57 protein-coding genes, 1 tRNA gene and 1 pseudogene (2 of these 59 cut by a window edge) are annotated in these 55,191 nt (G+C 63.9%); 25 read left to right on the top strand and 34 right to left on the bottom strand.

Translation table 11 applies throughout. The features are described 5' to 3' along the window. Positions 1–184 carry the beginning of an RNA polymerase sigma factor RpoD gene (rpoD, locus tag AAFG50_RS07225; RefSeq protein WP_011090084.1) on the bottom strand. Its footprint begins 1,976 nt before the window's first position, so only the first 184 of its 2,160 coding nucleotides appear in the window; the start codon lies at positions 182–184; its stop codon lies beyond the left edge, outside the window. 374 nt (positions 185–558) lie between these two features. Continuing rightward, positions 559–2,559: a DNA primase gene (dnaG, locus tag AAFG50_RS07220; RefSeq protein ID WP_028172862.1), complete on the bottom strand. Its 2,001-nt coding sequence runs from the start codon at positions 2,557–2,559 to the stop codon at positions 559–561. Positions 2,560–2,839: 280 nt separating this feature from the next. On the opposite strand from dnaG, the gene AAFG50_RS07215 reads away from it, so the two are divergent. Further along, entirely contained in the window at positions 2,840–3,403 is a 564-nt protein-coding gene (locus AAFG50_RS07215) for a chlorite dismutase family protein (protein WP_028172861.1), read from the top strand. Between the two features lie 83 nt (positions 3,404–3,486). Here the strand turns inward: AAFG50_RS07215 and AAFG50_RS07210 are convergent, their stop codons facing one another. After that, positions 3,487–3,885, bottom strand: coding sequence for a gamma-glutamylcyclotransferase family protein (locus tag AAFG50_RS07210; protein WP_028172860.1), 399 nt, complete (start codon positions 3,883–3,885; stop codon positions 3,487–3,489). Between the two features lie 261 nt (positions 3,886–4,146). Further along, positions 4,147–5,058 (bottom strand): transglutaminase family protein, encoded by a 912-nt coding sequence (locus tag AAFG50_RS07205; RefSeq protein WP_028172859.1) that lies wholly within the window; start codon positions 5,056–5,058, stop codon positions 4,147–4,149. Between the two features lie 90 nt (positions 5,059–5,148). Here AAFG50_RS07205 and AAFG50_RS07200 point away from each other — a divergent pair, with 90 nt between their 5' ends. Further along, on the top strand, positions 5,149–5,952 hold the full coding sequence (locus AAFG50_RS07200; RefSeq protein WP_028172858.1) for an N-formylglutamate amidohydrolase: 804 nt from the start codon (positions 5,149–5,151) through the stop codon (positions 5,950–5,952). Between the two features lie 21 nt (positions 5,953–5,973). On the opposite strand, the gene AAFG50_RS07195 is transcribed toward AAFG50_RS07200, so the two are convergent. From AAFG50_RS07195 to AAFG50_RS07180, 4 genes are all read right to left on the bottom strand, one after another. Then, positions 5,974–6,957: a DUF3592 domain-containing protein gene (locus AAFG50_RS07195; RefSeq protein ID WP_028172857.1), complete on the bottom strand. Its 984-nt coding sequence runs from the start codon at positions 6,955–6,957 to the stop codon at positions 5,974–5,976. Between the two features lie 82 nt (positions 6,958–7,039). Next, positions 7,040–7,657 carry a LysE family translocator gene (locus AAFG50_RS07190; protein WP_011090091.1) on the bottom strand — a complete coding sequence of 206 codons (618 nt, stop codon included), beginning with the start codon at positions 7,655–7,657 and terminating at the stop codon, positions 7,040–7,042. Positions 7,658–7,884: 227 nt separating this feature from the next. Continuing rightward, the gene (locus AAFG50_RS07185; RefSeq protein WP_231166630.1) at positions 7,885–8,394 is read right to left on the bottom strand and encodes a hypothetical protein; all 510 of its coding nucleotides are present in this window, start codon (positions 8,392–8,394) and stop codon (positions 7,885–7,887) included. 26 nt (positions 8,395–8,420) lie between these two features. Next, positions 8,421–9,866 carry a hypothetical protein gene (locus AAFG50_RS07180; RefSeq protein WP_028172856.1) on the bottom strand — a complete coding sequence of 482 codons (1,446 nt, stop codon included), beginning with the start codon at positions 9,864–9,866 and terminating at the stop codon, positions 8,421–8,423. Between the two features lie 209 nt (positions 9,867–10,075). Here AAFG50_RS07180 and AAFG50_RS07175 point away from each other — a divergent pair, with 209 nt between their 5' ends. From AAFG50_RS07175 to AAFG50_RS07165, 3 genes are read left to right on the top strand one after another with little or no spacing between them, the layout of a single operon-like run. Beyond that, entirely contained in the window at positions 10,076–10,390 is a 315-nt protein-coding gene (locus tag AAFG50_RS07175; RefSeq protein WP_011090094.1) for a metalloregulator ArsR/SmtB family transcription factor, read from the top strand. After that, complete coding sequence (locus AAFG50_RS07170) at positions 10,383–10,853, top strand: SRPBCC family protein (protein WP_011090095.1); 471 nt, start codon at positions 10,383–10,385, stop codon at positions 10,851–10,853. Before AAFG50_RS07175 ends, AAFG50_RS07170 begins: the two co-directional genes overlap by 8 nt. Beyond that, positions 10,850–11,362, top strand: a complete 513-nt coding sequence (locus AAFG50_RS07165) for an SRPBCC family protein (protein WP_028172855.1) — start codon at positions 10,850–10,852, stop codon at positions 11,360–11,362. The genes AAFG50_RS07170 and AAFG50_RS07165 overlap by 4 nt, the downstream gene beginning before the upstream one ends. 18 nt (positions 11,363–11,380) lie before the next feature. Here the strand turns inward: AAFG50_RS07165 and AAFG50_RS07160 are convergent, their stop codons facing one another. Both AAFG50_RS07160 and AAFG50_RS07155 read right to left on the bottom strand, forming a co-directional pair. Beyond that, complete coding sequence (locus AAFG50_RS07160) at positions 11,381–11,560, bottom strand: hypothetical protein (protein WP_028172854.1); 180 nt, start codon at positions 11,558–11,560, stop codon at positions 11,381–11,383. Between the two features lie 380 nt (positions 11,561–11,940). Beyond that, complete coding sequence (locus AAFG50_RS07155) at positions 11,941–12,714, bottom strand: DUF2189 domain-containing protein (protein ID WP_028172853.1); 774 nt, start codon at positions 12,712–12,714, stop codon at positions 11,941–11,943. A gap of 295 nt (positions 12,715–13,009) precedes the next feature. Here AAFG50_RS07155 and AAFG50_RS07150 point away from each other — a divergent pair, with 295 nt between their 5' ends. Further along, the gene (locus AAFG50_RS07150) at positions 13,010–15,241 is read left to right on the top strand and encodes an ATP-binding protein (RefSeq protein WP_028172852.1); all 2,232 of its coding nucleotides are present in this window, start codon (positions 13,010–13,012) and stop codon (positions 15,239–15,241) included. Between the two features lie 2 nt (positions 15,242–15,243). On the opposite strand, the gene AAFG50_RS07145 is transcribed toward AAFG50_RS07150, so the two are convergent. From AAFG50_RS07145 to AAFG50_RS07115, 7 genes are all read right to left on the bottom strand, one after another. Further along, a complete protein-coding gene (locus AAFG50_RS07145; RefSeq protein WP_028172851.1) occupies positions 15,244–15,687 on the bottom strand; it encodes a hypothetical protein in 444 nt (147 codons plus the stop codon). A 2-nt stretch (positions 15,688–15,689) separates the two neighbouring features. Further along, positions 15,690–16,043, bottom strand: a complete 354-nt coding sequence (locus tag AAFG50_RS07140; RefSeq protein WP_039187060.1) for a nuclear transport factor 2 family protein — start codon at positions 16,041–16,043, stop codon at positions 15,690–15,692. Positions 16,044–16,185: 142 nt separating this feature from the next. After that, positions 16,186–16,653, bottom strand: a complete 468-nt coding sequence (locus AAFG50_RS07135) for a MarR family transcriptional regulator (protein ID WP_028172849.1) — start codon at positions 16,651–16,653, stop codon at positions 16,186–16,188. 9 nt (positions 16,654–16,662) lie between these two features. After that, positions 16,663–18,273, bottom strand: coding sequence for an acyl-CoA synthetase (locus tag AAFG50_RS07130; RefSeq protein ID WP_028172848.1), 1,611 nt, complete (start codon positions 18,271–18,273; stop codon positions 16,663–16,665). Positions 18,274–18,535: 262 nt separating this feature from the next. Beyond that, positions 18,536–19,675, bottom strand: coding sequence for an epoxide hydrolase family protein (locus AAFG50_RS07125; RefSeq protein ID WP_028172847.1), 1,140 nt, complete (start codon positions 19,673–19,675; stop codon positions 18,536–18,538). A 154-nt stretch (positions 19,676–19,829) separates the two neighbouring features. Further along, complete coding sequence (locus AAFG50_RS07120; RefSeq protein WP_028172846.1) at positions 19,830–20,285, bottom strand: GatB/YqeY domain-containing protein; 456 nt, start codon at positions 20,283–20,285, stop codon at positions 19,830–19,832. 33 nt (positions 20,286–20,318) lie between these two features. After that, a complete protein-coding gene (locus AAFG50_RS07115) occupies positions 20,319–21,047 on the bottom strand; it encodes an alpha/beta hydrolase (RefSeq protein WP_028172845.1) in 729 nt (242 codons plus the stop codon). Between the two features lie 146 nt (positions 21,048–21,193). On the opposite strand from AAFG50_RS07115, the gene carA reads away from it, so the two are divergent. After that, positions 21,194–22,384 carry a glutamine-hydrolyzing carbamoyl-phosphate synthase small subunit gene (carA, locus tag AAFG50_RS07110; protein WP_028172844.1) on the top strand — a complete coding sequence of 397 codons (1,191 nt, stop codon included), beginning with the start codon at positions 21,194–21,196 and terminating at the stop codon, positions 22,382–22,384. A gap of 42 nt (positions 22,385–22,426) precedes the next feature. On the opposite strand, the gene AAFG50_RS07105 is transcribed toward carA, so the two are convergent. Next, positions 22,427–22,642: a hypothetical protein gene (locus AAFG50_RS07105; RefSeq protein ID WP_028172843.1), complete on the bottom strand. Its 216-nt coding sequence runs from the start codon at positions 22,640–22,642 to the stop codon at positions 22,427–22,429. A gap of 146 nt (positions 22,643–22,788) precedes the next feature. Here AAFG50_RS07105 and AAFG50_RS07100 point away from each other — a divergent pair, with 146 nt between their 5' ends. Further along, the gene (locus AAFG50_RS07100) at positions 22,789–23,310 is read left to right on the top strand and encodes a hypothetical protein (protein WP_028172842.1); all 522 of its coding nucleotides are present in this window, start codon (positions 22,789–22,791) and stop codon (positions 23,308–23,310) included. A gap of 115 nt (positions 23,311–23,425) precedes the next feature. Here AAFG50_RS07100 and AAFG50_RS07095 read toward each other — a convergent pair whose 3' ends face one another. Continuing rightward, the gene (locus tag AAFG50_RS07095; protein ID WP_027547661.1) at positions 23,426–23,950 is read right to left on the bottom strand and encodes a DNA starvation/stationary phase protection protein; all 525 of its coding nucleotides are present in this window, start codon (positions 23,948–23,950) and stop codon (positions 23,426–23,428) included. 114 nt (positions 23,951–24,064) lie between these two features. Here AAFG50_RS07095 and AAFG50_RS07090 point away from each other — a divergent pair, with 114 nt between their 5' ends. Then, positions 24,065–24,766, top strand: coding sequence for a class I SAM-dependent methyltransferase (locus AAFG50_RS07090; protein WP_342714159.1), 702 nt, complete (start codon positions 24,065–24,067; stop codon positions 24,764–24,766). A 239-nt stretch (positions 24,767–25,005) separates the two neighbouring features. Here AAFG50_RS07090 and AAFG50_RS07085 read toward each other — a convergent pair whose 3' ends face one another. Next, positions 25,006–25,377, bottom strand: coding sequence for a helix-turn-helix transcriptional regulator (locus AAFG50_RS07085; protein ID WP_028172840.1), 372 nt, complete (start codon positions 25,375–25,377; stop codon positions 25,006–25,008). A 110-nt stretch (positions 25,378–25,487) separates the two neighbouring features. On the opposite strand from AAFG50_RS07085, the gene AAFG50_RS07080 reads away from it, so the two are divergent. From AAFG50_RS07080 to greA, 3 genes are all read left to right on the top strand, one after another. Further along, entirely contained in the window at positions 25,488–26,657 is a 1,170-nt protein-coding gene (locus AAFG50_RS07080; protein ID WP_028172839.1) for an MFS transporter, read from the top strand. A 142-nt stretch (positions 26,658–26,799) separates the two neighbouring features. Further along, complete coding sequence (gene carB, locus AAFG50_RS07075) at positions 26,800–30,264, top strand: carbamoyl-phosphate synthase large subunit (protein ID WP_028172838.1); 3,465 nt, start codon at positions 26,800–26,802, stop codon at positions 30,262–30,264. A 228-nt stretch (positions 30,265–30,492) separates the two neighbouring features. After that, entirely contained in the window at positions 30,493–30,966 is a 474-nt protein-coding gene (greA, locus tag AAFG50_RS07070) for a transcription elongation factor GreA (RefSeq protein ID WP_011090113.1), read from the top strand. 310 nt (positions 30,967–31,276) lie between these two features. On the opposite strand, the gene AAFG50_RS07065 is transcribed toward greA, so the two are convergent. Beyond that, positions 31,277–31,756, bottom strand: a complete 480-nt coding sequence (locus AAFG50_RS07065) for an Lrp/AsnC family transcriptional regulator (protein WP_027547667.1) — start codon at positions 31,754–31,756, stop codon at positions 31,277–31,279. 267 nt (positions 31,757–32,023) lie between these two features. On the opposite strand from AAFG50_RS07065, the gene trxB reads away from it, so the two are divergent. From trxB to AAFG50_RS07035, 6 genes are all read left to right on the top strand, one after another. Continuing rightward, positions 32,024–32,989: a thioredoxin-disulfide reductase gene (gene trxB, locus AAFG50_RS07060; protein ID WP_011090115.1), complete on the top strand. Its 966-nt coding sequence runs from the start codon at positions 32,024–32,026 to the stop codon at positions 32,987–32,989. A 5-nt stretch (positions 32,990–32,994) separates the two neighbouring features. Continuing rightward, the gene (locus AAFG50_RS07055) at positions 32,995–33,918 is read left to right on the top strand and encodes a LysR family transcriptional regulator (RefSeq protein WP_028172837.1); all 924 of its coding nucleotides are present in this window, start codon (positions 32,995–32,997) and stop codon (positions 33,916–33,918) included. 448 nt (positions 33,919–34,366) lie between these two features. Further along, entirely contained in the window at positions 34,367–35,275 is a 909-nt protein-coding gene (locus AAFG50_RS07050; RefSeq protein ID WP_028172836.1) for a 4-hydroxy-tetrahydrodipicolinate synthase, read from the top strand. 105 nt (positions 35,276–35,380) lie between these two features. After that, positions 35,381–35,575, top strand: coding sequence for a hypothetical protein (locus AAFG50_RS07045; protein WP_028172835.1), 195 nt, complete (start codon positions 35,381–35,383; stop codon positions 35,573–35,575). 299 nt (positions 35,576–35,874) lie between these two features. Next, complete coding sequence (locus AAFG50_RS07040) at positions 35,875–36,024, top strand: hypothetical protein (protein ID WP_165448175.1); 150 nt, start codon at positions 35,875–35,877, stop codon at positions 36,022–36,024. Between the two features lie 147 nt (positions 36,025–36,171). After that, positions 36,172–36,315 carry a hypothetical protein gene (locus AAFG50_RS07035; protein ID WP_231166629.1) on the top strand — a complete coding sequence of 48 codons (144 nt, stop codon included), beginning with the start codon at positions 36,172–36,174 and terminating at the stop codon, positions 36,313–36,315. Positions 36,316–36,436: 121 nt separating this feature from the next. Here AAFG50_RS07035 and AAFG50_RS07030 read toward each other — a convergent pair whose 3' ends face one another. Both AAFG50_RS07030 and AAFG50_RS07025 read right to left on the bottom strand, forming a co-directional pair. Further along, a complete protein-coding gene (locus AAFG50_RS07030; protein WP_027547672.1) occupies positions 36,437–37,114 on the bottom strand; it encodes a ParA family protein in 678 nt (225 codons plus the stop codon). Between the two features lie 413 nt (positions 37,115–37,527). Continuing rightward, the gene (locus AAFG50_RS07025) at positions 37,528–37,881 is read right to left on the bottom strand and encodes a hypothetical protein (protein WP_028172833.1); all 354 of its coding nucleotides are present in this window, start codon (positions 37,879–37,881) and stop codon (positions 37,528–37,530) included. Positions 37,882–38,365: 484 nt separating this feature from the next. Between AAFG50_RS07025 and AAFG50_RS07020 the strand changes: the two genes are divergently transcribed. Beyond that, positions 38,366–39,310 carry an AEC family transporter gene (locus AAFG50_RS07020; RefSeq protein WP_028172832.1) on the top strand — a complete coding sequence of 315 codons (945 nt, stop codon included), beginning with the start codon at positions 38,366–38,368 and terminating at the stop codon, positions 39,308–39,310. A 128-nt stretch (positions 39,311–39,438) separates the two neighbouring features. Here AAFG50_RS07020 and tenA read toward each other — a convergent pair whose 3' ends face one another. Continuing rightward, a complete protein-coding gene (gene tenA, locus AAFG50_RS07015) occupies positions 39,439–40,113 on the bottom strand; it encodes a thiaminase II (protein ID WP_039187068.1) in 675 nt (224 codons plus the stop codon). A gap of 192 nt (positions 40,114–40,305) precedes the next feature. Here tenA and AAFG50_RS07010 point away from each other — a divergent pair, with 192 nt between their 5' ends. Beyond that, positions 40,306–40,590, top strand: coding sequence for a hypothetical protein (locus AAFG50_RS07010; RefSeq protein ID WP_028172830.1), 285 nt, complete (start codon positions 40,306–40,308; stop codon positions 40,588–40,590). Positions 40,591–40,618: 28 nt separating this feature from the next. Here AAFG50_RS07010 and AAFG50_RS07005 read toward each other — a convergent pair whose 3' ends face one another. Beyond that, on the bottom strand, positions 40,619–40,870 hold the full coding sequence (locus AAFG50_RS07005) for a hypothetical protein (RefSeq protein WP_028172829.1): 252 nt from the start codon (positions 40,868–40,870) through the stop codon (positions 40,619–40,621). A 197-nt stretch (positions 40,871–41,067) separates the two neighbouring features. On the opposite strand from AAFG50_RS07005, the gene AAFG50_RS07000 reads away from it, so the two are divergent. Further along, positions 41,068–41,226 (top strand): hypothetical protein, encoded by a 159-nt coding sequence (locus AAFG50_RS07000; RefSeq protein WP_122975533.1) that lies wholly within the window; start codon positions 41,068–41,070, stop codon positions 41,224–41,226. Positions 41,227–41,879: 653 nt separating this feature from the next. On the opposite strand, the pseudogene AAFG50_RS06995 reads toward AAFG50_RS07000, so the two are convergent. From AAFG50_RS06995 to AAFG50_RS06985, 3 genes and pseudogenes are all read right to left on the bottom strand, one after another. Then, positions 41,880–42,080: pseudogene (locus tag AAFG50_RS06995) on the bottom strand (thiaminase II); the annotation flags it as partial. A 174-nt stretch (positions 42,081–42,254) separates the two neighbouring features. After that, on the bottom strand, positions 42,255–42,692 hold the full coding sequence (locus AAFG50_RS06990) for a hypothetical protein (RefSeq protein WP_053815164.1): 438 nt from the start codon (positions 42,690–42,692) through the stop codon (positions 42,255–42,257). Positions 42,693–43,050: 358 nt separating this feature from the next. After that, entirely contained in the window at positions 43,051–44,700 is a 1,650-nt protein-coding gene (locus AAFG50_RS06985) for a hypothetical protein (RefSeq protein WP_342714158.1), read from the bottom strand. A 72-nt stretch (positions 44,701–44,772) separates the two neighbouring features. On the opposite strand from AAFG50_RS06985, the gene AAFG50_RS06980 reads away from it, so the two are divergent. The 3 genes from AAFG50_RS06980 to AAFG50_RS06970 all read left to right on the top strand — a co-directional run bounded on the left by AAFG50_RS06980 (position 44,773) and on the right by AAFG50_RS06970 (position 45,894). Continuing rightward, positions 44,773–45,198 (top strand): hypothetical protein, encoded by a 426-nt coding sequence (locus AAFG50_RS06980; RefSeq protein WP_342714157.1) that lies wholly within the window; start codon positions 44,773–44,775, stop codon positions 45,196–45,198. 160 nt (positions 45,199–45,358) lie between these two features. Further along, positions 45,359–45,496, top strand: coding sequence for a hypothetical protein (locus AAFG50_RS06975; RefSeq protein WP_156149872.1), 138 nt, complete (start codon positions 45,359–45,361; stop codon positions 45,494–45,496). A 173-nt stretch (positions 45,497–45,669) separates the two neighbouring features. Then, the gene (locus tag AAFG50_RS06970; RefSeq protein ID WP_342714156.1) at positions 45,670–45,894 is read left to right on the top strand and encodes a hypothetical protein; all 225 of its coding nucleotides are present in this window, start codon (positions 45,670–45,672) and stop codon (positions 45,892–45,894) included. Between the two features lie 128 nt (positions 45,895–46,022). Here AAFG50_RS06970 and AAFG50_RS06965 read toward each other — a convergent pair whose 3' ends face one another. The 3 genes from AAFG50_RS06965 to AAFG50_RS06955 all read right to left on the bottom strand — a co-directional run bounded on the left by AAFG50_RS06965 (position 46,023) and on the right by AAFG50_RS06955 (position 47,522). After that, on the bottom strand, positions 46,023–46,661 hold the full coding sequence (locus tag AAFG50_RS06965; protein WP_342714155.1) for a hypothetical protein: 639 nt from the start codon (positions 46,659–46,661) through the stop codon (positions 46,023–46,025). A gap of 84 nt (positions 46,662–46,745) precedes the next feature. Then, positions 46,746–46,822: transfer RNA gene (locus AAFG50_RS06960), tRNA-His, on the bottom strand. Between the two features lie 265 nt (positions 46,823–47,087). Continuing rightward, entirely contained in the window at positions 47,088–47,522 is a 435-nt protein-coding gene (locus AAFG50_RS06955; RefSeq protein WP_011090130.1) for a phasin, read from the bottom strand. Positions 47,523–48,150: 628 nt separating this feature from the next. Here AAFG50_RS06955 and AAFG50_RS06950 point away from each other — a divergent pair. Next, entirely contained in the window at positions 48,151–51,639 is a 3,489-nt protein-coding gene (locus AAFG50_RS06950) for a PAS domain-containing protein (RefSeq protein WP_028174710.1), read from the top strand. A 136-nt stretch (positions 51,640–51,775) separates the two neighbouring features. On the opposite strand, the gene AAFG50_RS06945 is transcribed toward AAFG50_RS06950, so the two are convergent. From AAFG50_RS06945 to serA, 3 genes are all read right to left on the bottom strand, one after another. Next, complete coding sequence (locus AAFG50_RS06945; protein ID WP_028174709.1) at positions 51,776–53,329, bottom strand: FAD-dependent monooxygenase; 1,554 nt, start codon at positions 53,327–53,329, stop codon at positions 51,776–51,778. Between the two features lie 274 nt (positions 53,330–53,603). Continuing rightward, positions 53,604–54,776 carry a thiolase family protein gene (locus AAFG50_RS06940; protein WP_028174708.1) on the bottom strand — a complete coding sequence of 391 codons (1,173 nt, stop codon included), beginning with the start codon at positions 54,774–54,776 and terminating at the stop codon, positions 53,604–53,606. A 248-nt stretch (positions 54,777–55,024) separates the two neighbouring features. Continuing rightward, positions 55,025–55,191, bottom strand: the 3' end of a protein-coding gene (gene serA, locus AAFG50_RS06935; protein WP_028174707.1) for a phosphoglycerate dehydrogenase. It continues 1,423 nt past the right edge of the window; the window shows 167 of its 1,590 coding nt (coding positions 1,424–1,590); the start codon falls outside the window, past its right edge; the stop codon is at positions 55,025–55,027.

Below are 55,191 nucleotides of genomic sequence, written 5' to 3'. Positions count from 1 at the left end.
CATTGAGCTGATCGAAGGTCACGAAGCCGCGCTTCTTGGCCTGCTTGATCATCTTCTTCACGGCCGCGTCGGACAGATCGAGCAACGGCGAGGGCGCGTCCTGGGAATCCTTCTCGGGAGCATCCGCTGCCTTGTCGTCTTTTTCCTTGTCCTTCGCCTGCAGCGTCTTTGCCTTGGTGGCCATCCATTGCTCCTAAACGCGTTTCACACAGACGTTCGCCGCGCCTGCCTGAAATCACTTGAACCTGTTGCTCGACGCTCTCGCTTCGTCAGCTCTCGACACGGAAAGGGCGGCGCGCACATATCTCGCCACCCCCAACTTTCTCTCGCCGGATTTGCCTAACGCTTCGTGAGCCTCTTTGTCGCAGCGGATGCAGGTGTAGTGCCAACAGTTCTCGCGCGGATTCATTCCTGACGCGTCTGTTCTGCCTGCGGCCGCCTCTGGGCCAAAGTGCTACAAGACCGTTAAGCCTCGATTAACCCTGTTTTTGCCGCCAAACCATGGATTTGGCGAGTCTTTTAGCGGTTCCGGCCCCGGCCGTCCGCATGATTCTTTCATCACACGCTCTTCTGGAACCGGCCCGACAGCTCGCCAAAACCCTCGATCAGGGCCTCGGTGCCGTCGACTTCGCCTATCCGAGCCTTGACGTCACGCAGCCACGCCAAATTGGCCTCGCTGGGGTCCTCCCCCAAGGCCAGCTCGGCGTCCTTCAGCTCTCTAAGTAGTGAATGCCATTGCCGATGCAAGGCAACCAGCTGGTGCCAAGTGGAGAGAACGTCGTCCCGTGCCGCGCCTTCCCGCGCGCCCCACACCGCCGCGGTCGTGATGCCATTCTCAACCCTTTGAAGAAGCTGAGAAAATCCTCCCTTTTCGATGTCGGCCCGCATCTTCTCGGCCAGCTCGCCAGGGTCCGGCGAGTGGTGATGGTCGTTGGCGAAAGCGGCGATAATGCCGGCGCGGAGCTTGTGGGCCTCCGGATGGGCGAATTCCAGGGCGGCAACCTCCTCGAGGTGCTCATGCAGCAGCCAGGGGTGGTTGATCAGGCATTGCAGGATCAGGGCCTCCCTGCGGGAGATGACGCTGCGCTGGCCCTTCATGATCGGGCTCATCGCGAGCTGGGGGCTCGCCGCCTGGTAGGGGCCGGAGGGTAGCGGGGTGGGGCCGGGCGCGCCGCGGAACCCCTGGCCGCCGAATCGATTCGCCTGCCCGCCGCTCCGCGGCTGGAACGGGCGGCCGCCCTGACCGGGGCGGAAATTGCCACGGCCGGCAAAGCCGCCGCGCCCGCTCTCGGGCGCAAACGTACGCTGAAGCCGCTCGGCGAGATCCTGGCGATAATAGCGCCGCACCACCTCGTCGCGGATGCCGCCTGCGAGCTCCTTGATGCGCGCCTCCAGTGCAGCGCGCCGCTCGGGGGTGGCGAAGTTGCCGCCTTCGAGCTCGCGCGACCAGAGCATGTCGGCGAGCGGACGCGCCGCCGCGATCACCTCTTCCATCGCGCCACGCCCGCCGGAGCGGACGAGATCGTCGGGGTCCTGCCCTTCCGGCAGCAGCGCAAAGCGCAAGCTTTTTCCGGGCGCGAGAAACGGCAAGGCGAGATCGGCCGCACGATAGGCCGCCTTCTGGCCGGCCCTGTCGCCGTCGAAGCAGAGGATCGGCTCGTCCGCCATCTTCCAGAGCAGCGCGAGCTGGTTTTCGGTGAGCGCGGTGCCGAGCGGCGCCACGCTGCCGGCAAAGCCCGCGGTGACCATGGCGATGACGTCGACATAGCCTTCGACCACGATCAGCGCGCTGCCGTCATGCGTGGCTTTGCGCGCGGTCTGGTGGTTGTAGAGATTGTCGCCCTTGTGGAAGAGCGGCGTCTCCGGCGAGTTCAGGTATTTGGCCGGAACGTCCTTCTCCAGCGCGCGTCCGCCGAAGGCGATGACGCGGCCGCGCAGATCGGTGATCGGAAACATCACGCGATCGCGGAAGCGGTCATAGGGCACGGGAATATCGTCGCCGCCGATCAGCAGGCCGGTCTCGACCATGTCGTCGACGGAGACGCCGAGCTTGCCGAGATGCTCCTTCAGCGCGAAGCGATCGGGCGAGGCATAGCCGAGGCGGAACTGCAATTGCGTCGCCGGCGAGATGGCGCGATCGGCGAGATAGCCGCGCGCCTTGGCGCCGACGCGCGAAGCCAGCGTTTCGGCGAAATACTTTGCCGCGAGATCCATGACGTCATGCAGCGAGCGGCGCCGCTGCTCCTGGCGCGCCGCATCGGGCGTCACCGCCGGCAGCGGCAGGCCCGCCATGCTCGCGAGCCGCTCGACCGCCTCTGCGAACGGCAGGCCGTCGGTCTCCATCACGAAGGTGATGATGTCGCCATGCTTGCCGGAGGAGAAGTCGTGGTAAAAACCCTTCTGGTCGTTGACGTAGAAGGACGGCGTCTTCTCCTGCTGGAACGGCGACAGCCCCTTCCACTCCCGTCCGGCCTTCTTCAGCTTGACGCGCTTGCCCACGACTTCGGAAACCGAAAGCCGGGCACGCAGCTCGTCGAGGAATTGGGGCGTGAAGCGCATGGGGGTGTGTCTAGCGCGAAACCGTGTGAGTCGGGCGAAGGATCAGGGATATAGGTGCGGCCCGCCCAAAAGTCAGGTTTGTCAGGCTTATCCGGGTTATTCGACCTATGCACAGGCGCCGTCATCCCGAGGCGCCCATCCCGTCACCCCCGCGCAATGGCGAAGCCATTGTCGCTGGAGGCGCTCGCCTCTTCGGCGAGCCTCGAAGGGCGACGGAACAGGTGGCCGGGAATGACGCGAAAAGCTTGAACCTAACCCGGTTCCACGCTTCCATATCCCTATGTTCAGGACCTTTCGAGGCGGCCACAGCGGGGGCTGGCGCATCACCTCGATTTCGCCGGTGACGGGCGAGCCCCTGCCCTTCATGCCGGCGCTGTCGGTCACCGACAGCGAGGCGGTCTCGTTGCCGCTGGTGCCTTCGCGCAATGCGTGGCGGCTTGCCGGCGTGCCCAGCAGCTTGCGCTACACCGAGCGCGCTGAGAAGCAGCAGCTCGTGGCCGTGCAGGCCGGGCTCGGCCGGCTCGAGGCAACCAGCGCGGCGCTGATCCCGATCCGCAAGTCGCAGGCCTGGTGGGAGCTGACGCAGGAAGACCGCCGCAGGATTTTCGAGGACAGATCGCACCACATCGCCAGCAGCCTGCGCTTCCTGCCCGCCATCGCGCGGCAGCTCTATCACTGCCGCGACCTCGGCGGCCCCTTCGACTTCCTGACTTGGTTCGAGTTCGCCCCCGCGCACGCCTCGCTGTTCGAGGAGCTGGTGGCGATGCTCAGGCGCACCGAGGAATGGACTTACGTCGAACGCGAAGTGGACGTGCGCGTGGTCAAGGAAGTGCTGTCGGCCTAAAGCGCGAAGAGATCGCGCTTTAGGTTATTTTTTTTGAGCTTGATCTTGTCGGAAAACCGCTACGCACTTTTCCGGATCATGCTCTAGTGCTCCAGGAAGCGCCCCGACTCGATGCGGGGCAGATCGGCGACGGGCCAGTTGTAGACATAGGTCCACGCCTTGCCGGCGGTGCCGTCCGGCAGCGTCACGTCGATCAGCTTGCGCAGATATTCGGTCGGCTCCGGAAACCCCTCGCCGCAGGCCTCGTACATGTCGAGCTCGCGCAGCAGCTCGTCGGGCACGCGCATGTGGAACAGCTCGCCATGGACAAGGTCGGACGGCGCATCCGACAGCAGCAATCCCGGATAATGCTTGATGAGAAAGAGCCGGCCGCGGCAGGTCGCTTTACCCAGAAATTCCGCGTGGCCGGCAAGCAGCCGCGCCATCGGATGGTCGAAGCCACGCATCAGGGTGCCATAGACGAAGAGACGATCGGAGGTCATGGGGGTGTCTATAACTGTGAATTTTGCGGAACGACAGCGTTGCACATTCGATGTCGTCCTGGCCTAGTGCGCAATTGCGCACGGGGGCCAGGACCCATTACCCCGGGGAGCCGTTTGGCGAAGACTCGTCGTTCGGTACGACTACCGTTCGCAATCGATAGATTCCGCGGTATGGGTCCTGGCTTTCGCCAGGACGACGTTGGAGAGGCGTTGTGCCCGCCTTGCCGCGTAGGCGATCTCGAAGCCGACCCCGATGTCCACCTATAAGACTTCTGCCTCCAGCTCCTGGTCGTTGTCCTGGTCGTCCGAAACCACCTTGATGTTCACGTCCATGGCTTCGAAGGCATCCCCGGAGCCGATATAGACGCCGTGCAGCGGGATCGCCTGGCGCGGATCGCGGGCGACCGCGACCCGGATCAGGTCGCGGGTGCCGACGATGCCGTTGGTCGGATCGAACTCGATCCAGCCCGCGCTCGGCAAATAGACCTGCACCCAGGCGTGCGTCGAACCGCCGCCGACGTGCCGCTGCTCGATATCCTCCGGCACGAAGATGTAGCCGGAGACGAATCGCGCGGCGATGCCGAGCTGGCGCAGCGCCTCAATCATGAACAGCGCATAGTCCCGACAAGTTCCTGTGCCCGACTGCAAAGTGTCGAGCGGATGCTGCGTGCCCAACTCGTGGCGCTTGCGGTATTTGAACTGCTTGCGGATGCCGTGCGTCATGCCGCTCAAGATCTTGAAGGTCGGCGTCGGCGCGTCCTCGTCGAGGAAGCCGCGCGCCCACTCCGCGATCTCGCCGTCGGGATCGGTGTATTGCGGCGTGATGTACTGGACGAGATCGGGGAATTCCTCGTCGTCGTAGACGAAGGGATAGAAATAGGCCGGATCGTCCGGCGTCAGCGCGAACTCCTCCACCGGATTGTGCTCGACGGTGACATGCCAGTCGAAGATCAGCGCGTCCGCGCGCTCGTCGAAATTGGCGATCGCGACCGAATTGCCGAACACGTCGTGGATCCAGTGCAGCGACATCGGCTCGGGCGAGATTTCGAGCCTGGAGTCGAGCACGCGCAGATCGTGCCCGTCGCGCGGACGGAGCATGATCCGGTGTTCGCCGAACGCCACGGGGCGGTTATAGCGATATTCGGTCTTGTGATGAATCGTGAGCAGCGGCATCGTGAGGCGATCATGGTGACTTTGGGCGGATCAATCTATAGCGATTCTGCCCGATTCTTGGGGTGACTGCATTTTCCATAGGCAATCAGGATGGCTTTAGACACAGCCGACGCGACCGATCAACTGCTCGGCGAGGGTGACATTCCGCCAGTGCATGAGGTGAATGCGGCGGGGGCATCGCCCTTTCTGCTCACCGCGGATCACTACGGGCGGGTGCTGCCGCGCGCGCTCGGCGATCTCGGCGTCGCCGAGAACGAGCTGACGCGGCACATCGCCTGGGACATCGGCATTGCCGGCGTCGCCGAGCGGCTGGCAGAAATGCTGGATGCGCATCTGATCGCGCAGCGCTATTCGCGGCTCGTGATCGACTGCAACCGTCCGCCGGGCGCCGTGAGCTCGATTCCCGTGCTGTCAGAGGCAACGGCAATCCCGGGCAATGAGGGCATCTCCGCGGGCGAGCGCGCGGCAAGGCGGCGCGAGATTTTCGAGCCCTATCATCATCGCATCGATGCCACGATCGGCCGCCGCCTGCACGACAAGCGGCCGACGGTGCTGGTGTCGCTGCACAGCTTCACATCGGTCTATGCCGGTGTTGAGCGGCCCTGGCATATCGGCGCGCTCTACAACCGCGACACGGTGCTGCCGCAGCTCCTGATCAAACATCTACGCGCCGAGAGCGATCTCGTCGTCGGCGACAACGAGCCCTATGCGGTCAACGACCTCACCGACTACACCATCCCCGTGCATGGCGAAGCCCGCGGCCTCGTCAACACCGGCATCGAGATCCGCCAGGATCTGATCGCGGACCAGTCCGGCCAGCAGCAATGGGCCGAGCGGCTGGCGCGGATCTTTGCGGAGATCGAGCTGGGGTTGCGCGCGGAGAGGGTGGCATAGCCAGCCAGGCCGGCGCTGCGGTCAACCGCCACGCGTTGCCACGAACACCGCGAGCGCGGCAAAGATCGCGGCGATGCCCCACAGCACGTAGGCGATGCGGCCGTCGCCGCGGGCGTCGAGCGTGGCCTCGGCCGGATTGTCGGGATTGACGCGGACCTCGACGGTCGCGCCGTCCTGATAGCGCGACATCAGCTTTCGCAGCATCTCGTCAGACGCCGACGGCGTTCCTGCCGCGACGCGCGCGCATTCATTGGTGTAGCTGACGTTCTGATAGAGGTAGGTGTAGGTCACGCGCTTGCCGAACATCTCGGTGCCGCGGCGCTCGCCCGGCTCGCTCGCCTCGTGATATTCCTCGATTCCCGACAGCTTGATCGTGCCCGGCACGGTCGGCCACCGCGTCGCCATCGAGGCCTGCCGCTGCACGGCCCACGCCATCAGCGCGATGACGAGGCCGAACGCACCGAAGGCGACGACCAGGCCCGCGAGATCGGGCCGTGCGACGTGATGGGCGAGATATTGGTAACTCTGGTTGAGACCGAAGGCCGAGCCGAACACGATGGCGAGCACGACCACGGTACCGATGCCGAGACAGCCCCACAGGCCTTTGGGCAGATCGCGCTCCAGCACGGCCTGATCGGGATGGCGCGGATTGTAGTAGACGGTGACGATGCTGCCGGCGGGATATTTCGCGAGTTTCTCGGCGACCTGGAAATTGCCGAGGTCTTCGCCGATCGAGATGCGGTTGTTGCGCAGCTTGCGGCCGCCGACCGAATACTCGTAGGTCACGTTGGCGAAGTTGCGGTTCTCCATCCGATAACCGTCTTCGCGCTCGTCGTCGGACACCCTGACCTCGCGCACCTCGGCAACTGATGTAACCACCTTGCCGGGCGCCTGCGGCCAGCTCCGCGCCTCGCGCGCCTGCCAGGTCTTCACGACGGCGGCAATCAGGATCAGCGCGAGCGGCGCAAGCAGCATCGCGTAAACGAGCGGGGGCAGAGCAGGCACGGCAAAATCCTTCGTCAGCGGCAATGCCCGATTGGACGCATTGCCGCCGCGAAGGGTTCAAACCAAACCGGCCTCTGGAAGGTTATTTCGCCCTGGTCAGCGCCAGCCAGATGCCGCCGCCGATCATGAAGCCGCCGGAGATGCGCGACATCATCCGCGTGCGGCGGGCCGAGAAGAATTTTCGCGCGCGGCCGGCTGCAATCGCGTAGAGTGCGTCCGTCATCGCCGCGGTGACCATGAAAGTTGCGCCGAGCAGTGCGACTTGCGGGAAGTGGTCGCGGTTCATGTCCATGAACTGCGGGATGAAGGCACCGAAGAACACCAGCACCTTCGGGTTCGATAGCAACACCAGGAAACCTTGCAGGAAGAACCCGCCGCGCGGCGGCGGAGGCGGCTGGTCGACATTGACGCCCTCGACCGGCGCCCAGATCAGCTTGATGCCGAGCCAGACCAGGTAGGCGGCGCCGGCAAAGCGCACCCAGTCGAACCAGTAGCCCATGGTCGCCATCAGCGACGTCAGGCCGATCGCAACGATGCCGATGACGATGGCGAGCCCGGCCTGCGCGCCAAGGACATTGGTCAACGCCGCACGCGTGCCGTGACGCAGGCCGTTGGCGATGACGAGGGTGACGATAGGACCCGGCAGCAGCGCCAGCGCAATGCAGGCGGCGACAAAGGCGAGATAGGCTTGCATGGACATCAGGGAGGGACTCGGCTGAAAGCGGTTGAAGGCATTAATGCACGGGAAGAACGGGAACGGAAGACAGATGAGCGCAGTGTGCCCGCCCAACCACCGGTGTCATACCCCGCGGAGGCGGGGTATCCAGTACGCCGCGGCTTCTCGGTATCCCACGAGCGCCTCGGAATACTGGATCACCCGCTTTCGCGGGTGATGACAGCGGAGAACGTGGCGCGGGTCGCGCCCCCTCACCGCCCATCCAATGCAGCAGCCATCCATTGCTTCATCTCCTCCGTTTCCAGAAGCACGAGCGCGGCGCGCTGCGCGGCATTCGCCTCGCCCGCGCCTTGCGCCACCGCGACGAGCAGATCGCAGCGGCGCGACAGCGCGAGGCCGGCGGCGGCATGGCGCGCGCCGTCGGGCATGTCGAGATCGTAGTGCCTGATGCGGCCCTGCATGGCGGCGACGCTCACGGCCTCGCCCGGCGCGACCGGCGTGAAGCGTGGACTGATCAGGTCGATATCGGTGACACGATCGACCTCGTCGTCATCGGCAACGCCGGTGTCGCAATTGCAGAAGCCGCGCTTGGCGCGGACGTAGAGCTCGACGCCATCGCAGCCGCCCGCCGTACAACGGAACGCGCGGCCGGCGGGCCAGCCGTCGCGGGGAAACGGCCAGCTCATCTCCTGCCAATGCCCGGCGCGGTCCGTCGCATGGACACGCAGACCGGGCAGCGCGCCGAGGGCGATCAAGGCCATCAGCATCCTCGCCCCGCGCCGCATCGTCAGCTCTTCGGCGGGCCGGCGACGGCGCGCGCGGGACCGGTCAGTTCGAGGATATGCAGGCCGGTGTTGGCGCGGTCGACGATGTAGATGTAGCCGCGATCATCCGTCTCCACATTGTTGGTCTGGATCGCGACCTTGCAGCGTTCGCCGCCTTCGATCGGGATGCAGCGCTTGTCGGTCGCGCTCGTGATCGACGGAATGAAATAGCCGACCTCCTTGGGGTGATAGGGGTCGCGGATGTCGAGCGCGCGCACGCCGGCATTGAAGAAGGCGATGAAAGCCAGCTTCTTGTAGTAGACCGGCGCCATGCTCTCGTTCGAGGAGTGCGAGCCGAAGCGGCCGCCGCGCTGGCAGAACTGTCCGCTCGCCTCCGGCACGGTATAGCTCGAGATCATCATCGGCCGCGTCTCGGTGGTGACGTCCGCGAACCACACCATCTGCCGCGCCTCGCCGCATTCGTTGAGGATCGCCTCGTCCACGATCATCACGATGTCGCGGGTCCTGCCGTCCTTGTCCTCGGAAAATTCCGCAACGGGCATGTCGAGCATCGGGAACGTCGTGTGCGCGCCGTTGAAGGCGGACATCGGCATCCGCGCAATCTCGGGATAGCGCAGATTGTCCGGCGTCGGCTCCTTCGGCCCGTTCAGGAGCTTGTCACGATCGACGATCTGAAGGATGCCGCCCTTGTTGGTGCCGTACCCGAAAAAGACGCGATTGCCTTGGGGCCCGGTCGAGATCGGCCCGTGCAGTTCGGTCGGTACCGCGCCGGTGGCGCCGGGCTCCTGACCGGGCAGGCCGAAGTCGCGGATCTTCTGCGGATGCGCGGGATCGGAGAGGTCATAGACCTGCGTCATGCGCCGCGTGCGCCAGTCCGGCGCGCCCGAGACGAGAAAGGCGATACCGGTGTCGCATTCCCACCAGCTCTTGTGCGTGTCCTTCAAGCCGCCAATGCGCGCGATCAGCACAGGGCTGGCGGGATCGGCGACGTTCCAGATCTCATGCGCCTCGCTGCCGAAGGTGCGCAGCATGTACACCGCATTCGGATCGCCCTTCGGCAACGACTTGCCGTCGCAGACCCGCACCATCTGCGCGCCGCCGGATTCATATTTGCCTTCCTGCCCCGGCAGGTGACGCAGATATTTGGGATGCGCGGGATCGGTGACGTCGACGATCGAGGTTCCGTTCGGCTCCGCCTGTCCCGTCATCGGATTGACGGGAGCGGGCACGTCGTCGATGCCGCCGTGATGGCCGATATAGGCGATCCAGCGCTCGCCCTGATGATGGATGGTCGGCTGATAGGCGCTGCGCGCCTGGAGGTCGTTGGTCCCGACCAGCTTCATGTTGGAAGCTTCCGGCGGCGCGCCGATCGTCTGCTTCTGCGCGTAGGCCGGTGTGCCGCAAGCGAAGAAGACGAGGCCCGCGGCAGTTAAGACGCAACGGAACATGAATCCTCCCGGAACCAATCTGCGTTGGCTGAGCTGAAAGGCTAGCACAGCCGACTGCAGGCGCCCAGAACACGATTTCGCGGCCAGTCATTCCGGGGCGCACGAAGTGCGAACCCGGAATCTCGAGATTCCGGGTTCGACGCTAATGCGTCGCCCCGGAATGACGTGCCGCTTGACATGCAACCATTTGGTTGCCTATTATCACCGCCATGGATGAGGTCTTCAAAGCGCTCGCCGACGCGTCACGACGATCGCTGCTCGACAGGCTTCACGCCAGGAACGGCCAGACGCTGAACGAACTCTGCGAAGGCCTCGCGATGACGCGGCAGGCCGTGACCAAGCATCTGGTGATTCTGGAAGAGGCCAACCTGGTCACGGCCATCAGGCATGGCCGCGAGAAGCTGCATTACCTCAATCCGGTGCCGATCCATCAGATCGGCGAACGCTGGATCAGGAAGTTCGAACGCGGCAAGCTCGCCGCGCTCGGCGAGTTGAAACGCCAGTTGGAGAAGCGCGATGAGTAAGCCGCAATTCGTCTATGTGAGCTATATCGAGACCTCGCCGGAAAAGCTGTGGGAGGCGCTGACGTCGAGCGAGTTCACCAGGCAATACTGGTTCGGCGCCGAGATCCGTTCCGACTGGAAGGTCGGCTCGCCCTTCGCGCTTCTGCTGGACGGCGAAATCACCGATTCCGGCGAGATCCTCGAGGCCGATCCGCCGCGGCGCCTGTCCTACAGCTTCAAGCACCAGAAATACGAAGAGCTCCGCGGCGAGCCGATCTCGCGCGTCGTCTTCACCATCGAACCGTTCGGCTCGCTCGTGCGTTTGACCGTGCTGCATGACGGCTTCGTCGAGGGCGGCAAATATCTCGGCGCCGTCTCCAATGGCTGGCCGGCGATCCTGTCAGGCCTCAAGAGCCTGTTGGAGCGAGGCAAGGTGCTCGCCATTCCCCGCGCAGCCCTCAACAAGGGATTCGACGCAAAATGAACCTCGATCAATTCAAGCCGCTCACCGTCTATACCATCTACATCGCCTCCACACCGGAGAAGGTGTGGGAGGCGCTGACCTCGGCCGAGTTCAGCCGGCAGTATTTCTTCGGCAATGCCGTGGAGGTCGAGCCGCGGCTCGGCGGCGCGTTCGTCGTGCGCACGCCCGACGGCGCCCTGCACATCAGCGGCGAGGTCCTCTCTTACGATCCGCCGCGAAAGCTCTCGGTCACCTTCAACGTCAACTGGCCGGATCTGATCGAGAAGCTCGGCCCGACCCTCGTCACCTACGAGATCGAAGAGGTCGGCGACGCGGTCCGTCTCACCATGAGCGAAGGCCATGACCGGCCGCTCAGCGACGACATCCTCTCCGGCGGACGGCAGGGCTGGCCGGCGATCCTCTCCAGCCTCAAGAGCATGCTCGAGACCAGCAAGCCGCTGGTGGTGAAGATGGGCCCGCCGCAGCGGATGCTGGATGCCCTGAAGGCGATGGGGATCAAGACGCCGTAGCGGCCGGAATCTGCGCCCTCATCGCTTCTTCTTCGCCGGCGGCGGTTGAATCTCGTCGATCTTGCGACGGCAATCCCCTTCCGAATCGTGCGGGCCCGAGACAAAGGTCCCACTGACCTTGATCGCGTACCAGCCCGACTCCACGCCGAGCCGGAGTGCTTCGTCTGTCTTGACGTGTCGTGGGGAGAGAGTTTGCATCAGGTGCTTTCGGTTGGCGTTCGATCTCGTATCGAACCGCGGTGGAATCTTTCAGGCATATCCGGCACGCGCCCGCCGCGTCCGGCTCACCCGCGGGAACGGGCAATATGCGCAACCATCGCCGTTACGATGGCGTGATGAGCCAGCTCCGCCGGTGCGAGGAATGAGCCGTTTCGTGTCGCGCGCGCATGGTCACGGCGCCGCGTGTGCGAAAGGACGACCGGACTTTCCGACATTGGCGCACCGTGCGCGCAATCACTGCAATTAGCTATCGTTTTCTCGCCCGCGCCGCGCTTTTGACGCGCCAAATGCCGTTCTCGATCGAATAAGGCCGCCGAAGCCTCGTTTTCGACTGCTTGGTCGTGCGTCGGGCTTGCCTCTCACGGCACCGGCGCCACCAGACGCCGATAGAGATGCCACGTCGCATGGCCGAGCACCGGCAGCGTCACGATCAGCCCGAGGAAGTAAGGCAGCGCGGAGACGATCAGCAGCATCACGATCACGGCCGCCCAACCGATCATCGGCAGCGGGCTGGTCACGACCGCACGCACGCTCGTCACCATGGCCGTGACGAAATCGACCTCGCGGTCGAGCAGCAACGGAAACGACACCACGGTGAGCGAGAATAGGATCAGCGACAACACGGCGCCGACCGCGTTGCCGATGGCGAGGAACAGCAGACCCTCATTGGTCGTCAGCACCACCGTCATGAACTCCTGAAGGCTCGAGAACGAGGCGTGCAGGCCGAGCAGCAGCGCGATCAGGAGCCTCACCTGGTACATCCAGATCACGAACATGAACAGCGTGACGAACGCCATCCAGCCGATCTCGCTGCGCGAGCGTATCGCCGACCAGATCGCGCCGAAGGAGACGGGCTCGCCGCGCTCGCGGCGGCGGCTGACCTCGTAGAGACCGATCGCGACGAACGGGCCGATCAGCGCGAAACCGGCGGCCAGGGGATAGACCAGGTAGACCATGCCGAAAGCGGTGAGGCAGAGCATGATGGCGATGCCGCCGGCGGCATAGAGTGCGCCGAAGCAAAGCCCGTAGAGCGGCAGCGCCTGGAAATCGCGGAGACCCTCGACCAGCGCCTCGGCAATGTCGGTCGCCATAACGGGACGCACCACCGGATCGACCTTGCCCGAGATGGACATCAGCTTCCTCCTCATTTGCCGGTGCGATCTTCGTCGCACGCGGTTCGTCCGTGATATTAGCGCCGTCGGGCGCCGCGCGCACGCGCAGTTTGGTTCCGGATGACGGTATCCTGGGAGCCCGGCGGCGCTGCGTCGACGCCCCCTGTCGGGGGCTCACCCGTGCTGCGCGCAACCTCAGAATCTTTCCCCCCTCGAGGGCTTTTGGGCACGATGCCTATGGACGGAACGGACGGTGGTGCCGCAAATTGCACCTTCGAACCAGCACACGCGATGACCAGAGCGGACCACCCGACCGATGAGCTTGCGTACCCGGCTACTGATACTCGTCATCGCGGCCATGCTGGTGCCGGCGAGCCTCGTCGGGCTGCGTTTCATGCAGAATCGAAGCAGCGACATCAACGCCGCCCTGACCAATCTGGCGGCGGCGGCCGACGAGATTGCAAGCGATCTGGACGAGAAGATCCAGGGCACCGCGCAGCTTCACTATGGTCTCGCCCGTGCCCGCGACCTCGACACGCGCGACAAGGCGGCGTGCTCGGCGTTCCTGTCGGAAGTGCGCGAGGAATACCCGCAGTTCACCGGGATATTGACCATCGATCCCGACGGCAGCCTGTTCTGCGACTCGCTGCGGACCAACCGCACGCTCGACCTGAGGGATCGCGCCTATTTCAAGCAGGCCCTAGTCTCGCGCGGTGTCGTGCTCGAGCCGGTCTTCGGCCGGCTGACCGGACTGTCAGTGCTCCAGATCGCATATCCTGTGCGATCGGAAGCCGGCGCGCTGAAGCTGATCCTGCTGGCTTCGTTCAACCTGCGCAAATTCGCGGAGTTTCACCACAAGCGGCTGCTCGCCGAGAAGGATATCCTGCTCGTCGATGCCAAGGGCACGGTTCTGGTCGCTCCCTCCGGCGGAGGCTGGACCGAGCCCGTCGGCGGGTCGATCGCGGGATCCGAACTGTTCCGCTTCGCGGCAACGCCCGACCGGAAGGCGTTTCAGGAAGTGACCGATCGCGAGGGCCGCACCCATGTCTGGAGTGTCGCCGCCCGCTCGCCGTCGACCCGGGATGCCGGTCTCTACATCCTGGTCGGACGGTCCAAGGACGGGCTGGTCGCGGCAGCGAACCGACGACTCTACGAGGACATGGCGATCCTGGCGGTGGCCTCGCTGCTGCTGCTGGCGGCGGTCTGGATCCTCGCGACGGTGAGCGTCGGCCGCCAGGTCGGGCGGCTCGCCGCGATGGCCAAGAGGCTCGGGCGCGGTGACCTCGGCGCGCGAATTCTGCCGCCCCATCCGCGCGGCGAACTCGGCGGACTGATGAGCCTGCTCAACGACACCGCCGAGTCGCTCCAGCAGCAACGCGCCGCCATCGCGGAGCTCAACCAGAAACTCAGCCAGTCCCAGAAGATGGAGGCCATGGGCCAGCTCACCGGCGGCGTGGCGCACGATTTCAACAATCTGCTGACCGTCATTCTCGGCAATGCGGAGCATCTTGCCGACAGCCTGGCGGGAAACAAGGAATTGCACCGGATCGCCGGCGATATCGCGACCGCCGCGGAGCGCGGCTCAGACCTGACGCGCAGCCTGCTCGCCTTCGCGCGCAAGCAGCCCCTGAGGCCGAGGGAGATCGACATCGCCGGCAGGATTCGCGACATGGAGCCGTTGCTGCGTCGGACCCTGGGCGGGCACATCGAGTGCGCTTTCGCGCTCGAGGCGAATGTGTGGTTGACCAGCGTCGATCCCGGCCAGCTGACAACTGCGCTGCTCAACCTCGTGCTCAACGCGCGCGACGCCTTGCCTGACGGCGGCAAGCTGACGGTCGAGGTGCGCAACGTTTCGCTCGAAGAAACTGACGTCGACGTCAACGGCGAGCCGCGGCCCGGCGACTACGTCATGGTCGCGGTGACGGACACGGGCAGCGGCATGACCGCCGAGGTGGCGAGCCGCGCGTTCGAGCCGTTCTTCACCACCAAGGAGGTCGGCAAGGGGACCGGGCTTGGCCTCAGCATGGTCTACGGGTTCGTGCGACAATCCGGCGGCCTGGTGCAGATGCAGTCCGAACCGGGACACGGCAGTGTCGTCAGGCTGTTCTTTCCCCGCCTCGCAATGCCGCCGACCGAGGACCCATCCCCCCAGGATCGGACCGTCGCACCCGATGGAAGCGAGACCATTCTCGTGGTCGAGGACGACGACATGGTTCGGGCCTATGTCGTGAACGAGCTGAAGACGCTCGGCTACCGCGTCATCGCGGCGCCGAACGGCCCCGCGGCGCTCGACCTGTTGCGCCGACCGGGGGACATCCACCTGCTGTTCACCGACGTCGTGATGCCCGGCGGCATGTTCGGGCCGGAGCTTGCCAGGCAGGCCACCGGCTTGCGGCCCGAGCTCAAGGTGCTCTTCACCTCCGGCTACACCCAAAATCCCGTCAAGACGCCCGACGGGCTCGGCGACGCCCGTATTCTGACAAAACCGTTCCGGCGGCACGACCTCGCCGCGATGCTGCGGTCCGCCCTGTCGGCGCCGCCGCGATGACGTCAGGACGACCACGTGAGCAGAAGCGCCACGCCAAGATTGGCCGCGAACAGGGCCGCGTCGATGACGAATATCCTGAGCATCGGGCCTTTGAGCACCGGCCAGTAAGCCACGCCGACACGTCCGCCACGCATCAGGATCGGCAGGTTATAGGCGAACTGGCTGAAGTGGCAGGCGGCGAAGAACAGGAACAGCACAAGCTGCGCCTCGACGGGCTGGAAGAACGGCGGGCGCGCGACCAGAAGAAAGAACGACAAAAGCCCGATCGGCAAATTCATCCCGCCCAGGAACGCCACGCTGGCCGCGAGGGTCGGCGCGATTGGATTGCTCCGCTCTTCCCGCGGCAGCAAGATCTTCAACGTGTTGCGCTGTGCAATGCTGAACTGGATGAATGCGCCGCCGAACCAGAGCGCGTTGAGAAGCAGAACGAAATCCGAAAGGCGCATTTCTATTTTCCGTAAAAGGCTTCGCTGCGCACCACGCGGCCGGCAGCGTCGAAATCCATGAACTCGCTGGCGCGCGTGTCGCCCAATTGCCACCACACCGTCAACCGCGCGATTGTCTCGTCCCAGCTCCAACTCAGGATCTTCAGATCGGCGCTTTCGATGTGGCCATAGGCCTTCCGCCAGTAGGCGCGGATGTTTTCGGCGCCAGCGACGACAGGAGAGCCGGTCAGTGTCAGCGCCAGCGGGCTGCGCATCTGCGCATTGTCGGCAAAGTGCGCGACGACCGCGTCGATATCGACCTTGCACCAGTTCGCGCACCATGCCGCGACGAAGCGCTCGGCGGCTGCGCGATTCATTATCTGTGCACTCGTGTCTTGAGCGCTCATCTCTTGAGCGCTCCCGGCTTCCGTCCGCTCATGACGCGGCCCTCCCCTGGCTCGTTGCCGGGAAAGTGGCAAAGTCCACGCCTCATGTCAACTATGTTGACTTGAGAATTCGTCAGTGGTTGTCGGCGATCGCCCCCATGACGGCCATCCATGACGCCGCGCCGGACGCCCCGACGCGATCGAACGCCGCGCGCAGGGCCTTGCGCTCGTGGTCCGATGCCCTTTGCTCGATACGTTTCCCGGCGTCCGTCAGGCGCAGCAGCTTGGAGCGATGCTGCTCGGGCGAGCGCTTCGACGTCAGGAGCTTGCGCTCCAGCAGCAGGTTGAGCGGCCGGTTCAACGCCTGCTTGGAAATGCCGAGGATCTCGATCAGCGCGCCGATCGCGATGTCGGGCCGGCGGGCCACCACGTAGAGGATACGATGGTGCGGGCGCGACAGGCCCTGCTTTGCAAGATACTCGTCGGCCTCCAGCGTCATCCCGCGCCAGCCGTAATACATGAGCTCCAGCGCAGCATCGAGATCGTGCAGCTTCGCAAGTGAGGCGCGGTGAAGCCCCGCGGCTTGAGGCGTCTTTGGCATTGGAAGAAGCTAACCCTTCGCCCGCAGTTCGCGCCGCAGCACCTTGCCGGTCGCCGTCATCGGCAGCGTCTCGGCGAACTCCACGAAGCGCGGATATTCGTGCGCGGCGAGCTGCACCTTCACGAACTCCTGGATCTCGCGCGCGAGCGCGTCGCTGCCGGTAAAGCCCGGACGCAGCACGATCCAGGCCTTGATCGACTCCGTGCGGATCGGATCGGGAATGCCGACCACCGCGGCCATCGCCACCGACGGATGCTTCATCAGCGTGTGCTCGATCTCGGATGGGCCGACGCGATAGCCGGCGGTGGTGATGACGTCGTCCTCGCGGCTGACATACCAGAAATAGCCGTCCTCGTCCTGCACGCCGAGATCGCCGGTGAGCAGGAAGTCGCCGGCATATTTCTTCGCGGTCGCCTCCGGATTGCGCCAGTATTCGAGCATGGTGACGGGGCACGGCTGGCGCACGCCGATGATGCCGCGCTGCCCGCGCGGCAGCTCCTCGCCCTTGTCGTTGACGATGCGGACGTCGAAGCCCGGCGTCGCCTTGCCCATCGCGCCGGGCCGGATCGGAAACAGGTTGGAGTTGCTGCCGATCACGAGATTGCACTCGGTCTGGCCGAATACTTCGTGCGCGTCGATGCCGAAGGTCTCGCGCACCCAGCCCAAGAGTTCGCCGCCGAGCGATTCGCCGCCGGTGAAGATGCTGCGCAGCTTGACGCCGGGATGCTTCACACCGGCCTGCCGCATCAGCTTCAGCGCCGTCGGCGGCAGGAAGACGTTGCGGACGGAAAGATCGGCCATCATCTGCATCGCCGCCTGCGGCTCGAATTTTCGGGCGCGGTGACCGACCAGGGGGATGCCGTGATACCAGAACGCGAGCAGGCCGTTGACGAGGCCGCCGATCCAGGCCCAGTCCGCCGGCGTCCACATCAGATCGCCGGGGCGCGGCAGGAAGTTGTGGCACATCTCGACGTTCGGCAGATGGCCGAGCACGACGCGATGCGCATGCAGCGCGCCCTTCGGATTGCCCGTTGTGCCCGAGGTGTAGATGATCAGCGCAGGATCGTCGGCCGAGGTGTCGACGGTCGCAAAATCCTCGGACGCGGTTTCGATCGCCGGCCAGAACGGTTTTGCGCCGGCGTGGACGGCGCCGCTCGTGACATAGATGTCCTGCAAATAGGGCAGCCGATCGCGGACCCTCGTGAGCTTCTCCCAGCCCGCCTCATCAGTGATGATGGCTCTTGCTTGCGAATTCGACAGGCGAAATTCCAGCGCGTCCTCGCCGAACAGCGCGAACAGCGGGATCGAGATCAGCCCGGAGCGGAACGCCGCCATATGCGCGATAGGCAGCTCCAGCGACTGCGACAGGAACACCGCGACGCGGTCACCGCGCGCAAGGCCATCCGCCTTCAGCACGTTGGCGAAGCGGCGCGACATCTCCGCGACCTCGTCGAAGGAGGTGCGCGTGGTGGCGCCGTTCTCGTCGACATAGATCAGCGCGAGACGGCCGGTACCGTCGGCATGGCGGTCGCAGCACGCCTCCGCCATGTTGAAGCGCGCCGGGATATCCCAGCGGAAGTTGCGATAGAGCTCGTCGTAGGTCTTGGCTTCGGTGAGCATGGCTCGCGTTTCCACGGTCTTGGCGTCATGGCCGGGCGAAAGCGCGAAGCGCGTCTTCGCGATCAAAGTCCCGGCCATCCACGCGCTTGCTTCTTGAGCCTAGTCTAAGCTCGTGGATGCCCGGGACAAGCCCGGGCATGATCTGCATCCGACGTCGTTCCGGGGCGGTCCGCAGGACCGACCCCGGAATCTCGAGATTCTCAGGTACGCAAGCGCGCACCATAGTTCGCGCTTTGCGCGCGCCGGAATGACCGCGAGAGAATTATCGCACTGTCGCGAAGAACTTCCTGACATCGCGCACGAACAGCTCCGGCTGCTCGAAGGCGGCGAAATGGCCACCCTTCTCCATCTCGCTCCAATGCGTGATGTTGGAAAAGTTGGGCTCCATCCAGCGCCGTACCGGCGTGATGATCTCCTTCGGGAAGACGGCGACACCGGTCGGCACGCCGACCCTGGGCGTTGTGCGGCGCTTGCCAAAGCTTTCCCAATAGAGCCGTGCGGACGAGGTCGCCGTCTCCGTCGCCCAATAGAGCATGACGTTGTCGAGCAGTTCGTCCCTGGAGAAGATGTTCTCGGGATGACCGCCGCAATCGGTCCAGGCCCAGAACTTTTCCAGAATCCAGGCCGCCTGCCCGCTCGGCGAATCCGTCAAGCCGTAGCCGAGCGTCTGCGGCCGCGTCGACTGCTGCTTGGAATAACCGGAGTCGAGATCGACATAATGCTTGAGGCCGGCGAGCGCGCGCTTCTCCTCCACCGTCGGCTCGCCCTCGACCTTCGGCGCCGCGTTGAAGGCGAGCGTGATGTGGATGCCGGCGCAATGCTCGGCGTCCTGCGCGCCGAGCGAGGTCGTCACCGCCGAGCCCCAGTCGCCGCCTTGCGCGCCGTAGCGCGCATAACCGAGGCGGTCCATCAGTTTGGCCCAGGTCGCGGCGATGCGGTCGACGCCCCAGCCGGTGGTTTGCGGCTTGGCGGAGAAGCCGAAGCCCGGCAGCGAGGGACAGACGACGTGGAACGCATCCGCGGGATTGCCGCCATGCGCGGCGGGATCGACCAGCGGCGCGATCACCTTCTGGAATTCCACGATCGAGCCGGGCCAGCCATGGGTGATGATCAGCGGCAGCGCGGAGGGCTCGTTCGAACGCGCATGCAGGAAGTGGATATCGAGCCCGTCGATCTCGGTCGTGTATTGATCGATGCGGTTGAGCCTGGCTTCGCGGGCGCGCCAGTCGTAGCCGTCAGCCCAATAGGTGCAGATCTCCCGGATCCATTTCAGCGGCGCGCCCTGGCTCCAGTCGTCGACGAGTTCAGCCTCCGGCCAGCGCGTGCGGGCGAGGCGCGATTTGAGATCGGCGAGGATGTCGTCGCTGATGGCGATGCGGAACGGCTTGATGGCGCCGGTCATCGGTTGCCTCCCCTTGTTCTTTTGTCATTCCGGGGCGCGCCCCTTGGCGCGAGCCCGGAATCCATTGCGCAACAGAACTGGCGGCCCGATGGATTCTCTGATGCGCAATTGCGCATCATAGCTCGACGCTGACGCGTCGCCCCGGAATGACAACTCAGCCCGACAGCGCCGCCTTCACCAAACCACTCGCCTTGCCGAAATCCATCTGGCCGGCGTACTTCGCCCGCAACACCGCGATCACCTTGCCCATGTCCTTCATGCCGGCTGCACCGGTTTCAGCGATCGCGTCCGAGATCGCTTTCTTGACCTCGTCTTCGGACATCTGCTTCGGCAGGTAAGCCGAGATCACCGCGATCTCCTCGCGCTCCTGCTGGGCAAGCTCGGCGCGGCCGCCCTTGTCGTAGAGCTCGACCGATTCCTGGCGCTGCTTGATCATCTTCTGCAGCACGGCGAGCAGGTCAGCGTCCGACAGCGGCGGCTTGCCGCTGCCGCGGGCCTCGATGTCGGCGTTCTTGAAGGTCGAATTGACCATGCGCAGCGTGGACAGCTTGCGCTCGTCCTTGGCCTTCATGGCCTCCTTGACCGCATTGTTGATGTCGTCGCGCAGCATGGTCGTGATCCCTTTGAATATCCGACGCCTGATCTAGGCCGTTCGCGCTCCTGAGACAACCTGGCTTTGCAGCCATTCGGTCAGCGCCTGCACCGTCGCCGCGGGCTGTTCCGGCTGCGGCAGATGCCCGCAATTCGCCAGAACGACGAGCTTCGCGCCGGCAATGCCGTCCGCCATCTCCTTCGAGAACGCATTGGGAATCGTGTTGTCCTGATCGCCGGTCAGCACCAGCGTCCGGCATTTGATCGTGGCCAGCGTCGGCCGCGAGTCGACCCGCGCAATGATCGCGGTCTGCTGCCGCAGATAGCCGTCGACGCCGACGTCGTCGCCCTGCTCATGCACGAGCCGGCGAAGGTCGGCATCGTCGCAGCGCGAGGGATGCACCAGTTCCGGAAACATCTCCTCGCGCGCGGCACGCAACTCCCCGCGCTTCGCGCGCTCCATCAGGCCGCGGCGGCGCTGGGTCGCCTCCGCCGTATCGGGCCGGGCCTGGGTGTTGATCAGCGCGAGCCTCAAAACCCGCTCGGGCGCCTGGCGCATGATCTCCAGCGCGATGTAGCCACCCATGGAATGGCCGGCGAGCGCAAAGCGCGGCGGGGCCTCGCCCAGCACGCGGCGGGCGATCGCCGCCATGCTGTCATCGCGGATATGGTTGGCGACCATCACCGGGCCGAACCGCCACAGCGCCGGGATCACCGGGGCATAGATTCGGGCCGAGGAGGCCAACCCCGGAACCAGCAGAAGCGGGGTGGTCTGGTCCATTATTGCCTCGAAAGCCCCTGGATTTGCCGGAAATTGTGCGGCCAAGCTTAAGTACCCAGGACGGGCTGTCAAATATGCAAAAACGCATGTGAATCGGGCCTCTCCCGCTTTGACGGAGGCGCGCGGGCAGACTATGAAACGCGCTCATGACACAACATGACAACGATCCCGCCTGGCCGGACCATAAACCGACCGCGCTCCTCGTGCTCGCCGATGGCACGGTGCTCGAAGGCTTCGGTCTCGGCGCCGAAGGCCACGCCGTCGGTGAAGTCTGCTTCAACACCGCGATGACCGGTTACGAGGAGATCCTCACCGATCCCTCCTATGCCGGCCAGCTCATCACCTTCACCTTCCCGCATATCGGCAATGTCGGTACCAACGAGGAAGACATCGAGACGGTGAACATGGCCGCGACGCCGGGCGCGCGCGGCGTGATCCTGCGCACCGCCATCACCGATCCCTCGAACTACCGCGCCACCAAGCATCTCGACGCCTGGCTGAAGGCGCGCGGTATCATCGGCCTCTCCGGTATCGACACCCGCGCGCTGACCGCGCTGATCCGCAGCAAGGGCATGCCCAATGCCGTGATCGCGCATGCCAGGAACGGCGAGTTCGACCTGCATGGTCTGAAGGAAGAAGCGCGCGAATGGCCGGGGCTCGAGGGCATGGACCTCGTGCCGATGGTCACCTCCGGCCAGCGCTTCACCTGGGACGAGACGCCGTGGCTCTGGGACAAGGGCTTTGGCCAGCAGGACAAGACCGAGTTCAACGTCGTCGCCATCGACTACGGCATCAAGCGCAACATTTTGCGCCTGCTGGCCGGCGTCGGCTGCAAGGTGACGGTGGTGCCGGCAACGACCTCGTCCGAAGACATCCTGGCGATGAAGCCGGACGGCGTGTTCCTGTCGAACGGCCCGGGCGATCCGGCCGCGACCGGCAAATATGCCGTGCCTGTCATCCGGGACGTCATCAAGTCGGGCACGCCGACCTTCGGGATTTGTCTCGGCCACCAGATGCTCGGCCTCGCCGTCGGCGCCAAGACCAAGAAGATGCATCAGGGCCACCACGGCGCCAATCATCCCGTGAAGGACGAGACCACCGGCAAGGTCGAGATCACCTCGATGAACCACGGCTTCGCCGTGGACGAGAAGACGCTGCCGGAGGGCGCGACGCAGACCCACATCTCGCTGTTCGACGGCTCCAATTGCGGCATCCAGCTCGATGGCAAGCCGGTGTTCTCGGTGCAGTACCACCCCGAGGCTTCGCCGGGCCCGCGCGACTCGCACTATCTGTTCCAGCGCTTTGCCGATCTGATGCGGCAGAAGAAGAGCGCGTAAGCGGCAAGATCACCCGGCGGAGGTATCCGCCGGGGCCTACCGTCACGGACGCATGAACATGAAGTCCGTGTCGGGATCGCAGTTCTCGGCGATGAAGTGCAACTCCGCCTGGATGTCGGCGACGGACCTCGTCTCGAGATATTTTGAGATCACCAGGCTGAGCAAGGCGCGGCAGACGGCTTCATGCCCGAGACCGGTCGTCTCCGCCTCGGCGACGGCCGCCGAAAAATGGCGCTGCGCAACGTCGGATGCGTACATGGCGTCCCCCTCTTTCGCGTTGATTTGCGTGCCGCTGAATGGCCGCCCGCGCCTTGATCTCGGTCAAGCCGGCATGTGGACTTGTGTCAGGAACAAGGACGCCTGCGCCGTCTTGATTCCTGGTCTGTTGCCACTGGAGCCCAGCCATGTCCGTCGTCCGCGACAATGCCGAGCCGCTCGCCATCGTGTTTGAGGATGACGGGCTCGTGCCGAACAACATCCTCCCCTTCCTAGTCTACCAGGGGGCGGTGAAGCTCGACCCGGAGCATCCGGAGCAGACGATCGAAAACCTGTTCGAGGAGAACGGCTGGGGCGGCACGTGGCGCAACGGCGTCTACGACTATCTGCACTACCACGCGACGGTGCATGAGGTGCTCGGCGTTGCGCGTGGGAGTGCACGCGTTCGCTTCGGCGGCGACCATGGCCAGGAGCTTCAGATCAAGGCCGGCGATGTCGCGATCCTGCCAGCCGGCACCGGACATCAGTGCATCAAGGCAAGCGGTGATTTCTGCGTGATCGGCGCCTATCCGCCGGGCAGCAAGATGGAGATCACGCGCGCGACGCCGGAGAACCATGCCAAGGCGCTGAAGACGATTCCAAAGGTCGCGTTGCCGCCGGCCGATCCGGTGACAGGCCTGGATGGGGCGCTGACGCGGTTGTGGCGATAGCTACAAGCGCGGTGCCGTAGGGTGGGCAATGCGAAGCGTGCCCACCAATCCATTTGAACTGTGCGGACAGATGGTGGGCACGGCGCGCGCCTTTGCCCACCCTACGGCACCATGACTAAGCCTCGTTCGCGCCTTCCTGGCGGGTGGCTTCGAACAGGAACCAGGTGCGGCGCTCGGTCTCGTCGATGAAGACCTCGAGGATGCTGGCGCTGGCGACATCGCCCGCGTCATCGCAGACTTCGTGGGCCTTCCGCATCGCGCCCGCGACATGCTTGTTGTCCTGCATCAGCTCGCGCAGCATCTCGCGCGGCGGGACGTAATCCTCGTTGTTGTCCTTGATGGTCTGGAGCTTTGCGACCTGGCCGATCGACTTCAGCGTCGCGCCGCCGATCTTGCGGACGCGCTCGGCGAGCTGGTCGGTGGTGGCGAAGATCTGGTCCGAGTGCTCGTCGAGCAGCAGGTGGTAGTCGCGGAAATGCCGGCCGCTGATGTGCCAGTGGAAATTCTTGGTCTTGAGATACAGCGCGAACGCGTCGGCCAGAAGCACGTTGAGCGCCTCCGAGACCTTGTTGACCGCCTGGGGCGACAGATCGGTGGGGGTGTCGAGGTCGGGCGAGACCTTGTTGGGGGCTTTGCTCACGGGAAACCTTCCTGTTAGGACGCGGACATTGACGGCGCGCCGTCGCCCCCCTAACGCAAGGTGGGCAGCGCCGGTTCCTGTGCAGGAGCTGTTTGGCCGGGACGTTCGGACACCATGGACGATTGGATCGATTATTACGACTCCACGCATACGATCTATGTCAGCAAGCTGCATCGCGATTTGCACTTCCAGATCATCGCGCGGGACATCATCGGCTACATCTCCTCGCCCGAGGCGACGGTGCTGGACTACGCCTGCGGCGAGGCGCTGTCGGCGAGCCAGGTGGCAGCCGCCTGCGGCAAGCTGATCCTGGCCGAGCCGGCGCCGGGCGTGCGCGGGCGGCTGATCGCGCGGTTTGCCCCGAACACCAAGATCCGCGTCCGCTCGCTCGACGACGTCCGCAAGATGCAGGACCAGTCCATCGACCTCGTGGTGATGAACTCGGTCGCGCAGTACATGACGCCGGAGGAGCTCGATGCCGCGCTGCTCAACATCCGGCGATTGTTGACCCCGTCCGGCAAGCTGGTGCTCGGCGACATCCTCCAGCCCAATGTCGGCATGTTCAGGGACGTGATGGCGCTGCTCGGCTTCGGCTTGCGTCACGGCTTCCTGAAGGACGCGCTGATCGGGCTGATCAGCACCGCGCTGTCCGATTACCGTCAGCTGCGCTCGCGCATCGGGCTGCAGCGCTACAGCGAGGACGACATCACGGCCAGGTTGAAGGCGGCCGGGTTCGCGGTCCAGCGCGCCCACACCAATATCGGCCACAATCGCTGGCGCATGACCTTCATCGCGCGGCCGCCAATGGTTCGTTAAGCATAACAATTGGCTGAGGTGGCTTGTCGCGCCTCGCTCGGACATGATCCATCCGGCCCGGTGGCGGAAGTGTCTACGCGAGAGCGGTGCATCGCTCTTTATCCTGGTTCAAATCCAGGCCGGGTCTCCACGCTTCGCCCTGACGGGCTACGCGTGGCGCAGCCATGCTAGACCGGCAGCGGAAGCGTGTCCGGCGCAACTTGAGCGAAGCGAAAGCGTAGACGGACTGTATCCGCGGCTCAATCTGCCTTGGCGACTTCACACTCCGACAGAAGCTGAAGCCGGTCCGCATCCTTGGCTGCGGAGCTGAGCACGGCATCGAGCAGGCCGGGGAAGCGCCCCTCCAGATCCTCGCGGCGCAGCCGCATGAAGCGGTTGGTGCCCGCCACGCGCGTCTGCATCAGGCCGCATTCGCGCAACTTGGCGAAGTGATAGGCGAGGTTGGATTTGCCGGCGAGACCATTGAAGTCGCCGCAGCAGAGCTCACTGCTGACACGTTCCTGCTGGGCGAGCTGGTAGACGATCGCCAACCGGATCGGATCGCTCAGGCAATCCAGGACCATCGGCAGCTCGATCTGCTCGCGGGTGGGATGGAGGGGCGTGCGGCTCATGGTCCGAATCATAGCGATGCGGCCGTAATGTTCAATAGTTCTTGAACCAATTGACACTGAAACCGTCGCGTTCGATAGTTCAATAAACATTGAACATAGGGATCTCTCCAATGAGCGTATTCTGGCTGGCCCTGGGCGCCTTCGCGATCGGCACCGAAGGCTTTGTTATCGCAGGGCTTTTGCCGGCGATCGCCACCGACCTGTCGATTTCGGTCTCGGCCGCCGGCCAATTGGTCACCGCCTATGCCCTCACCTATGCCGTGGGCTCGCCGATCCTGGCGGTGGCGCTGAACAATATCGACCGCCGGACCGTGCTGGCTCTGGCGCTGACCACCTTCATCGCCGGAAATCTCGCCGCGATGGTGGCTTCCAGCTACGCCCTGCTTCTGGCTTCCCGGATGCTGATGGCCCTGGGCTCCGGGCTGTGCATGCCGACCGCACTCGCAGTGTCGGTGGCCGTCGCCTCGCCTGAAAGGCGCGGCCGCGCGGTTGCGCTGGTCACCTCGGGACTGACGGTTGCGACCGTGATCGGCGTTCCGCTCGGCAATCTCGTCGGGAGCCTGCTCGGCTGGCGCGCGACCTTTGCCATGGTCGCCCTGATCGGTGCCGTTGCGCTCGCCGGCCTCCTGCTGGGCCTGCCCCGCGGCCTGCCGCGCAACACCGCCTCACTCGGCGAGCGGCTGGCCGTGGCGCGTCACGGCAATGTCCTGGTCGCGCTTCTGATCACGATTCTATGGGGGCTCGGCGGCTTCACCGTGTTCACCTATTTCGCGGTGCCGCTGCGCGGCCTCGGCTTCGATGCCTCGCAGATCAGCCTTGCGCTGCTGGTGTTCGGCGGCGCCGCCGCGATCGGGAACATGCTCGGCGGCGTCCTGGCCGACCGGCTCGGCACGCTCGCCACCGCAGCGCTCGGGCTCGCCGGCATGGCGACCGCGCTGATCCTGCATTCGCTGGTCCTCAAATTGATGCCCGGACAGGCGCATTATGCCGTGCTGGGCACGATCTTCCTCTGGGGCATCTCGGGCTGGGCGTTCTATCCGGCGCAGATCGCCAGCATCATCCGGATCGAGCCGCAGGCCTCGATGATCGCGCTCTCGCTCAACGCCTCGTCGATGTATCTGGGCTTCGCCATCGGCGGCGCCTTGGGAGGCGCGGTGCTGGCCACGCTGTCGCCAAATGACCTCGGCTGGATCGGCGGAACGAGCGTTGCGGCCTCGCTTCTGGTGCACCTCGCCCGTGGCTGGCAGGCACGGCCAAAACCGGTCAAAATTGCCGGTTGATGGGTGTTTTTCGGGGTTTCGCCGCCCCGAAAACTGGTCTAAGACCCACCCGCGCGCGAGGGAGACCACCGCGCTCTCGGCCAAAGGGACGCGCAGCCGCGCGCCCTTTTTTTGTGCCCAAATCCGACTTCGGCGAGAGTTGATGCCCAAACGTACAGACATCACCACCATTCTGATCATCGGCGCCGGTCCCATCGTGATCGGACAGGCCTGCGAGTTCGACTATTCGGGCACGCAGGCGGTGAAGACGCTGAAGGAAGAGGGCTATCGCATCGTCCTCGTCAATTCCAACCCGGCCACGATCATGACCGACCCGGAATTGGCGGATGCGACCTATATCGAGCCAATCACGCCCGAGATCGTCGCCAAGATCATCGAGAAGGAACGTCACGTCATTCCCGGCGGCTTCGCGCTCTTGCCGACCATGGGCGGCCAGACCGCGCTGAACTGCGCGCTGTCGCTGCGCCGGCAGGGCACGCTGGAAAAGTTCCACGTCGAGATGATCGGCGCCACCGCCGACGCGATCGACAAGGCGGAGGATCGCCAGCTCTTCCGCGAGGCCATGACCAAGATCGGGCTCGAGACGCCGAAGTCCCGGCTTGCCAATGCGTCGGCATTGAAGAAGTCGTTCCGCGACAAATATCTCGCCGAACGCGAAAAGCTCTCCGGCGCCGCGCTCGAAGAGCTCGAGCGGCAATGGACGCTGGGCGAAAGCGACCGCCGCAAGCGCTACCAGGAATACGCATTCGGCCAGGCCATGATGGCGCTGTCCGAGATCGGCCTGCCCGCGATCATCCGCCCCTCCTTCACCATGGGCGGCACCGGAGGCGGCATTGCCTACAACAAGGAAGAGTTCCTCGACATCATCGAGCGCGGCCTGGACGCCTCTCCCACCAACGAAGTGCTGATCGAAGAATCCGTGCTCGGCTGGAAGGAGTACGAGATGGAGGTGGTGCGCGACAAGAAGGACAATTGCATCATCGTCTGCTCGATCGAGAACCTCGATCCGATGGGCGTGCACACCGGCGACTCCATCACGGTGGCGCCGGCACTGACGCTGACCGACAAGGAATACCAGATCATGCGCGACGCCTCGCTGGCGGTGCTGCGCGAGATCGGGGTGGAGACCGGCGGCTCCAACGTGCAGTTCGGCGTCAATCCCGACGACGGCCGCATGGTCGTCATCGAGATGAATCCGCGCGTGTCGCGTTCCTCCGCGCTGGCTTCGAAGGCCACCGGTTTTCCGATCGCGAAGGTCGCCGCCAAACTCGCGGTCGGCTACACCCTGGACGAGATCGCCAACGACATCACCGGCGGCGCCACGCCGGCCTCGTTCGAGCCGACCATCGACTACGTGGTCACGAAAGTGCCGCGCTTCGCCTTCGAGAAATTCCCCGGCGCCTCCACGACGCTCACGACGTCGATGAAGTCGGTCGGCGAAGTCATGGCGATCGGCCGCACCTTCCAGGAAAGTCTTCAGAAGGCATTGCGCGGGCTCGAGACCGGATTGACCGGCCTCGACGAGATCGAGATCGAGGGGCTGGGCCAGCACGACGACAAGAATGCGATCCGTGCCGCGCTCGGCACGCCGACACCCAACCGCCTGCTCCAGGTCGCCCAGGCGATGCGGCTCGGCTGGTCGAACGAGGACATCTTCAACTCCTGCAAGATCGATCCGTGGTTCCTCGGCGAGATGCGCGGCATCGTCGACATGGAGGAGAAGGTCAGGAAGAACGGCCTGCCGGGCAATGCCTTCGGCATGCGCACGCTCAAGGCCATGGGCTTCTCCGACGCGCGGCTCGCGGTGCTCGCCGACACGACGGAAGCCGAGGTGACGGCGAAGCGCCACGCGCTCGACGTTCGCCCGGTCTACAAGCGCATCGACACCTGCGCGGCCGAATTCGCCTCCCCAACCGCCTACATGTACTCGACCTATGAGGCGCCGTTTGCAGGCGCTCCGGCGGACGAGAGCACGCCGTCGGACAAGAAGAAGGTCATCATTCTCGGCGGCGGGCCCAACCGCATCGGCCAGGGCATCGAGTTCGACTATTGCTGCTGTCACGCCTGCTTCGCGCTGCATGATGCAGGCTACGAATCCATCATGGTCAACTGCAACCCGGAAACGGTGTCGACCGACTACGACACCGCGGACCGGCTCTATTTCGAGCCGCTCACCGCCGAGGACGTGCTGGAGATCATCGCGAAGGAGCGCACCAACGGCACGCTGCATGGCGTGATCGTGCAGTTCGGCGGCCAGACGCCGCTGAAGCTGGCGCGCGCGCTCGAGGCCGCCGAAGTGCCGATCCTTGGCACCTCGCCGGACGCCATCGACCTCGCCGAGGACCGCGACCGCTTCAAGCGCGTGCTCGACAAGCTGCGGCTGAAACAGCCGAAGAATGGTATCGCCTATTCGGTCGAGCAGGCGAGGCTCGTCTCCGCCGATCTCGGCCTGCCCCTGGTAGTGCGCCCGTCCTACGTGCTCGGCGGCCGCGCCATGCAGATCATCCGCGAGGAGAACCAGCTCAACGACTATCTGCTCGGCACGCTGCCGGAGCTGGTGCCGGCCGACGTCAAGGCGCGCTATCCGAACGACAAGACCGGGCAGATCAACACCGTGCTCGGCAAGAACCCGCTGCTGTTCGACCGCTACCTGTCGGATGCGACCGAAATCGACGTCGACTGCCTCTGCGACGGCAAGGACACCTTCATCGTCGGCATCATGGAGCACATCGAGGAAGCCGGCATCCATTCCGGCGACAGCGCCTGCTCGCTGCCGCCGCACTCGCTCGATGCGAAGATGATCGAGGAGCTGGAGCGGCAGACGCGCGAGCTCGCGCTCGGCCTCGACGTCGTCGGCCTGATGAACGTGCAATACGCCATCAAGGACGGCGAGATCTACGTGCTCGAAGTCAATCCGCGCGCCTCGCGCACGGTGCCCTTCGTCGCCAAGGTGGTCGGCACGCCGGTCGCCAAGATTGCCGCGCGCATCATGGCCGGCGAGAAGCTCGCCGATTTCGGGCTGAAGAAGGCGCAGCTCAAGCATGTCGGCGTCAAGGAATCGGTATTCCCGTTCGCGCGCTTCCCCGGCGTCGACACGGTGCTCGGCCCCGAGATGCGCTCGACCGGAGAGGTGATGGGCATCGACCGCTCGTTTGCGGTGGCCTTCGCCAAGAGCCAGCTCGGCGGCGGCACGCGGGTGCCGCGCAAGGGCACGGTGTTCGTCTCGGTGCGCGAAAGCGACAAGACGCGCATCGCCGAGGCCGTTCGCGAATTGCATTCGCTCGGCTTCAAGGTGCTGGCGACGTCGGGCACGCAGCGCTTCCTGACCGACCAGGGCATCCCGACCGAGAAGGTGAACAAGGTGCTGGAAGGGCGGCCGCATATCGTCGACGCCATCACCAATGGCGACGTCCAGCTCGTCTTCAACACCACCGAAGGCCCGCAGGCGCTCGCCGACAGCCGTTCACTGCGGCGCGCGGCCCTCTTGCATAAAGTGCCGTATTACACCACTCTTTCCGGGGCCGTGGCGGCCGCGCAGGGCATCCGCGCCTATCTTGGCGGGGACCTTGAGGTTCGTACCCTGCAGAGCTACTTTTCGGAAACCTGATCGCGAACGGAAGGCTTGGCCTTGAGAGGTTAGCCTTCCGCTAAGTGATTGGCAGTCAAGCCACAATGGCCGCAGGAACTGTCCGGCCATATGGTTGTTCTGTTCCGGCGCCAAGCCCATATCTGTCGACGTCCGGCGGCTCACGTACCGAGCCCCGGAAATACCGACGAATCAAGGTTGGGCGCCCATTCGCGTTCTGGGGCGCACGATCGAAGGACGAGAGAGAAGATGGAAAAGGTTCCGATGACTTCGGCCGGGTTTGCCGCGCTCGGGGAAGAATTGAAGAAGCGCCAGTCCGAGGACCGTCCGCGCATCATCGAGCATATTGCGGAGGCGCGCTCGCACGGAGACCTGTCGGAAAACGCGGAATATCACGCCGCGAAGGAAGAGCAGTCCCACAATGAAGGCCGCATCGCCGAGCTCGAGGACAAGCTCGCGCGCGCCGACATCATCGACATCTCGAAACTGTCCGGCGACACCATCAAATTCGGCGCCACCGTAACGCTGGTCGACGAGGACACCGAGAAGAAGGCGGTGTGGCAGATCGTCGGCGAGGTCGAGGCCGACGCCAAGAAGGGCCGCATCTCCATCACTTCGCCGCTCGCCCGCGCGCTGATCGGCAAGAAGAAGGGTTCGACCGTCGAGGTCAACGCACCCGGCGGCGCCAAGGCGTATGAGATCACCAAGGTGGAGTGGCGGTAAGGATTTGCCGCTGCGCGTGATGATGTTTTGAAAAGGCTGCGCAAACCGCGCGGCCTTTTTGTTTAGGCGTGTTGCTCGGAATGACGGTGTGGAGACCGCGAAGCGCAACTCTATCACCGTCACCCTGAGGTGGCCGCTTCTTCAGCTGCCCTCGAAGGGCGACGGCCCCATTGTTGCCTCGCGCGGCGACACGCGGGCCGCCCATCCTTCGAGGCTCCCGATGGGGCGCTCCGCGCCCCATCACTCGCACCTCCAGCGACGAGCGCTACGCGCTCGCGCGGGGGTGACGAGACTAACAGGCTTGGCGAACCTACCGCCGCCCCTTCACATCCAGCGGCACGGCCGCCTCATATTTCGAATTGTGCAGCACCAGCGAGGTCCGCACGTTGCGGACATGGGGCGCGGCGGTCAGGTGGGTGACGAAATCCTGGAAGGTCGCCATGTCGGGCGCGACGCATTTCAGGATGAAATCGACCTCGCCCGACAGCATCCAGCATTCCCGCACCAGGGGCTCGGCGCGGACGAACTCCTCGAAGGCGCGCAAATCCGCCTCGGCCTGGCTGGACAGGTGCACGGCCGCGAACACCGTGACGTCGAAACCGAGCTTTCGCGCGTCCAGCAGCCCGCGATAGCCGTGAATGTAGCCCTCCTCCTCCAGCGCCCGGACCCGGCGCAGGCAGGGCGGCGGCGAAATGCCAACCCGCTTGGCCAGCTCAACATTCGTGATTCGACCGTCGGCCTGAATCTCGGTGAGAATTTTCAGGTCGATCTCGTCTAGGTTCCGCGACACGTGATTGGAACTCCTGGCCTTTGCGGCGGTATCGGGTGGGTTTGTCGCAATCGTCATAGCCCAGTCCGCACCCATTGCGCAATTTTATTGCGCGTGCAGCGCAATCGACTTTTGTTCCCTGTTGGAAAAATCCGCCGACAGGGAATGCAATTCTTGCATAGCTCACCAGAACGCTTAGATTAGCTCTGATATTTCAGCGCCTCCGCGAGGCCTCCTGGCTCCTTCCGCGCCCGCGCTGCAAATCCCCCGTGAAAGGCGTCCATCGAAATGTCCGCTCCTGTTCATGCAAAGGTCGTGATTATTGGCTCTGGCCCCGCGGGCTACACGGCGGCGATCTACGCCGCGCGTGCGATGCTCGAGCCGATCCTGATCCAGGGCATCCAGCCGGGCGGCCAGCTCACCATCACCACCGACGTCGAGAACTATCCGGGCTTCGCCGACGTGATCCAGGGCCCCTGGCTGATGGAGCAGATGGAGAAGCAGGCGGTCCATGTCGGCACCAAGATCGTCACCGACCTGGTGACCAAGCTGGAGACCGGGCGACGGCCGTTCCGCCTCACCTGCGACAGCGGCGACGTCTATCTCGCCGAAACCGTGATCCTCGCCACGGGCGCGCAAGCGCGCTGGCTCGGGCTGCCGTCCGAAGGGAAATTCCAGGGCGGTGGCGTCTCGGCCTGCGCCACCTGCGACGGCTTCTTCTACCGCGGCAAGGAAGTGATCGTGGTCGGCGGCGGCAATACCGCGGTCGAGGAAGCGCTGTTCCTCACCAACCATGCCTCGCAGGTCACCATCGTGCATCGTCGCGACCACTTCCGCGCCGAACGCATCCTGCAGGAGCGTCTGTTCAAGCACCCGAAGATCAAGGTGGTCTGGGACTCAGCCGTCGACGAGATCTGCGGCACCGAGAACCCGAACAAGGTCACCCATGTCCGCCTCAAGAACGTCAAGACCGGCAAGCTCACCGAGCTGAAGGCCGACGGCATCTTCATTGCCATCGGCCACGCCCCGGCGACCGAGCTGGTGAAGGACCAGGTCAAGCTCAAACCGTCGGGCTATGTCGAGGTCGCCCCGAACTCGACCGCCACCTCGGTGCCCGGCCTGTTCGCCGCCGGCGACGTCGCCGACGAGACTTATCGCCAGGCCGTGACGGCCGCAGGCCTCGGCTGCATGGCAGCACTCGAAGCCGAACGTTTCTTGGCCTTGCGCGCCAGCGAGCGTGCAGCAGCGGAATAAAGATCATGCCTCGAACACGCGACGGATTTACGGATATGGACTGGGACAAGCTGAAGGTGTTTCACGCGGCGGCTGAAGCGGGCAGCTTCACGCATGCGGGCGAACAGCTCGGCCTGTCGCAATCGGCGGTCTCGCGCCAGGTCTCGGCGCTCGAGCAGGAGCTCTCGGTCTCGCTGTTCCACCGCCACGCCCGCGGCCTGATCCTCACCGAGCAGGGCGACCTCCTGTTCCGCACCGCGCATGACGTGTTCATGCAGCTCCAGGCGGCGCGCGCCAAGCTGACCGACAGCCGCGAGCGGCCGAGCGGCGATCTCAAGATCACCACCACGCCCGGCGTCGGCATCAACTGGCTGATCCCGCGGCTCGGCGAATTCACTGCGCTCTATCCGGAGATCCGGATCTCGCTGATCGTCACCGACGAGGAGCTGGACCTGTCGATGCGCGAGGCTGACGTTGCGATCCGCACCCGCAAGCCGACGCAGCCGGATCTCATCCAGCGCAAGCTGTTCGCGATGGGCTTCCACGCCTATTGCTCGCCGGATTACATCAAGCGCTTCGGCACGCCGCGCACGCTGGAGGAGCTCGACTCTCACCGCATCATCACGCTCTCGGACGGCACCTTCGCGCCGCATCTTCAGAACCGCAACTGGCTGGTCGAAGCCGGTCGCAACGGCTCGGGTCCGCGCGAGGCCTATTTCAGGGTGAACAACATCCTCGGCCTGGTACGCGCCTGTCAGCAGGGCCTCGGCATCGCCGCGCTGCCGGATTATCTGATCGAAGAGCAGAGCCGTCTCGTGCAGCTGTTCGGCGAATCGGATTCGATCCAGCTCGATACATATTTCGTGTATCCCGAGGAGTTGAAGACGGTCGCGCGCGTGCAGGTGTTCCGCGACTTCGTGGTGAGCAAGGCGCAGCGCTGGCCTTCCTGATTTCCGCATGTCTGACATGCGGCCTCGGCTGTTGCTGCATGGCATTAGGCAAGCTCATAATGTTTGCACGCTGAGCCTTCGCGTTGCGCATTTGTCCCCCTCCTCCAGTGGCGCGGGAGTTCAGTAATCCCTCTTGGAAGGTGATTGTGTCGGCCTCACGTGGCCAATACCTTAAGCCGGGCTCGTTCGAGCCCGGCTTTTTTTCTGCCCAATTCGGCATTCGCCTTCCGCGTGTATTGACAGTTCCACGTATCGCCCGCATCATTTGCGAATGATCACGAAGTCGTGCGCAATCGTTTCGAAAAAGGGCCCCCACCCGGGGACCTCGGATTTTTGCGCGCGCTAACTACGCTTCGTCATCGCAGCAAATCCCGAAAACCCCGCCACCTGGACGGGGTTTTTTCATGTGCCCTCCGTCTCAGGTTTTTTCCCGAGAAGGAGACTGGACATGACCGACCTGCGAACGCATCTGCACGGACTCTGGCTGCCGCTGGTGACGCCGTTTCGCGATGGCAAGCTCGACGAGACGTCGCTGCGGCGGCTGACGCGACATTACAGCGGACAGGCCGTCGACGGCTTCATCCTGGGGGCGACCTCCGGTGAGGGCATGACGCTGCGGGACGCCGAGCTCGAACGCCTCGTCGCCATCGTCCGCGACGAGATGGCGGCCGGCCGCCGAGCGTTGCCTATCTGCCTCGGACTGTCGGGCGCGGACACCTCGCGGCTGAAGGAGCGCCTTGATGAAACCGCGGACTGGCCGATCGACGGCTATTTGATCGCGAGCCCCTATTACGTGCGGCCGTCGCAACGCGGACTCCTGGCGCATTTCGAAGCACTTGCCGACCACGCCGCCTGGCCGCTCGCGCTCTACAACATCCCCTATCGCTGCGCGGTCAACATCACCAACCAGACCATGCTGCGGCTCGCCGAGCACCCCAACATCGTCGGCCTGAAGGATTGCGGCGCCAGCCGCGAGCAGTCGATCGCGCTGCTGCGCGACCGGCCGGACGGTTTTCGCGTGCTCACCGGCGAGGACGCGAACTACCTCGAGGCGCTCACCGACGGCGCCGATGGCGGCATCGTGCTGTCAGCCCATGTCGAGACCGCGACGTTCGCGGCCGTGTATGCCGAGCTGAAGCGCGGCAACCGCGACGCGGCGCAGGCGCGTTGGCAGGAGGTCGCCGAGCTGACGCGCCTGTTGTTCACCGAGCCCAGCCCCGCGCCGGCCAAGCACTGGCTGTGGCGCAGCGGCCTGATCGACAGCCCCGAAGTGCGCCTGCCGATGGTGGAAGTCAGCAGCGAGCTCGCCGCTACGATCGACCGCGAGATCGAGCGGCGGATGAAAGTCGCGGCGTAGCACCACCCTCTTCACCTCACCCGCACATGGCCTTTCGAACGAACCGGTTGGCTCCGGTTCGAACGGCTGCGTGCTGCCCGACGCAATCTCAGTGGATATCAACCCATGCGACCTCACCGGTGGCTGTGCGCCCTCAAGGCCCTCTGGCAATTCCTGTCATGCGCGGACGGCTTCACATGGGCCGACAAATATCCGGCGACGGCCTGGCTGCGCCGCGACATCGGCCTGAGCGAGGAGGTCGTGACGCGGGAGTGGAATCGGGTCGACGAGATCAGGCGCGAATACAGCGGGTGGGTTTAGCGCGACGCAATCTCACCTCGTGCACGCTGCCTTCCCTTCTCCCCTTGTGGGAGAAGGTGGCGCGAAGCGCCGGATGAGGGGTTTCTCTCCGCGCGCAAACTGTCCGTGGGGAGGGAAACCCCTCACCCGTCTCGCCGCTTACGCGGCGAGCCACCCTCCCCCACAAGGGGGGAGGGTAAGAGACCTCGTGGTTAACCGCGCCCCAATCGGCTTCGCATCCGCCGCATGGCGCATCCACGTCTCGTTTACGCTCTGGCGCCTATCGTTTTTCTCAAAAGCCTTCCAAAGGGGGAATGACCATGGGACGTCGCGCCCGGCCTACGGCCGCACAGCAATTCGCGCCCGCCGATCTTTTGCGGGGAATCCTGGTGGTTTCGTCGTTCGGGTTCTGGGCGGTGATGCTCGGCCTGATGCCGGTGCTGCTGTTTCGGGTCTGGCTCGTCGGCTGACGAGAACGCGCGCGGATGGTTAAACCCGCGTCACAAATGCGTTCAAAATGCGAGCGGCGCAGCAACCCGGAATTTTAAAACATCTCGCGTAGCGTGATGCCCATAAGCGAAGAAATCGCGGGGGCGTTTGTGAATAGTCAGAATGAAATGGCGTCGCATTACGACGCACGACAGAGCTTTACCACCGAGGAGAGCTTCACCACCGAGGACATTCTCTGGGCCGCCGGCATCTGGTCGGTGATCCTGACGCTGTCGCCGGTCATCGTGTTCTACATGCTGATGGTGGCGTAGCGTTGATCTCGAGATTTCGGGTCTGGCGCTAGCGCGCCATCCCGGAATGACAGGGTGAGGCCCAAAACGCAAAACGCGCGGACGTCCGCGCGTTTTTCGTCCGGGGAATGATTTGTGAAAATTATGCCGCCTGCTTGTGCATTGCGCCGGATGCCGACGCCGTGCCGCGAATGGCCTTGACCGAACGCTCGATCGCCGCCCACAGCCTTGCAATCTCCTGAGCCGCACGGCTCTCGGCCTGATACTCACGCGCGCCTTCGCCGTGGCTGAGCGCCATCAACAAATCCGAACGATTGGTGATCTGACCGCCCCACACCGGAGCACGGAATTTCGCCAGCGCTTCGCGGGCGATGGTGACGATCGGGCTTTCGGCTTCGTCGCGCTTGGCCGGAGCACCGTTGAGCACGACCGCGTAGGGCTTGCGCGCCGCGCGGCACATCTGAATGGTTTCCTGCACCGCGTTGACGTCGAACACGCCAGGCCGCGCCGGAATGACCACCATGGTTGCGTTCTTGATCGCGTCGTCGACGACGGCCGAGAGGTTCGGCGGCGTGTCGATCAACACCCATTCATAACCGTCGCGCTTGGCAGCGGAGACGATGCCGCTGACGGAGTTCACGGCCGATTTGATCGGCGGTTCGTTGGTGCCCCGCAGCTTGTGCCACAGCGTGAGCGACCCCTGCGGATCCGCGTCCACGAGCATGACCTGTTTGCTCGCCTTGATCTGCGCGGCGAGATGTGCGGCCAGGGTACTCTTGCCCGAGCCGCCTTTACGCGATGCAAAAACAATAACGTTCATACCTTCGGCCTCCAGATTGACCCCAGGCTCCGAAAATGAATCACCGCGCTGATTCGGGAAAGAAAAATTTACCGGGAGTTGCTCTGCAGCCACGAAATAACAAGACGTGTTGGCTTTTGAGTCACACTGCTGCGCGCGACAAGACACGAACGGCAATCAAGAGCCTGCGATGCGCGCAATCGTTGGTTTTTTTGAGCAGCGAGAAGGGGAAAGCCGGAATGCAACCTTGCCGCGCAAACCGTCTCGCGACTCTTTTCGATCACGTGTGGCGGTAATTTCCGCAAGCAGGCGCGCAAGGCGCGCGAACAAAACGAGTCCGGTAGCTGTCGCGGAGCCGATGCCGCCAAGCGCGAAGCCGCGCTTCGCACGCCTGCCCGAACCGGAGTTTCAGGAAAGGAACGCAGCGGCCGCGCTCAGCCTTCTTCGGATTTCTTCTTCCTGGCCACCTTCGGCGCCGGCTTGGTGCTCTTCTTCGCCGTCTTGGGCGCGATGTTGGTTGGCTTGCCGGCGCGGGCCTGGCCCGGCTCGGGTCCCTGGCGGAAGAACACCTTGCATTGCGGCGAGAGCTGCGCCTTCTTCTGGATCATGCAGGCGGTGATGGCATCGACGTTCGGCACGAACTCGCCGCACAGCCGCATCGCATCCGGCGTGCAGGCCTGCTGCTCCTCCTGCGTGTAGGCGAAGCCGGCGCCGGGGTGGACCAGGACGGCCAGAGCAAGCCCCGACGCGGCAGCAAGAGCGGACTTCCTGAAGTGAAAAGCGGGCATCGATCCCCCATATGTCTGGTCTTGGCCGAGTGTGGGTGAACCGCCGTTCGTTGGCAACGAGGGCGGAGGCGAAACCCCGGACGTGTGCGCTCTCGGCAACAGGACGGGCCTTCTCCTCCGCTGTCGTCACCCGGCTTGACCGGGTGACCCAGTATTCCAGAGACGCCTGACGTTCCCCGAGGAGCCGCGGCGTACTGGATCCCCCGCCTGCGCGGGGGATGACTGCGGTGGGTGGGAAGGATTCCGGCCAACCCTTTGGCAAATCTGGCGAGATCAGGTTTCCGCCGCTGGCCCCGGGACCCTCAAAACAAAAACCGCGAAAACAACCCCATGCACAGTAGCCGGGGCCTTGATATGCCCAGTGAAATCGCCTCTTGCGGATTTTACGAAGCGGTTTTGACTCGTCGGGCAAAACAGGGGCATGATGGCATCATCGAGAGTGCGTGGGGTGGTCGGCTGATATCCCCGTGAGGAGAGGGGGCGCATGGCCACCGTGTTGATCGTCGCGCCGGTGTTTGCCCTGATCGCATCAGGCTATGCCGCGGTGCTGTTTCGCTTCGTCTCCGAGACCGCGCACAAGGGCATCTCCGAATTCGCCTTCAGCATCGCGATCCCTGCCCTGCTGTTCCGCACCATCGTCGTCTCGGAATTCCCCGACGTCAGCCCCTACCGGATGTGGGGCGCCTATTACGGCGCCCTCGCCGTCACCTGGATCGCGGCGCTGGCGCTCTCGGCCCTGCTGCGCGCGGGGCGCGAGGACCGCGAGGACGGCGTCGTGTTCGCGATCGGCTCGGTCTACGGCAACATCGTGATGCTCGGCATTCCCCTGACGCTCGCGGCGCTCGGCAACGAGGCGGCGGGGCCGATGGCGCTGATCCTGTCGGTGAACACGCCGCTGCTCTGGCTCTGCGGCATCCTGCAGATGGAGCTCGTCAGCCGCAAGCGGAGCGGCTCGGCGCTGACGATCATCTGGCCCGTGCTCGCGGATCTCGCGCGCAACCCCTTGATGCTGGCGATCGGCTTTGGCGTGGTGTGGCGCTTCACCGGCCTCGGCCTCAATCCCGTCGTCGACCGGACCATCGAGCTGCTGGCGCAGGCGGGATCGCCGGCGGCGCTGATCGCGCTCGGCATCAACCTGTTCCGCTTCGAGGTGAAGGGCGAGATGTCGAGCGTCGTCGTGATGAGCGCCCTCAAGCTGCTGGCGATGCCGGCGGCGGCGTTCGTGCTGGCCAAGCTGCTCGGCCTGCCGCCGACCGCGGCCGGCGTCGTCGTGCTGTTCGCGGCAATGCCGACCGGCGCGAACGCGTATATCTTTGCAGTTCAGTATCAGCGGCTGGTGAACCCGGTGTCGGGCGCGGTGGCGCTGGGCACGCTGCTGGCGGCGGTGACGTTGCCGGTGGTGGTGATGATGGTGGCGGGGGTGAGGTAGGTCGCGCCGACAGACGTGGTTTCCGTTAGGCTTTCAGGAATCGTGACGGAAGCTCGACCCGACAGATCGAGGAGCATCGTCATCGAAATTGTATGACCTTCAGGTTATGAGCCTCACTGCCGAAAGGGCTATTGAACAAGCTGGCCCGCGCGCCAGGCCATCTCCCAGAAGTCTGCCTCGAGTCGGGTGGCTTCCTTGAAGATCGCAATCAGCTCTGCCTCGCGGGCCGGCGTGGCGTAGAGATCGGCGAGATGCTCCATGTGCGCCCGCGCCTTGGCAGCGACCTCCTGGTACGGCGCGCCGGCGTACTCGGCGATCCAGACGCGATAGGCGTTCGTCGCGGCGTCCGCATCGGGTCGCGAGGCGAGCCGTGTGGCGATCTCCGCGTACCCGATCACGCAGGGAGCAAGCGCCACCTTGAGTGCCAGCAGATCGCCGCGCATTCCCGCGTCGAGCACGTAGCGTGTATAGGCCAGCATCTCGGCCGCCGGAGGGGTCTGTTCAAGGTCTGTCGGGGACAGACCCCAATCGGCGCAGAGCTTCACATGCAGGTTCATCTCGACATCAAGGATGGCCGAAAGGCCGGCCGCTGCTTCACGCATGTCGGCAAGTCTGGGCGACTTGTAGACCGCGAGCGCGTAGGCGCGAGCAAACTCGATGAGGAACAGGTAGTCTTGAACGAGGTAGTGACGAAACGCCGCTTCGGGGAGCGAACCGTCTGCCAATCCGTTCGTGAAGGGATGCTCGGTGTAGGCCCGCCACTCAAGGGATGCTGCTGTCTTGAGACGCTCGAAGAAACTCACGATCTTTTTCGCCCGGCTTGCTTGTCCATGAACGTCCTTGGCTCGCTACCGATAGCGCATTGCGAACCGACGAGCTACGGTGACCGCGGACAAAACTGGCTTTGAGCAGCGTTGCGGATGGGGCGCTCCCCGCGTCGAGAGTTTTGTGCACCGTCACCGTAATGCGATCCGGCCGGGATTCCGCCGCTGCCGGTGCCGGAGAACATTTCGGACCGCCAGTTCTTCCAGCAACTCGCGCTATCGAACATCATCACGACGGCCGAGGCGTTGGCAGCGGTCAAGACGGGCGACATCCCGGCGCCGCTAATGGCCATCGTGAGCGCGATGCCGGCCGATCAGCAATTCAACGCCGAGATGCTGCTCTCAGGCGCCACGGTGTTTCAGCGCAGCCATCCAATGACGGCGGCGATCGGCGCGGCCTATGGCTCGAGCGATGACCTGATCGACGCATTCTTTCGGGCCGCCGCGACGCTGTGACCGGAGAAGATTGACGGGGAGGAGGCTCCTAGGGGGCGCTCGGCGGCGTGCAGCATCCCGGCGCGCAATAGTTTTCGGGGCGTCCTTCGGCGCGGCCCTTCCAATAAATCGCGCTGCACTCGGCAATTCTGAGATTGACGTTCGACGAGTAGAGCTTTTCGCCGAGTTTGAGGCAGACGGCGAAGGCGAGCAGGCAAATCACGAAGAGTGTGGCAATGCGCCAGTCGTTATCGCTGTCGCCGGAATGATGCTGCTGTTTCTGGTCAATGCAATTTGACATCGGCAATGTTCTTCCAAAATCGTCAATGTTTTTCCAAATGCGAGAGAAAATTCTGACACCTAACCGCTGATTGTGTCAACCGGAGGCTGTGCGCGGTTTTGCAGTGCGTTAACAACTCCTGATCGGGCCTTATGCCCGGAGTCCAATGAAAGGCCGCCCCTATCGGGCGGCCTTTCGCATTCGAGAGGGGGAAATCCATGTTTTCGAGGGATGTGCTCGACGCGCTGGTCGCGGCCGCAAATGCCAACGCCACGGTGTTTCAGCGCAGCCATCCAATGACGGCGGCAATCGGCGCCGCTTACGGCTGGAGCGATGCCCAGATCGACGCCTTCTTCCGGACCGCGGCGGCGCTGTGACCGGAATTACGGTGACACTGCACTAAACTGAAGTCGCCTGACGTCGTGCAGTTTCGTGCACTGTCACCGTAATGGCATGAAAGGCGCGGCCGATCTCCATACCCAGGTGCAAGAACCTCGGCTGGCCGACCTTCCCCAAGGGGCCTTTTTTCTTTGCGCATATCTGGCCACACGCAAAAAACCGCCAAGGTCTCCCTCGACGGCTCGTGCCGTTGCATTTGAGTAGAGGTACTGCGTCGAGCGGTGCTCGAACGCAGCCCGTGCTTGCTCTTATTTGGACGCACACGACCTTCAATGAGGCCGGTGGGTGCGTTGCCACTGTGTCGGGCCAACGATCCCCGATCCTTATCACATGTGACTGGCGGCGACGCTCTTCAAGCCAGCACTGCTGTCCCGTTCGATGAAATGGCAAAGGCAGATTTTCCAATTAAGTCGCTGCGCTCCAGCCCGCTGCGCGGGAGCCAGAGGCGAGAGGTCGGTAGCCAGTTGAAAGGATATTGGTAGCAGTGGAGAGCCCCGTCCCTGAGAATCGAGGCGTAGTCAACCTCACTCAGGAAGGAGCTCGGCGCCAAGCTCACTGACCGGTGGCCGCCGGCAGCACTAAACCGAAGTCGCCTGATCTCGTGGAGTTTCGTGCACTGTCACCGTAATTCAAGCGCCACCTTGAGTGCCAGCAGATCGCCGCGCATTCCCGCGTCGAGCACGTAGCGTGTATAGGCCAGCATCTCGGCCGCCGGAGGGGTCTGTTCAAGGTCTGTCGGGGACAGACCCCAATCGACGCAGAGCTTCACATGCAGGTTCATCTCGACATCAAGGATGGCCGAAAGGCCGGCCGCTGCTTCACGCATGTCGGAATACGGTGACAGTGCACTTAATCGATAACGACAATTCTTTTCCGACTGTGTCGCGGCTCGACCAATGCTTACTCAGCTGCATGAGCAGTACTTTTGCGGCCGCAAGCACTTCACGTTCGGGGATTCGCCCATGATATCCGCCAAGGGGCCGCCACCGAGATACCGGCGCAATGATTAGGTGTCTGGTGCGACACGCGCGCGCGAGAACCACGCGCGGGCGTCGCTACGAAAGAGCAGCACCACGGCGACCACCAACAATAGATATCCGGTGTGAAAGAGGATTGCCGCGACAGCGTTGAACCGGAAACGTTCGTCGAAATCGATGATGACGCTCGGAATTCCGATAATGACCATGACGAGACTGATCCAGCGAGCCCAATTCTGTCGCTTTCGCGCAATCAGCCAAATCCACAACGACTGCCCCGCGATGGAGCAGACGAACATGATCGGATAGCCGATCGGATACAGATTGTAGTACTTGGCAAGGCTGGCGGGATTCGCAGCAGCCGACCCCAAGCCCGTGACGAGCGCCGCACCAGCCAGACGCTCGTACCAAATGACACTATCCGGACGGCTTGCGGCCCCCACTTTCTCCGAAGCTCCACCAGCCATTCACCACCCCGACACGACCGACGAGCCTCGGCCTAATCCGAAGACGATAGCGCACCCAACCGCAACCGGAGAAGCCGGTTGAGACACATGGTATGTTCAATCTCTGATCAAGGTGGCTTGGCTGCAACAGCTTGAGTACGGATCTATTCAACAAGCTGCTGGCTGATCCGGGAGGACTGGTACAGTTGGGTGGGAACCCCCAACCGCCAGCCTCAGCATTGATAAAACTAGCGAATTTGCAGCCGCGATAAGACCTTTTGTAGCAACGTTTTGTATTTTGCAACATCGCGTTGGTGAGCTTAGTCGCAGCTACGATTTTGCCACCACTCATTGTGGAAGTTGTGAAATCGCCATCTTCTCAATTGTCGATTTGCTGCTGGAAAAGCGGGAGCTTAATTTCATCCTGCTCTTTGGCAGACCCATAGTTCCTCACGGCGGAACGGAACGCCCGTTCAAGCTCACCTTCGAACGCGGGCCGCATTCGAGTTATGGGATTGGAAGTCCAAAATGGCCCCAAGTTTCTTCTAGAAGCTTCGACACAAAGCTTCTGAACCTCCTGCTCAATCCAGTCAAAGAATTGCTTGGCAATCGACTTCCGGATTTTGAAGCGTCGCACAGTATTCTGCTCCGCGTAGACGCTTTTCATGCCACCCTTTATTTCCTCCCAAACTTGGTCGCCATAGATAAAGGTGTCAAAGATCACGGTCTCCAAAAACACTAGGCGTCCAAGCAATTCGCGCACGATGTAGCCGCACAGCCTGGTCGGCACCAAGACACTTTCGCTCGAATACTCTTGATGGGAGCGGGAGAAACACACCCTTGCCTTTATCAAGTCGGTGATAATCTTATTCGTGATACGGCTACTAAATCCCATTCGTTCCAAGCTGGATATGATCTCACTTGCTTCAATGCCTTGGAATTCCTTTGTCGTGGCCGCAGCTATTAGCGCCGACATAACGTACACCCTAAGGAACTGACTTTCAGAACGACCGGTTTTCGCATCGAACGGATTAAGAATTGGCGAGAACTCATCGCGGTAGATGGACTGGTTGCCAAACATTATTGCTCTGATAGCCTCGTGAATCGGGAAGTCGTAATGACCTGTCTTTAAGAACGCTTGATAGGCCCGATAGGAAGTCGAATACCCGAACTGGAGAAATTGCTTAGTCATCCGGAGGGCAAGTCGAACATCGCCAGTCGCTGAAACTTCGATTAATTGACCGACATCCGTTCCCAAAACACTCGCGCTCAACATATCAACTACGCGCGACGCATCTGACACTGTGACTTTTGCACCTCCATCAGAAACAACCTCGAAGGTCTTATCCTTCAACAGGTGGTTCGCGATTGTAAATCTCTTCGAGAGAACCGACTGAACATCTGGGGGGTCAATGTAGATGGCGTCAAATGTGAAAGCGTCAAATACGGCCGATGAACGGTTCTTGACGTAAGTCGCATCGCGCATCGCAATCACGAGGCTCAAGTTTGCTTCTCTAGCAATAGCAACAGCATCTAGAAATATTGCGTCTTGGATTGTTGTCTCCTCAACCTGGTCAACGTTATCGATGACTAGGAAGCACGCCTGTGACTTTGATGCATAAGAAAGAATTCTTCTGCAGTAGGGCGCCCCCTCTTCGTATTCCTTGAGGAGAATTTTTCCTATCTGCTCATCCAATGCAGCCTTGTTGGCTTTCAGGCCGCCCAAGGGCCCTCTAGTCAGATTAGCCACTTCTTCTTCGTATGCCGGAGCGATTGTCGTTTCGTAGTCACCCAGCGCGGGGTGAGCCTTTATGTAGTTAAGAATGGCCTCGAAAATGTGAGTTCGAGGCGAAAGCGTCTTTGAAAAATTTCGAAAGTCTACATACAACCAATGCGCCGCGGGCGGTTTCTTGGTTTGATCAAAAAATGCCTTGCCGCTGATCGTCTCCACATATCGGAGGAATGTCGTCTTTCCTGCGCCTACGAGCCCCAACGTCAAAAGCGCCAGAGGCTGAGCTTTGACCTTCACAGAGGTAAACTTAGCTCCAACCCCTTTCGCACCATCTCGGCCAACAGGACGCAGCGGGCGTGACCTCAACACTTGATCGCGGCGGACAACCGCATTTGCTGTAGGCACGTTATCGACGCTGAGGGCAACTGCCCGCCCGCTGACATCTTCATCGTGTTGCCGCAGGATGCCATGGGGGAATCCGTGTTGGACGCCATCAAGGCGGACATGCCCGGTATCGCCGTGCGCCAGTGGGACTTTGAGCTAGATCCGCCGAAGGGAAGGAAGCCCCGCGAAAGCTCACACACACGGCTCATTTCCTATATGGAAGAACAGCCGGTCGGGACCGTGTCCCTCACGGAGATCCAGCGCTCTCTAAAGCTCACCAGCCTCAAGAAACTACGCGAGACGCTCAACGCGGCCGATCACCCTACCACTCAGGCGCTCTCTGATATGGGCGTGAAGTACGTAGCTGGTGTCGGGCGGGGATCGAAGAGCTTCCTGATGAAAGCTATTTGAGAAGGCAACACCGCCCGCCGGCCCGAGTTGTTCATTCCCGTGCCCCCTCGCGTCGGAAGGAGCCCTGCTATGTTACCCCCGTATTTTTCCCAGTATCTCTTTTGCCCTGATTCGGTTTCTTCCCGTACTCAGCGCACAACGCGTTTTCCGGAGAAGTAAAATGTCTATCGGTATGAGCGAATTGGCCGAGAAGCTTGAACGACTTGAGAAGCAGTTCAATCACTACAAGCAAGAGGTTGAGAAGGCCGTAATCGGACTCAACGAGCGAATCAAAAAGCTCGAACAACAAGCCAAGTAGCGGCGAGCGACGGCTCACCGAGGCGAAACTTGAAAATTTCGGCCGCACCAAAGGTTTCCAGCAGGATCCCTCGGGTGCGGCCTTTCGGTTTAAGCAAAATCTCTCTTGCATCGTCGGGCAAAACAGTGGTTCATAAGGCGCTGGCTCTAACTGTGTAGAGAGGAACCAGCATCATGGCGGATGAAGCAGAAGTCCCTTCCGAGCTGTCCAAAATTGCGAAGCTCAATGGGGACTTCCGAAGGAACTACGGCACACTACTCGGCGCATTTCTCTATTTGCGTTCAATTAGTGCCGCGCGCGGCCGCTCTTGGTTTTGGGCTGGTTTATTTTCGGTCGCTTGCTCAGCGGTGCTGGCATGGCTCGGGAAACACGGCTTTTCTTGGTTAGGCGCCGGCTGAGAGATCGGGCCAATTGGTGCGCCGTGTCGAACTGCTCTATCGCGCGCTTGGTTCGTGCTCTTTCCGAAAATCTTATTTGTTGTCTCTCTTGTCCGGATGTTGGCAGCAACACGTAGTCTAGGACCGACTTATTGTCCTCGGCCAGTCGGATAGTCGCCCTTTGCCCGTCTCTCGAGGACCGATAGCGCGGGCAACAGGTTGTCGCTGACCGCGTCAACGAACAGTCCATAGGCGGTACCGTTCAGGGCCTTGCCCTCGCTGGCAAGGAAACTCGCTGTGCGCGCCAGCTCAGCCACGTGCGGGCGCACCGCCTCACGAACCTCGGGCGCCCTCTCCCAGTCGCAGTGCGGGTCTGAGCTAGGATCTTCCTCGTAACTGTCAGGAGCCTCGTTCCGCAGCACATCCCAGACGAAGTGGTCGGCTGTCTCCCGCCAACGCTTTGCCGGGCCGGGATCATCCTCATGCTGCTTCACGAACCAATTGTACCATCGGCCCGCGAGCGCGATTGCATTGAGCTTGGTGAGTGGCTGGCCCTCGCCATTCCTTTGGGCTCGCAGGGTGGCGATGCGCGTCTCAACCTCGGCCTCCCACTCCCCGAGGCGGGCCTTCGCTTCGTGCTTGGGAGTGTCGGCTGGAAGCTTGAGGTGCGCCTCGCGCTTTTGCCCATAGAGCCGCTGGTAGTCCTTGCGGACGTCCTCGGGGATGCCCTTGCGAGCAAACCACCGTCCATCCGTTGCTCGGTTCAACGCGACCATACGCAATGCCATTTGTAACGCCTTTTGTATTTTAGGCGGCACAAATCCACTTGGTCTATCAATAAGATGCTGAGAATGCGGGGTTATCCGCAGCGGTGGTACAGTTGGGTGGGCTCGAACCACCGACCTCCTGTTCCACAGACAGGCGCTCTAACCAACTGAGCTACAACTGCATCCTTGCGAGCCGCCCCTGGGGCTACCTGAAAAGGCCGGTCACCGAGGGGGGCTGGACGGGGCGGAAACTAGGTGCAACGGCCGTTTTTGGCAAGGCCGCAAACGGGCGGAATCCACCCTCAAACGACGTTATTTGCAAAGGAAAACCCGGGCCTGGGCCCGGGTTTCTTGTTATTTGGGCATGATCTTATCCGAAGACCGCTGTGCACTTCGCGCGCGGCCCTTCGGGTCCGTATCAGGCCCTGATCAAACCGGCCTCGTCGCTCAGGCGGCGGGCGGGTAGAGCTTCGAGGCGCTGGCCTTGATCGGCTCGGCGGCGGCGGTTGCGGCGCGCTGGGCGATCTCGGCGAGCTCCTTGGCCTGGGCCTGGAAGGTCTCGAGCTGCTTTTTGCCATGGCTGCTCCACAGCGCGAACGCATCCGACGGCGACTTCACGCCGAGCAGCTCCTGGGTGAAGTCCAGATGGGCGGTCGTATTGGCCTTCATGAACTCCATCAGCTTGGCGGTGTACTCGTTCGCGCCCTTGCTGGCGGACGAGAACACGGCCTCGATGGTGCCGTTATGGCTTTCGGCCGCGTCCTTGAACTTGGCGTAGCTCTCGCGCGCCTGCGAAACGCCCTTTTCGGCGAACGCACGCACCTGCTCCGGCACCTCGAACGGGATGATGGAGGCGGAGAATGGATCAGTCGCACCTGTCATTGTTGTCCCTCACGATCATGGAAAATGGAGTGAGCCTTCTGGCGCGCCCGCCGGCCAACCGGGGCCATCTGTTGGCGGGTACGAAGACTGGATACGCGTAACGAAAAAGATGGCTCGTCCAACGCCCAGCATTATCCCTGCGTAACATGTCAACATTGTGCAGCGCAACGCGATCCGGGGTGCGCGGGGAAAATTTAATCCCGGAGAGGATGAGGTTCCGGGGTACGGGAACCCGTGGTTGAGGTGCGCTTCGTCATTCCGGGGAGCGAGCGGAGCGAGGGAGCCATGATGCGCAATTGCGCATCTGAGAATCCATCGGGCTACCGGAGATCGCAGGGAATTGGATTCCGGGCTCGCGCCAAGTGGCGCGCCCCGGAATGACATCCCCCGGAGGGGCTCGCGTGCTTCGGCCGGGCCACACCCATGCCGCGCGCGAATCCTGCGGATGCAGCGGCTGCGTGGCTTGCGGGGGCGGCCGGATTAAGGTTATCGCGGCTTTAGGGCTTCCCCCGTAGGCTGGGGCCGTGGACCTGCCCGCGCCCGCGCGCGATACTAACCCTTTCTTAAGGCTGTCATTCCCGGCAGCCCTAAGGCTAGAGGCGTGACAGCGAGACCAAAAGCCGGTTGGATGAGTCATTCGGATTTCCAGTTGCGAGGCGTGGGCGATCCCCGGCTGGCTGTGCATGCGACCTCCCCGCTGCCCGTGTGGCTCTGGTCGGTCGACGGTGCGCGCGTGCTGTGGGCCAATCCGGTCGGCGCAAAATTCTTCGGCGCGGCGCATGCCGCAGTGCTGGCGGAAAAGACGTTCGGCCCGGCCGACAGCCATCGCCGCCAGGTCGCCCGGCTCGCCCGGCAGCTGCCGGCGAGCGGCACGGTGCGGCTCGAACGTCTGCGCGGCTTCGGCGCCCGGCTCGGAACGCTGATGACCTGCGCCTGCACGCGGCTGACCTTCGCCGATGGCGGCCAGGCCGTGCTCGTCACCGCGATGGACCCTTCGGTGCGCACCATGCCGCTGATCGAGCGCCTGCATCGCCTCGTCGCGGGCGCCAAAATGCCGATGGCGGCGTTCGCGCCCGACGGAATGTTCGTCGGCGCCAGCGAAGCCGCCCGCGCCCTGCTCGGCTTCCGCGATCTCGGCGAAGCCGGGCTCGAGCAGGCCCGCAGCGATGCGCTTCGCAGCGGCCGCGCCGAGACGCCGATCGGCATCGGCCAGATGGTGCTGCAACGGGTCGGCCTCGGTGCCGATATCGGCCTGGTCGCGCTGATCGAGCCGGCCGCCGCGCAGGCGGCAGCGGCGAGCGATGCCGCGCCGGCCGCGTCCGCGCCCGCGAGCACGCCTGACGTCACGCCCGCGGCGCCGGCTCAATCCACGCCGCAAGCCGCCGAGGCGCCGAACGAGGCGCCGCCGTCGAACGAGGCGCCGGCCGCTATCGCGATGTTCGACGCCTTCGCCGAGCCGGTCGAAACGCCCGCGGCGGCCGAGGCGATCGCGGCCGCGCTGCCCGTGAGCGAGGCGGCGCCGGAGATCGCAACGGTCCAGGAGACTGTCGAAGAAGCCGTCGCCGAGACGGTTGAAGAGGCGGCCCAGGAATCGGCTGAAGAGCCGGCTGACGCGCCGAAAACTCCGGTTGAAAACCATTCCTCAGCCATTGTGTCGCCGCAGGCCGCCCCGATCACTACCGGCATGGTCGAGCCGCCGTCGGGTCCCGCAGAGACGCCCGCGCCGCATCAGCATCCGCTGCGCTTCCTCTGGCAGATGGATGCAGAGGGCCGCTTTGTGCTGGCGTCCTGCGAGTTCATCCGCCTGATGGGCGCGCACACGGCCGCCGGCTTCGGCCGCCCGTGGCGCGAGATCGCCGAGGAATTCTCGCTCGACCCGGAGGGGCGCGTGGCGCAGGCGCTGGCCAGCCACGACACCTGGGCCGGGATCACTGTGAACTGGCCGGCCGATGGCGGCGAGCATCTGCCGGTCGAGCTCGCGGGCCTGCCGGTCTACGACCACGCGCGCAATTTCGCCGGCTTCAAGGGCTTTGGCGTCTGCCGCGATCTCGACGGCCTCAACCGGCTCGATGCGCTCCGGCGCTTCGAGCTGCTCGCCGAACCGCCGGCGCAGCACGGCCTGTCCGCCGACATCGCCGAGCCAGATCCGGAGCCCGTGGCAGAGGCGCCGCCGCCGGCCGAGCCGCCTGCACCCGAGCCTGAGCCCGCACCCGAAGCTGAACTGCCCGCCCCCGCCCTCGACGCGAATTCACATCCAACCGATCCGGAAACGCCAGTGGAAACGCCTCCCAACGTCGTGCCGTTCCGCCCGCCCGGCGATACCAGATCACCTGGTGATCAGAGATCGCCGACGCTGACGCCGATCGAGAACAGCGCGTTCAACGAGCTCGCCCGGCAATTGTCCGAGCGCCTCGAACGCGAGCGTGAGACGATCGCCACCGCGACGACCGAACCGCCGGCGGAGAGCACGCCCGAACCGCTGATCGAGGCGCCGCCGCACGCGCCGGCCGAATGGCTGACCGAGCCGGCGCCGCCGGCGCGCGGCCACAGCACGCGCGACCGCGCGCTGCTCGACCTCTTACCGACCGGCATCCTGATCTATCGGCTCGACCGCCTGCTCTACGCCAACCCGGCGTTCCTCGCGCGCATGGGCCATGCCAGCGTGAGCGCGCTGGAGAATGCCGGCGGCCTCGATGCGCTCTATGTCGAGCCGGGCGTATCGCCCGCCAGCAGCACCTCGCAAGGCGGCACGCCGGTTACGATCAGCGCGACGCTTCCCAACGGCGAAGAGCCGCTTCCGACCACCGAGGCGCATCTGCACACGATCGACTGGGACGGCGAGAGCGCGCATGCGCTGGTCTGCGCGCTGCCGGCTGCTGCGCCTGTCGTTGCCGAGCCTGTGGTCGCGCCGTCCGTCGTCGCCGAGCCTGTTGTCACTGAACTTGTCGTCACCGAGCCGCTCGTCGCAGAGTCCTTCCCCTACGCGTCCGAGCTCGAATCCCAGGCCGGCGATGCCGACGCCGAGGATCTCGCCGCGATCCTCGACACCACGGCCGAGGGCATCGTGATGTTCGATGCCGAAGGCAACATCCTCGTCTGCAACCGCAGCGCCGAAGCGCTGTTCGGCTACGACGGCGAAGCGCTGCTCGAGCAGAACCTGGTGTCGCTGTTCGCGCCGGAGAGCCAGCAGATCGTCGCCGACTATCTCGAAAGCCTGAAGAGCCAGGACATTTCCAGCCTGCTCGATCACGGCCGCGAGGTGCTTGGGCGCGAGAAGAAGGGCGGCGTCATCCCGCTCGCCATGATCATGGGCCGCACAAGGCCCGACGGCCCGAACTTCTTCGCCGTGTTCCGCGACCTCTCCCAGAGCAAGAAGGGCGAGAGCGAGCTGACGCAGGCCCGCCGTCTCGTCGACGGCGCGGCGAATGCCAAGGCCGACATGCTGGCGCGGATCAGCCACGAGATCCGCACGCCGCTCAACGCCATCATCGGCTTTGCCGAGGTGATGATCTCCGAACGCTTCGGCACGCTCGGCAACGAGCGCTACGGCGAATACATGAAGGACATCCGCGCCTCCGGCGAGCGCGTCATCGCGATCATCGACGATTTGCTGGAGCTGTCGCGGATCGAGACCGGCAAGCTCGACCTCAACTTCGCCAACCTCAACCTCAACGACCTGGTCGAAGCCTGCGTCGTGGTAATGCAGCCGCAGGCCAATCGCGAGCGCATCATCATCCGCACCTCGCTCGGCCATGCGCTGCCGCAGGTGAGCGTGGACGCGCGCGCGATGCGGCAGATCACCATGAACCTGATCTCGAACTCGATCCGGCTCGCCAGCGCCGGCGGCCAGGTGATCGTCTCGACCGCGCTCAACGATCGCGGCGAGGTCGCGCTTCGCATCCGCGACACCGGCCACGGCCTTAGCGAGCGCGAGGTCGCGGCCGCGATGGAGCCGTTCCGCACCCCGCCGCCGGGCGATGCCGAGGACAATTCGGCGCTGAGCCTGTCGCTGACCAAGGCGCTGGTCGAAGCCAACCGCGCCCGGTTCAACATCAAGAGCGCAGGCCACGGCACGCTGATCGAAGTGGTGTTCGCGCCGGCGCTGGCGCGGGCGTGAGGCTCGGCGAAATCAAACCCAGTCGACTGGGCGAGGACCACCTCTCCCCAGCGGGGAGGTGGCGCGAGCCCGCGGTTCGACCGATCGAACCAAGCGCGAAGGCTCACGCCGCGCGCACGGTGGCGCTGCGCGGCACTCAGGGAAATCCTCGCGCCTCCATGGATTGACCGAACCATCGGGACGCGGCCTGAGCAACCTCCTCATGGTCGGGCGTACCGTCGCAGGCCCACGCGACGAAGCCGTCGGGGCGCACCAACGCTGCACTCAGGCCCAGCCGGTCCTTCGCGTCATCGGCGACATATGTGATCCGGTCGCTCCAGCGGCTTGCAAGCATCCGAAGCGACGCACGGGAGCCGAAGTCCAGCAATATCCCTTTCGCCGTCCTGAGACGTTCTCCGACCGTCGTCCCGTCAGCGAATTCGAAATCGGGAGCACTCCGGCCGACGAGCGGATGGCTGCCGCCGAGATCGTAGCGGAGCGAAATGCCGCGCACGCGCTCGGCGAAATAGGTCGTACCGTCCCGCGTCCCGATGAGATCGCGAATGATGGCTTGAAGCGCGCGGGTGCTCGGCGTCGGCCGCATGATCGCGACCTGCGCGCGCGACCAGTCGAGGATTTGCGCGCCCACAGGATGCCGCTCGCGCGAATAGCTGTCGAGGAGATCGGCCGGTGCGCCGCCGCAGATCGTCGCCGCCAGCTTCCAGCCCAGGTTCATCGCATCGCCAAGACCAAGATTGAGGCCCTGGCCGCCCAGCGGCGAATGGATGTGGGCAGCGTCGCCCGCCAGGAGCACCCGCCCTCTGCGATACGTGGTTGCCTGATGGGCCCGATCCGTCCAGCTGGCGGCGAGCCGAAGCGCCGTGACGGTGACGTCGGTGCAGGAGACGCGACGCAGGACGCTCTGCACATGCTCGCGTGTGATCGGCTCGGTGCGGTGGAAAGCTCCGCCGTCGAAATCGACCATCGCGATCGTCCCGGGCTGCGCATAGGTATACATGCCGGCGGGCGTGTAGTTGCGGCCCGGGCGAAGCCCGTCCGGATCGGCCAGCTCGACATCGATGGAATAGCCCGTGAACTCGGGGTCGGTGCCGACGAAGTCGAAGCCACCGATCTTGCGTACCGTGCTGCGGCCGCCGTCGCATCCGACAAGCCATCGTGCCCGGAAGGTCTCGCCGGCCGCCTGCACTGGCACGTCTTCGCTCGAGGCGACAACGGCATTCACGGCAAAACCGCGCCGGATCTCGACGCCCATGCCGCAAGCGCGCGCAGCCAGAACGGATTCGAGCGTTTCCATATCGACGGCGAGGTTGGCATCGGCCGACGTCGGCAGACGCCAGGACCACTTCGCGGCATCGATGTTGTCCTGATAGAATTGGATGCCGGCGAAATGACCCGCGGGCCGTCGCGTCTGCTGCATCCAGTGGGCTGCACGCTTGATCGCGCCTGAGGCAAGCTGCTGTGCGGCCACGATCACATCCAGCAGGCCACGCCGGTGAAAGGCCTCGAGTGTGGAGATCGAAAGACCGCGCAGGCCAAACGGGAGTTGCTTCAGGGCCGAATGCGAATCTTGCGATTGCTCCAGCACCAGAACCTGGAGACCGGCGAGCCGCAACTCGCACGCGAGAAACAGGCCGACGGGACCGGCACCGGCAATGACGACGTCGTATGGAATTGAAGATTGATCGGGCATGGGACGCTCCTGTGGTCGATGTTCGACCGGAGCGTTCCCTGGGCCTGAGAATCACACGGACGAACGATTGGGCGCCTTGGTGGCGTCCGATGTTCGTCGCGGGGATCTCGTGCACAAGGCCAAAGACCAGAGCTTTCGTTACCGAAAGGACTTGGGCTTACCAGACCAAGTCTGCCTTTTCCGACAGAAGAGATATAGTTTCGTGACGATCGATCTGCAACGAAAAAGGCACGGCGCTTGCGGCGCCGTGCCTTTCACATTCATGTGGCTCGGATCAGCTGTAGATCTCGAACAGGCCGGCGCCGCCCTGGCCGCCGCCGATGCACATCGTCACCACGCCCCACTTCGCCTTGCGGCGCGCGCCTTCCTGGAGCAGGTGGCCGGTGAGACGTGCGCCGGTCATGCCGAAGGGATGGCCGATCGCGATCGAGCCGCCATTGACGTTGTACTTGGCGGGATCGATGCCGAGCTGGTCGCGGCAATACAGGCACTGGCTGGCGAAGGCCTCGTTGAGCTCCCACAGATCGATGTCGTCGATCTTGAGGCCGGTGCGCTTCAGAAGCTTCGGAATCGCGAACACCGGGCCGATGCCCATCTCGTCGGGCTCGCAGCCGGCGGTCGCCCAGGCGACGAAACGGCCGAGCGGCTTGAGGCCGCGCTTCTCGGCGTCCTTGGCTTCCATCAGCACGACGGCGGCGGCGCCGTCCGAGAGCTGGCTGGCATTGCCGGCGGTGACGAACTTGCCGGGGCCCTTCACCGGCTCGAGCTTGGCAAGGCCCTCCAGCGTGGTCTCGGGCCGGTTGCACTCGTCACGGTCGACGACGTAGTCGACGATGCTCTCCGCCTTGGTCTGCTTGTCGACGACCTTCATCTTGGTCTTCATCGGGACGATCTCGTCCTTGAACTTGTTCGCCTGCTGGGCCGCGGCCATGCGGCGCTGCGATTCCAGCGAGAACTCGTCCTGGTATTCGCGGCTGAGCTTGTAGCGCTCGGCGACGATGTCGGCGGTGTCGATCATCGCCATGAAGATGTCGGGCGCGACCTTGAGCAGTTCCGGATCGACCCATTCCTTCGGCGAGCCGCCGCCCGGAATGGAAATGCTCTCGACGCCGCCGGCGACGATGCAGTCGGCGCCGTCGGAGCGGATCGAGTTGGCGGCCATCGCGATGGTCTGGAGCCCCGAGGAGCAGAAGCGGTTCACCGAGACGCCGGCGGTGGTCTTCGGCAGGCCGGCGAGCAGCGCGGCCTGGCGGCCGATGTTCGGCGCGCCGTGGGCGCAATTGCCGAGGTAGCAGTCCTCGACATAGTCCTTGTCGACGCCAGCGCGATCGACCGCGTGGCGGATGGCGTGGGCCGCGAGCGACATCGGCGGCGTGATGTTGAACCCGCCGCGGCCGGATTTCGCGAGGCCCGTGCGCGCATAGGAAACGATGACGGCTTCACGCATTGTTTTCTCCCTTGTCGAACGATTTTGAACGGAGCGTCCTGGTCGCCATTGGTACACAAAGTTGGAGGGCTGCGGGAGAAATAAAAACGCCGCCCCCGGTGAGGGAGGCGGCGTTGTTCCGCGGGTCGGAATATATGATACGCGTCATTCCGGGGCGGCTCGAAGAGCCGAACCCGGAATCTCGAGATTCTCAGGTGCGCAATTGCGCACCGGAGTTTACTCTTCGCGTGCCCCGGAATGACGGAGTGTCAGAACGTCAGCGCCTTGGCCTGCTTGACCTGCGGCAGCGCCTGCACCTTGGCGAGCACGTCGGCCGGCACCGCGCCGTCGACCTCGACCAGCGCGATGGCGTCGCCGCCCAGCTTGACGCGGCCGAGATGGAAGGTCGCGATGTTGAGCTTGGCGGCGCCAAGCA

Source organism: Bradyrhizobium sp. B039 (assembly GCF_038965675.1).
Taxonomy (GTDB): Bacteria; Pseudomonadota; Alphaproteobacteria; order Rhizobiales; family Xanthobacteraceae; genus Bradyrhizobium; species Bradyrhizobium diazoefficiens.
The sequence above is the reverse complement of the archived record's forward strand: the minus strand, read 5'-3'. Positions and strand labels throughout refer to the sequence as shown.

Coding starts and splice junctions, on each gene's coding strand:
- dnaG (WP_028172862.1), bottom strand. CDS start 2,559: ATGCGCTTCACGCCCCAATTCCTCGACGAGCTGCGTGCCCGGCTTTCG.
- AAFG50_RS07215 (WP_028172861.1), top strand. CDS start 2,840: ATGTTCAGGACCTTTCGAGGCGGCCACAGCGGGGGCTGGCGCATCACC.
- AAFG50_RS07210 (WP_028172860.1), bottom strand. CDS start 3,885: ATGACCTCCGATCGTCTCTTCGTCTATGGCACCCTGATGCGTGGCTTC.
- AAFG50_RS07205 (WP_028172859.1), bottom strand. CDS start 5,058: ATGCCGCTGCTCACGATTCATCACAAGACCGAATATCGCTATAACCGC.
- AAFG50_RS07200 (WP_028172858.1), top strand. CDS start 5,149: ATGGCTTTAGACACAGCCGACGCGACCGATCAACTGCTCGGCGAGGGT.
- AAFG50_RS07190 (WP_011090091.1), bottom strand. CDS start 7,657: ATGTCCATGCAAGCCTATCTCGCCTTTGTCGCCGCCTGCATTGCGCTG.
- AAFG50_RS07185 (WP_231166630.1), bottom strand. CDS start 8,394: ATGGCCTTGATCGCCCTCGGCGCGCTGCCCGGTCTGCGTGTCCATGCG.
- AAFG50_RS07180 (WP_028172856.1), bottom strand. CDS start 9,866: ATGTTCCGTTGCGTCTTAACTGCCGCGGGCCTCGTCTTCTTCGCTTGC.
- AAFG50_RS07175 (WP_011090094.1), top strand. CDS start 10,076: ATGGATGAGGTCTTCAAAGCGCTCGCCGACGCGTCACGACGATCGCTG.
- AAFG50_RS07170 (WP_011090095.1), top strand. CDS start 10,383: ATGAGTAAGCCGCAATTCGTCTATGTGAGCTATATCGAGACCTCGCCG.
- AAFG50_RS07165 (WP_028172855.1), top strand. CDS start 10,850: ATGAACCTCGATCAATTCAAGCCGCTCACCGTCTATACCATCTACATC.
- AAFG50_RS07160 (WP_028172854.1), bottom strand. CDS start 11,560: ATGCAAACTCTCTCCCCACGACACGTCAAGACAGACGAAGCACTCCGG.
- AAFG50_RS07155 (WP_028172853.1), bottom strand. CDS start 12,714: ATGTCCATCTCGGGCAAGGTCGATCCGGTGGTGCGTCCCGTTATGGCG.
- AAFG50_RS07150 (WP_028172852.1), top strand. CDS start 13,010: ATGAGCTTGCGTACCCGGCTACTGATACTCGTCATCGCGGCCATGCTG.
- AAFG50_RS07145 (WP_028172851.1), bottom strand. CDS start 15,687: ATGCGCCTTTCGGATTTCGTTCTGCTTCTCAACGCGCTCTGGTTCGGC.
- AAFG50_RS07140 (WP_039187060.1), bottom strand. CDS start 16,043: ATGAATCGCGCAGCCGCCGAGCGCTTCGTCGCGGCATGGTGCGCGAAC.
- AAFG50_RS07135 (WP_028172849.1), bottom strand. CDS start 16,653: ATGCCAAAGACGCCTCAAGCCGCGGGGCTTCACCGCGCCTCACTTGCG.
- AAFG50_RS07130 (WP_028172848.1), bottom strand. CDS start 18,273: ATGCTCACCGAAGCCAAGACCTACGACGAGCTCTATCGCAACTTCCGC.
- AAFG50_RS07125 (WP_028172847.1), bottom strand. CDS start 19,675: ATGACCGGCGCCATCAAGCCGTTCCGCATCGCCATCAGCGACGACATC.
- AAFG50_RS07120 (WP_028172846.1), bottom strand. CDS start 20,285: ATGCTGCGCGACGACATCAACAATGCGGTCAAGGAGGCCATGAAGGCC.
- AAFG50_RS07115 (WP_028172845.1), bottom strand. CDS start 21,047: ATGGACCAGACCACCCCGCTTCTGCTGGTTCCGGGGTTGGCCTCCTCG.
- carA (WP_028172844.1), top strand. CDS start 21,194: ATGACACAACATGACAACGATCCCGCCTGGCCGGACCATAAACCGACC.
- AAFG50_RS07105 (WP_028172843.1), bottom strand. CDS start 22,642: ATGTACGCATCCGACGTTGCGCAGCGCCATTTTTCGGCGGCCGTCGCC.
- AAFG50_RS07100 (WP_028172842.1), top strand. CDS start 22,789: ATGTCCGTCGTCCGCGACAATGCCGAGCCGCTCGCCATCGTGTTTGAG.
- AAFG50_RS07090 (WP_342714159.1), top strand. CDS start 24,065: ATGGACGATTGGATCGATTATTACGACTCCACGCATACGATCTATGTC.
- AAFG50_RS07085 (WP_028172840.1), bottom strand. CDS start 25,377: ATGAGCCGCACGCCCCTCCATCCCACCCGCGAGCAGATCGAGCTGCCG.
- AAFG50_RS07080 (WP_028172839.1), top strand. CDS start 25,488: ATGAGCGTATTCTGGCTGGCCCTGGGCGCCTTCGCGATCGGCACCGAA.
- carB (WP_028172838.1), top strand. CDS start 26,800: ATGCCCAAACGTACAGACATCACCACCATTCTGATCATCGGCGCCGGT.
- greA (WP_011090113.1), top strand. CDS start 30,493: ATGGAAAAGGTTCCGATGACTTCGGCCGGGTTTGCCGCGCTCGGGGAA.
- trxB (WP_011090115.1), top strand. CDS start 32,024: ATGTCCGCTCCTGTTCATGCAAAGGTCGTGATTATTGGCTCTGGCCCC.
- AAFG50_RS07055 (WP_028172837.1), top strand. CDS start 32,995: ATGCCTCGAACACGCGACGGATTTACGGATATGGACTGGGACAAGCTG.
- AAFG50_RS07050 (WP_028172836.1), top strand. CDS start 34,367: ATGACCGACCTGCGAACGCATCTGCACGGACTCTGGCTGCCGCTGGTG.
- AAFG50_RS07045 (WP_028172835.1), top strand. CDS start 35,381: ATGCGACCTCACCGGTGGCTGTGCGCCCTCAAGGCCCTCTGGCAATTC.
- AAFG50_RS07040 (WP_165448175.1), top strand. CDS start 35,875: ATGGGACGTCGCGCCCGGCCTACGGCCGCACAGCAATTCGCGCCCGCC.
- AAFG50_RS07035 (WP_231166629.1), top strand. CDS start 36,172: ATGGCGTCGCATTACGACGCACGACAGAGCTTTACCACCGAGGAGAGC.
- AAFG50_RS07030 (WP_027547672.1), bottom strand. CDS start 37,114: ATGAACGTTATTGTTTTTGCATCGCGTAAAGGCGGCTCGGGCAAGAGT.
- AAFG50_RS07025 (WP_028172833.1), bottom strand. CDS start 37,881: ATGCCCGCTTTTCACTTCAGGAAGTCCGCTCTTGCTGCCGCGTCGGGG.
- AAFG50_RS07020 (WP_028172832.1), top strand. CDS start 38,366: ATGGCCACCGTGTTGATCGTCGCGCCGGTGTTTGCCCTGATCGCATCA.
- AAFG50_RS07005 (WP_028172829.1), bottom strand. CDS start 40,870: ATGTCAAATTGCATTGACCAGAAACAGCAGCATCATTCCGGCGACAGC.
- AAFG50_RS07000 (WP_122975533.1), top strand. CDS start 41,068: ATGTTTTCGAGGGATGTGCTCGACGCGCTGGTCGCGGCCGCAAATGCC.
- AAFG50_RS06990 (WP_053815164.1), bottom strand. CDS start 42,692: ATGGCTGGTGGAGCTTCGGAGAAAGTGGGGGCCGCAAGCCGTCCGGAT.
- AAFG50_RS06975 (WP_156149872.1), top strand. CDS start 45,359: ATGTCTATCGGTATGAGCGAATTGGCCGAGAAGCTTGAACGACTTGAG.
- AAFG50_RS06970 (WP_342714156.1), top strand. CDS start 45,670: ATGGCGGATGAAGCAGAAGTCCCTTCCGAGCTGTCCAAAATTGCGAAG.
- AAFG50_RS06965 (WP_342714155.1), bottom strand. CDS start 46,661: ATGGCATTGCGTATGGTCGCGTTGAACCGAGCAACGGATGGACGGTGG.
- AAFG50_RS06955 (WP_011090130.1), bottom strand. CDS start 47,522: ATGACAGGTGCGACTGATCCATTCTCCGCCTCCATCATCCCGTTCGAG.
- AAFG50_RS06950 (WP_028174710.1), top strand. CDS start 48,151: ATGAGTCATTCGGATTTCCAGTTGCGAGGCGTGGGCGATCCCCGGCTG.
- AAFG50_RS06945 (WP_028174709.1), bottom strand. CDS start 53,329: ATGCCCGATCAATCTTCAATTCCATACGACGTCGTCATTGCCGGTGCC.
- AAFG50_RS06940 (WP_028174708.1), bottom strand. CDS start 54,776: ATGCGTGAAGCCGTCATCGTTTCCTATGCGCGCACGGGCCTCGCGAAA.